The sequence below is a fragment of the Actinomadura sp. RB99 genome (assembly GCF_014706005.1).
GTDB lineage: Bacteria > Actinomycetota > Actinomycetes > Streptosporangiales > Streptosporangiaceae > Spirillospora.
This window is the reverse complement of record NZ_JABMCA010000057.1, coordinates 1-57,393: the sequence shown is the minus strand read 5'-3', so window position 1 is coordinate 57,393 and position 57,393 is coordinate 1. Positions and strand designations below refer to the sequence as shown.

The following is a 57,393-nucleotide window of genomic DNA, read 5'->3' as shown; positions in this document are numbered from 1 at the left end:
CACGGCCTCGCGCCCGTCCTCCCGCGGGGGAGCGGCGGCGAGCGTCCCCACGCCCGCGCCGGCTCCCGGGGAGGACCGTGACCGCCCGTTGATCATGAATGGACCCCCGTCCCTATTTACCAGCACCGCCTTCGACGGTCACCCCGCGTGCCGGGTCGTGTCCAGTCAATTGACCGCAACAGACCGGTCTCTGACCGGAAGTGGACATGCGTCGATCCGGGTAAACTCGGGTCTTTCTCCGAGCGTCTAAGTCAGGATTGTCAGTTCGGCTTGTGGCATTTCCTTCATGCCTACGGCGTAGCCGCTTTGCGCATTCGGGCGGGTGCGGCGGCGGGGCCGGCGAGGGACAGTCTCGGTATGCCGACGGTCACATTTATCGGACACGCGGGGGTGTCGGTGCACGCCCGGGCGTTCCACCTGCTCGCAGACCCGTGGCTCGCTCCGACGGGGGCCTTTATCGGGGCCTGGCACCAGTACCCCAGAAACGATCACCTCGACACCGATCGGTTGCTCGCCGCGGACTGGGTGGCGGTCTCGCACGAGCACCTTGATCATTTCGACCCCTGGGTCATCGGCCGGCTTCCGCGGCGGACCCGGATCCTCATTCCGCGCTATCCGGGCCCGGCCTTCCGGGAACGGATGGCGGAAGCCGCGGGTTCCCGCCAGGTAATCGAGATAGAGCCCTGGGAGAAATTCCCGCTCGACAATCGGGGCTCCTGGATAACGGTCATTCCGGAACTCTCCCCTATGTGCCATGACGCGGCCTTTCTCATCGTCGCGGACGGCCGCGGCATCCTGCACTGCAACGACGCCCGGCTCACCGCCGCGCAGGCCCGCCGGGCCAAGCACCTGGCGGGCGGCCGGCTCGACCTGATGGCGTTGCAGACCTCCGGCGCGTCCTGGCATCCGATCTGCTACGAGTACCCGGCCGAGGAGATGGCCAAGGTCTCGATGGACAAGCGGGTGTCGAAGCTGCGCGCCGCGCAGCGGCTCGTCCGGCAGACCCAGCCGGAGCTCGCGGTCCCGTTCGCCGGGCCGCCGTGCTTCCTGGACGGCGAGGTCGACCACCTCAACTGGGTGCTCGGCCAGCGGGACGGGGCGTTCTGCGACCCCGAGGTCTCCGCGGAGTGGCTGCGCGAGCACCTGCCGCGGCAGCGCTGGGAGTGCTTCAAGCCCGGCGACACCGTCGACCTCGACACCGGCGGGATCGTCCGGGACCCCGTCTCGGCGGAGTTCTCCTTCGCCGACGACGAGCGCCCGGCCTACCTCAAGCAGTACGCCGAGGACCGCAAGGAGCTGATCGAGGGCGTCCTCGCCGAGTACCCGGAGCCGGGCCCGGACCTGTTCGCGCGGTTCACCGCCCACTTCGAGCACCTCGGCTCGCTCAGCGACTACTTCCTCCGGCAGATCGCGATGCTGGTCCGGTTCGAGATCACCGGCCCGAACGGCGGGGTCTGGGACGTGGACTTCTCGCCGGAGGGGCTGACGGTCGGGGAGGCGTCCCCGGACGCGCGCCCGCACTACCGGATCACCACGGCCGGCCGCTGGCTGGACTCCGTGCTGACCGGCCGGATGGCCTGGGAGGACCTGCTCATCTCCTTCCGGCTCAGCCTGTACCGCGACCCGGACGTCTACAACGACTACCTGGTGGGGCTGCTCAAGCACGCGAACGCGCCCGCCCTGAACGCCGTCGAGGCGTACGAGACGGGCCGGGACGAGAGCGAGCGGATCACCGTCGAGTGGGCCGGCGGGTGCTACGACATCCCGCGGTACTGCCCGCACGCCGGCGAGGACCTGTCGGTCGGCGCGGTCATCCGCGACGGCCAGGTGCACTGCCTGGCGCACAACTTCGCGTTCGACCTGGCGACGGGCTCGTGCGTGAACGCCCGCGCCGCCAACCTCACGAGCCGCCGCGTCTCCTGACCCGGACGTCGTCACACGTGGCGAGTCGCCGTCATGCGGGCCGGTATGGCGGCGACTCGCCGCACCGCGGCGAAGGAGCGCCGGCCCGGGCGTGTCCGGGTCGGGGGTTGTGGTTAAATTTCTCGTGGTTAATGGGGGATTGAAGGGGTGCGCGTGAAACGCGGGGCCTGGGCGGCTTTCAGTGTCAGGCTGAGCCGCACGTTGAATCGCAGGAAGCCGAACCGGGTGCAGCTGGGCCTGATGGCCGTGGTGTTCGTGCTGCTCATCGGCGGCATGGAGGTCCTGGCCCTGAAGGTGGGGTCGTTCAACCTGCCGTTCCCGTCGGAGGGCCATCCCGCGGTCGCGGACCACCCCACGCACTGACCGTCCCGAGCGCCGGCCTCTCCGAGGGCCGGGGCCGGTCTCACTTCGCGGTGTTGCGGGCCTTCATGATGCTCTGCAGGTCGGGATGGGCGCCGCCGGACGCGTCCGCCAGCGACGGGCACGCCCACTCGGACTGGTGCCCCCACGAGTAGGAGATCTCGAGCCTGGGACGCGGCGCGAGCCTGTCCCAGCGGGCGAGGATCTTCCGGAACTGCGCCTGCGTCGGCAGCCAGTACTGCTTGTCGCCCTTGCTGCAGCTCTGCCCGAACGTCTGCAGGACGGGCGCGACCTGCGCGCGCGGGATGCCGGCGTCGTCGGCCAGCCGGACCATCCGGTCGATCGCCCCGATGTTGCACGAGTCCTGCACGTCCGCCGACCCCTTGCAGGGGTACGGGTCCAGGCCGTAGAGGTCGACGCCGACCCGCTTGGGCGCGAGCTGCCGCATCGGCCAGTCGGTCAGCGAGACGAACGAGACCTGGCCGGGCGCGTTCTGCCGGATGTAGTCGGCGCGGCGCCGGATCTCACCGGCGATCTTCGGGCAGCGCCCGGTGTCCGGCTCGTCGGACAGGTACCACCCGTACACCTTCGGGTTGCGCCCGTACCGCTGCACCGCCCGGGTGAACGCGCCGTAGTCGAGGTCGAAGGAGCCGCAGGTGAAGTTGCCGACCCACAGCAGCGCCTGCATCCCGTCCGGGACGCCCGCGACGAGCGAGTCGTCCGGTTTGGCGTCGACCAGGTCGTAGCCGAGCTCCTTGAGCCGCGGGTAGTCCGACGGCTGGGTGTTCAGCGCGATGCGGCGGGTCTCGCCCGGCCGGGCGGCGGGGCTGCCGGGCGTCGCGGGCGGGCCGCTGTAGGGGTCGTCGCCGCCGGACGACGACCGGTGCTGCAGGTAGAAGAGGAACCCGGCCACCAGCACCACCGCGGCCGCGACGGCCGAGACCTTGAACCGGACGTCCCGGATGTCCATGTCTCCCTTTCCCCGATGCGGGCCTCTACGCGGCGGAGCCTGGCTCCTCGGCGGGCGTGCGCGGTGCGGCGTCGGCCGCGTGCGGTGCCGCGTGCGGCGGCGAATGCGGCGGCGCGGGCTCGGGCGCCTCCTCGACGGTCCCGTCCGACGCCACCTGCAGCGGCGGGATCGTGAACCCGAGGATGTGCTTGACGGTGTCCCACAGCGCCCGCAGCGTCTGCCGCATCGACGGGTCGCGCAGGTAGATCGCGTCCACCGCCACCCGCGCCGGGACGATCCGCTCGATGTAGTTGACGAGGTCGACCTCCTCGCCGGGGCCGAGCACGTCGAAGTCGCGGAACCGGACCTCCGACACCCCGGTCAGCCCCGGCCGGTGGTCGAAGATCCACCGCGAGTCCGCGTCGTAGTGCACCGCGAGGTCGTAGGTCTCCGGGCGCGGCCCGACCAGCGTCATCTGCCCGCGCAGCACGTTCACCAGCTGCGGCAGCTCGTCCAGCGACCACTCCCGCAGCAGCTTGCCGATCCGGGTGAGCCGCGGGTCGCAGTTGGCGGTGACGGTGAGCCCGCCGACGCCCTGCCGCATCGTCCGGAACTTGTACATGGTGAACGGCCGGCCGCCCTGCCCGACGCGGGTCTGCCGGAACACCCCGGGACCCGGGCTGGACAGCCGGACCAGCAGGTAGATGAGCGCCAGCGGGACGCTGAGCAGCAGCAGCCCGGTGAGCGCGCCGGCGATGTCCAGGGCGCGGCGCGCCCCCGACGGCGCGACGCCGTCGGACGGGTCGACGGGCCGCGTGGCGAGTTCGGTGTTGTCCTCGGACATGGTCACCCCTTGCTGTGCGGAGCAGGGTCGTCGGCCGCGGCCCCGGCGGTCCTGCGGACGTGCTGGAACCAGGCGAGCAGCGCGGCGGTGGTGGCGACGAACGAGACGGACGTGGCGATCGCCGCGCCGACCGCGCCGTGCCGGGGGATGAGGATCGCGCCGAGCACGACGACGACCAGCAGGCCGATGCCCTGCCCGGTGGACGCGGCGCCGGGCCGCCCGACGCCGTACAGGTAGGCCATGATCAGCCCGGTGACGCCGAACGTGACGACGCCGGCGAGCCGGATGTAGGTGGGCACGACCGCGTCGTCGAACACGTCCCCGAAGATCCACGGCAGCGCCGTCCCGGCGATGAGCGCGAGCGGGACCGCCGCGAGCACGGACACCCCGAGCGCGGGCAGGATGAGGCGCGAGGTGCGCCGGGTCGCCTTCGCCCGGTCCTCCTTGGCGAAGTCGGGGTACAGCACGTAGTTCACGGCGAGGCCGGGCAGCTGCACCAGCTCGGCGAACTTGCTCGCGACCGTGTAGACGCCGAGCACCTTCGGGCCGGCGAGCGCGCCGAGCAGCGCCATGTCGAACCGCAGCTGGAGCAGGTCGATGAGCTGCCCGACGTAGCCGCGCACCCCGTACCCGGCGATCGTCCGGCCGAGGCGCGGGTCGGCGCGCCCCCAGCCGCGGAAGAACCCGCGGGTCGCGAGCCGCCGCGCGATCCACGCGGCGGCCGCGACGTCGGCGAGGACCAGCCCGGCGATCAGCGCGCCCGGCCCGTACCAGCCGGTGAGCAGCACCAGGTAGATCGGCACGAACACGAACTCCTCGACGGCGATGGCGAGGCTCGCGCCGGGCTGGTCGTCGGTGCCCTGCAGCAGGCCCTTGCCGACCGACACGAACCCCTGCGTGAACGACGGGGCCGCCGCGGCGAGCGTGATCCAGATCCCGAACGACTTGAAGAACACCAGGTAGGCGAGGGGGCTGAGGGCGAGCCAGCCGACCCCGCCGAGCACCGCGCCGATGACGGTCAGCCACGCCAGCGTGGGCCGCACCCGGCTCTGGTCGTAGGAGTCGCGGGCCAGGAAGTAGGGCGCGGCGCCGGGCAGCCCGGCGCTCGACAGCTGGCACAGCAGCCCCGGCAGGATCCGCACGAGCGTGAACGCGCCGACGAGCTTCGGCCCGCCGATCCGCGCGACGAGGATTGTGGCGATGCCGAGCGAGCCGAGCGCGCCGATCCGTCCCGCCATGTTCCCCGCGACGAGCGCGAGGAGCCGCCGCCGGAGCCGACCGGCCTCGGCGTCGGCGGTCAGGGCCGCCGTCGGCTGCTGGATGTCGGTCATCGGGCTCCCTCCGCGGCGGGGCCGTCCGGGTCGTCGGGGGTTCCGGCGGGCCGCCCTCCCGGGGCGGCGTGCCGTCCGAAGAGGTCGAGGGCGGCGACCAGGCCGAAGAAGGCCCAGCCGTGCCGGTAGTGCAGGGTCTGGTAGAAGAGCGCGGAGACCAGGAACACGGCGAGGAGCGCGCCGAACATCTCCGGGCGCGGGACGAGCGCCGCGTACTCGGCGGTGAGGGCGCCCCGCCGGGCGATCCGCACGCACCGCATGATCAGCACGAACAGCAGCGTGACGAGCGCGATCCCGCCGAGGAACCCGCGTTCCAGCACGGCCGCGATGTAGTCGTTGTGCGCCTCGCGGACGTACCCGTACTGCCGCGCGAGCATCTGCGGGCGGGTCTGGTTGGGGCCGATGCCCCACGGGTGCGTCTGCTCCTCCAGCATCTGGACGGTCGCGGCGTTCACCGAGCTGCGGGACTCGGTGCTCTCCCCGGTGGTGCGCCCGATGGAGTCGCGCAGCACCGGCGACATCTGGCTCGCCCGGTCCAGGTAGGGCTGGATGTCGACGGTGGTGACGACGGCGACGCCCGCGCCCGCGACGAAGAACGCCAGCGAGCCGACCGCGATCGCGTGGTGCGCCCTGCCCGCGCGGATGAGCCCGAACAGGTAGCCGAGCAGCAGCGCGACGCACAGCGCGAGGAGCCCGCCGTTGGAGCCGGTCAGCCCCTCGGCGGTCAGCAGGATCGCGCAGACCGCCCAGCGGTGCCAGGTCTTGCGCGGGTACCGGGTCGCGCGGGTGATGAAGAAGACGCAGATGAACCAGTTGGAGGCGTAGTTCGCGTCGCCGAAGGTGAACATCGCGCGCTCGCCGTCGAGCTGCTTGCCGGACATCGCCTCGATCCCGAGGACCATCCCCAGGATCTCGATGACCGCGTAGAGCGTGCCGATCGCCACGAACGCGCGCAGCGCGAGCCGCAGTACCTTCGGGTCGCGGCCGAGGTTGGCGATGCACACCGCCCACATCAGCACGAACAGGTCCTTGACCAGGGTGAGCGTGCCGGCCTGGTTGACGACCGCGGCGATCCCGCCGGCGATGATCGTCATCAGGGTGGGGACGAGGAACGGCCAGCGCACCGGCAGCCCCCGGCCGCTCGCCCACAGCAGCGTCACCGCGACCAGACCGATGAGCGCGAGGTCCGGCAGCCCGGTGTTGCCGGGGCCCGGCGGCAGGCCCGCCGGCATCAGCATCGGCAGCGACGCGATGCCGAGCACCAGGGCGACCGACGTCAGCGGCCACCGCCGCCGGAGCGCCGGGAGCTCCGGCCCGGCGGAGGCTCCGGCGTCCGGCGGGGTGCCCGGCGGCGCGTCGGGGGGCGCTTTGGTCAGGACGGTCATGGGCGCTTGGAGCCTCCTCGGTAGGTCTCGTCCAGGACGGTCCCGAGGTGCGCGGGGGAGAACCAGTCGCCGATCCGGGCGCGGGCCCGCTCGGCCATCCGCGCGGCGGCGGCCGGGTCGTCCAGCAGCGCGCCGATCGCGCCGGCGAGCCGCTCGGGGTCCTCCGGCGGGACGAGCATCCCGGTCTCCCCGGCCAGCACCAGGTCCTGGTTGGACGGGACGGCCGTCGCGACCAGCGGGATCCCCGCGCCGATCGCCTCGACCAGCACGCACGGCAGGCCCTCCCACCGGGACGGCATCGCCATCAGGTCGAACGCCGGCAGCACCTCGGCGACGTCGTCGCGGTGCCCGAGCCACCGCATCCGCTCCCCGATGCCGAGCTTCGCGGTCAGCGCGTCCAGCTCGTCCGCCATCGGGCCGCCGCCGACCCACAGCCCGAACACGTCGTCGGGCAGCCGCGCGAGGGCCTTCGCGAAGATCTCCGGGCCCTTCTGGAACGTCAGCCGGCCGATCGCGCCGACGACCTTCACCCCGAGCGGCAGGTCGAGGCGGCGGCGCGCCTGCGCCCGGGACCCCGCCGCGGTCGCGTAGGCGTCGACGTCCACCGCGGGCCACGACAGCCGGATCCGCTCCGGCGTGGCGAGGCCGAGCCGCAGCGCCGTCGTCACCGTCTCCGACCCGATCGCGAGGAACGCGTCGGTGCGCTTCGCGGCGATCCGCTCGAGCCGGATGTAGACGCGGCGCCGCGCCCACGACTGGAACTCGTTGAATGGGAACCCGTGCCAGGTGTGGACTATTCGAGGGACGCCCGCGCGGGCCGCCGCGACCCGGCCGATCACGCCGCCCTTCGCGCTGTGGGTGTGGACGACGTCGTAGCGCCCCTCGGCGAGCACCCGCGTCAGCGTCTTCAGCGCGGCGAGGTCGTCGCGCGGCGAGATCTGCGGGACCAGCGGCCCCACCTGGACGATCTCCATCCCGGCGGCGTGCGCGGCGGGGGTCAGGTCGCCCGCCGCCGCGTTCTCGACCGCCTCGTCCCCGTACAGGACGGTGTCCCTCGTCGCGCGCGCCTCCCCGTTCGAGGCGACGCTGTCCATGCCGACGCCGCCGGTGACGATCGCGCGCTCGTACTCCCCGGCCGGCAGCGCCAGCGCGCCGTTCAGCGCCACCTGGCCGGCGCCGCCGTTGAACCGGGTGATCACCGTGGCGACTCGGAGCTTCCTGGTCGTACTCAACGCGCACCTCACAGGCCGGGAGGATCGGGGCTGCACCCCGCGTCACAGAGACAAGAAGGTCCGGGCGGCGGCGGGTCGCCGGCCGGCAGCGGGCGCCGCACCGGGTGGTACTCCGGGAGCAGCCGGCGCAGCAGCAGCCGGACCCGGCCGTCGTCGCCGGCGCCGGCCGCCGCCGCGAGCTCGTCCAGCAGCTGCGGCAGCCCGGCGGGCGGCGGCGCCGGACGGGTCGCCCAGATCTTCGGATGCGCGGTGCGGATCCGCCGCTCGGAGTCGGCGAACGCCTTCTCCGCGAGCTTCTCGCCGGGGCCGAGCCCGCTGAACCGGATCGTCACCTCCGGCAGCCGCAGCTGCTCGGCGTACCGGTGGACCAGCTCGACGACCGGGACGGGACGGCCCATGTCCAGCACGAACGTCTCCGCCTCCTCCGCCAGCGCCGCCGCCTCGATCAGCAGCCCCGCCGCCTCGGCCACCGTCATGAAGTGCCGCGCGACCTCCGGATGCGTGATCGTCACGACCTCGCCGGAGGAGATGCGGTGCGCGAGCACGCTGAGCAGCGCCCCCGCCTCGCCGATGACGTTGCCGACGCGGACCGCCGCGAAGCACGTCGGGCCGCCCGTCGCGGTCTGCAGCAGCAGCTCCCCGAGCCGCATCGTCGCGCCGAACACCGAGGTCGGCTCGGCGGCCTTGTCGGAGGAGACGAACACCATCCGCTGGACGTCGTGCCGGACCGCGCTGTCGACCGCGTGCCGGGTGCCGACGACGTTGTCGGCGACGCCCCGGCACGGGTCCTGCTCCACCTTCGCCAGCTCGTTCTGGCCGGCGGTGTGGAACAGCAGGTCGGGACGGGCGTCCCGGACGACCCGGTCGACGCGGGCGCCGTCGCGCACGTCCGCCTCGGCGAGCGTGACCCGGACCCCGCCGGCGTCCCCGCCGGCCTCGGCGGCCAGCTCCCGGCCGAGCCGGGCGAGCCCGGCCGCGTCCTTGTCGACCAGGCACAGCGCCTCCGGCTCCAGCCGCCGGACCTGCCGGCACAGCGCCGACCCGACCGTCCCGCAGGCGCCGGTGACCAGCACGCGCCGGCCCCGGACGAGGCGCCGGCCGCGCAGCCCGGCCAGCGCCACCTCGTCCCGCCCCATCAGCAGCGCGAGCGGGCTGACCGGGGGGACGGGCTGGGGCGGGACGTCCCTGCGGGCCAGGCGCGGCGGGAACCAACGCACGGTCAGCTCCGGGCCCGCAGCGCCTCGGTGAGTGCGGCGATGACGCGGTCCTGTCCGTCGGACGTGAGGCCCGGATACAGCGGCAGCGACAGCAGCTCCTCGCCGACCCGGTCCGTCACCGGCACCCGCGCGCACTCGTCGGCGCCGAGGATGTCCCGGTACGACGTCATCTGGTTCGCGGGGATGAAGTGGACGGACGTCGACACGCCCGCCGCCTCCAGCTCCGCGCTGATCGCGTCCCGGTCCTGGACCCGCACCTGGTAGAGATGCCACGCGTGCTGGATCCCGTCGAGGTTCCGCTGCGGCAGCGCCAGGCCGGGCAGGCCGCGGAACGCCGCGTCGTAGGCGGCGACGATCTCCGCCCGGCGCCGCTGCCATTCCGGCAGCGCGGCGAGCTGCGCCCGCCCGATCGACGCCTGCACGTCCGTCATGTTCGCCTTGAGGCCGATCTGCTTCACGTCGTACCGCCAGCTGCCGCCCGGCAGGTACCGCTTCCACGAGTCCTTGCTCATCCCGTGCAGCCGCATCGCGCGGACCTTCTCCTGCAGCCCCTCGTCGCTCGTCGCGATGGCGCCGCCCTCGCCGATCGGCATGTTCTTGGTGGCGTAGAAGGAGAAGCACGCCGCGAACGACTCCGACCCGACGGGCTTCCCGCCGCGCGCCGCGCCGGGGCCGTGCGCCGCGTCCTCGATGACCCGCGTCCGGTCCAGCCCGGCCGCCGCCGTCAGCGCCGCCACGTCCACCGGGTAGCCGCCCTGGTTCTGCACGATCATCGCCGCCGGGGTCACCCGCGCCGCCGCGGCCGCGACCGTCTCGGCGCTCGGCACCAGCGTGTCCTCGTCGATGTCGACCAGCACCGGCCGGTGCCCCGCGTGCAGGATCGCGTTGATCGCGCCGCAGAACGTCAGGCTCGGCGTCAGCACCGCCGACCCCGGCGGCAGCTCAAGCGCGCGCAGGCACAGCTCCAGCGCGGTCGTGCACGAGGCGACCGCGACGACGTGCGCGGCGCCCAGATAGTCGGCGAACTCCTGCTCGAACGCGGCGGTCTGCGGGCCCGTGGTGATCCACCCCGAGTCGAGCACCTTCACCACGGCGTCCGACACCTCGCCGGACACCGACGGGATCGTGAACGGAACGGTGGACTGACCGGCTGAACTCATTGCTACCCCTTGATCTTGCGGGACGTGGCGATGACGCCGAGGAGCGGCCAGCCGGACGCGGCGACCAGGTCCCGGACCGTCTCCAGCCCCGACACCCGCGTCACCGGACCGACCACCACGACCACCCCGACCTCGTCGTCCGAGCCCGGATCGATGTCCTCGAACGCGTGCACGTGGCAGACCGCGCGCGCCGGCACCGGAACGGGCTGGGTGATCTCCGACGGGGAGACCGCCTCGCCGGACTTCTTCGTCATCACGGCGGTGCCGCCCCCGGCGCGGACCACCGACGTGCTCTTGCCCGTGCCGGGCCCGGAGCTGTTCAGCGACGGGCCGTCGCCCGGCTCGTCGCCGGACCCGTCGTCCTTCCCCGGCCGGCCGCCCTTCGGCTTCGCGGCGGCGCCGGTCACGGTGCCGCCGCCGTCGCCCTCGCCCGGACGCTGCCGGACGGGACGGGCGCCGACCACCTTCGTCCGGTCCCCGTACACCGCCGACGCCACCGACGACACCAGGTCGGCGGGCAGCGGGCCGGGCGCGCCGACCAGGGTGACCTGCCCGACCTCCTCCTTGCGGGCGGCGAGCCGGACCCGCCGGCCGAGGTCGGCGAGCTCCGCCGGGCCCTTGTCGGCCCAGCCGAGCAGCGGGACGCCGAGCCGCCGCGCGACCCGCCGCTGCCCGGGGATCGTGGGGCGGGCCATCTCGTTCAGCACCGCGATCAGGATCCCGGCGATCAGCCCGACCAGGCCCGCGACGACCGCCATCATGACCGCCGGGTCGCTCTTCGGCGCCAGCACCGCCGGCTGCACCACCGAGGCGTTGCCCGCCGCCAGCAGCTGCGCCTGCAGGTCCGACCGGTTCGACCGCAGGTCCGTCAGCTCCGCCTGCACCCGCTCCCGCTCGTTCGCGGCGCCGATGTCGGGGTTGGGCTGCGCGCCGGCCCGCCGCGACAGCGGCCCGAGCTTCTTCTCCAGGTCCCGGACCCGCTTGTCGATGTCGCCGAGCTGCCGGTTGATCGCGCCCTGGTTGGAGTCGTTGATCTCCTTCACCACGGCGGCGCCGATCGCGTCGGTCAGCTTCCGCGCGGCCTGCGGGTCCTTGTCCTTCACCGACAGCTCGACGACCGTGGAGGTGCCGAGCCCGGCGACCCCGATGTCCTTGGCGAGCTTGGTGGTGGACCGGTGCAGGTGCAGCTGCCCCAGCACCCCGGCGAGCAGGTTGTCGCTGGTCGCGAACGCCTTCACCTGGCTGACCTCGGTGCTGACGCCCGCGTCCCCGGCCGCCGCGTCCGCCGCCTTCGCGGTGGCCTGCAGGCGCGTCTTCGCGACCGCGGGCGGGTCCTGCCGGCTCATCACGCCGCCCACCAGCACCAGCGGGGCGACCGTCATGACCAGCAGGAGCGCCCAGTAGCTGCGGGCGACGCGCGCCGCGACCTCATCGATCTCCACGGGTCTCCCCTCCGGCGTGCGGCTTCGTAGGGCCGAGCGTAGGAAGGCCCGATGCCGCCCGAATCGCCCAAACGACGACCCCCCACTACGCCGTTTGCATCAGGCCCCGCTCGGCGCGGCTCGGCCCGGCGCGGCTCGGCGGCGGCGCGGCCCGGCGGGGGTTCAGCCCTCGCCGGAGCCCGGGCGCATCCCGGCGCGCATCGCGAGCGTGATCGCCTCCAGCGCCGAGTGCAGGTCGAGCTTCGCCAGCAGGTTCTGCGTGTGGGTGCGGACGGTGTTGGCCGACAGCCCCAGCCGCTCGGCGATCTCCGCGCGGCCGAGGCCGTCGACCATGCACTGCAGCACCTCGCGCTCGCGCGGCGTCAGCTCGGCCAGCAGCCGGGCGCCGCCGCCGTCCCGCGCGTCGCCCGCGACGAGCCGGCGCAGCACCTCGCCCAGCACCTCCGGCGGGATCCAGCCGCCCTGCCGCGCCGCCGACCGGATCACCCGCGCGACCAGGTCGGCGCCCTCGGTCTTCGACAGCCAGCCGACCGCGCCGCGCCGCACCGCCTGCACCAGCGTGTCCAGGTCGCTCATCGCCGTCAGCACCACCACCCGCACGTCGGGGTGGTCCTCGCGGACGCGGTCCAGGACGTCCAGGCCGCTCTCGGCGCCCAGCGTCATGTCCAGCACGATCACCTGCGGCCGCTCGGTGCCGGCGAGCGCCAGCGCGCGCCGGACGTCCGCGGCGATCGGCAGGATCACCAGATCGGGTTCGCGGCCCAGCCGGGCGGCGAGCGCCTCGGCGAACAGCGCGTGGTCGTCCACGATCAGGACCCGGATCGGTTGCATCCACCGACGATGACCGGTGCGGCGGCGATGCGGATCCTGCAAACGCTGTAGTCGTTTCGGACATGCCGCGGCGCCCCGGGCACCGGGCACGGAACCCGGCTCGCGCGCCCGCCCGGGGATCTTCGCAGGTGGCGGGTGCGCGCGGGAGGAACCGTGCGCGGACGCCCCGTACCGGGTGCCGGTTCACCGCCGTCCGGTGCCGGTCAACCTGGAGGGCGCGCCGTTGACCATCCGGGGCCGCCTGCTGATCCTGTGCGTGACCGAGCAGGGACGCACTGGCTCAGGGGATGCCACTATGAAAGTCCTGATCACAGGGGGAGCCGGGTTCATCGGCAGCACGATCGCGTCCGCGTTCGCCGAACGCGGGGTCACGCCGGTGGTGCTCGACAGCCTCATCACCGGCCGGCAGGAGTTCACCGACGGGAAGATCTTCTACCAGGGCGACATCGGCGACGGGGAGCTGGTCGACACGATCTTCCGGGAGCATCCGGACATCACCGTCGCCGTGCACTGCGCGGCGCTGATCGTGGTGCCCGACTCGATGGCGGACCCGCTCCGCTACTACCGCGTCAACCTGGGCCGCACCCGCGACTTCGCCGAGCACCTCGTCCGCAACGGCTGCGACCGGATGATCTTCGCGTCGACCGCGGGCATGTACCGGCCGGAGGCCGACCTGTCGGTGACGGAGACCTCGGCGCTGGAGCCGCAGAACCCCTACACCCGCTCGAAGATGATGGCCGAGCTGATGCTGGAGGACGTCTGCCGCGCCACGTCGCTGCGGGTCGTCTCGTTGCGCTACCTCAACCCGATCGGCGCCGACCCGCAGCTGCGCACCGGCCTGCAGAACAGCAAGCCGACGCACGCGCTCGGCAAGATGATCGAGTCGTACGAGCTGGGCGTCCCGTTCAAGATCACCGGGGTGGACTGGGACACCCGCGACGGCACCGCGATCCGCGACTACATCCACGTCTGGGACATCGCCCGCGCGTTCTGCGAGGCGGCGGACCGGTTCGACTCGATCGTCCCGCCGCTGCGGCCGGCCGGGGAGGGCTCCGGCTACGAGGTGGTCAACCTCGGCACCGGCGACGGCACCACCGTCCGGGAGCTGGTCGAGGCGTTCCGCGAGGTCGTCGGGGACGCGTTCGTCGCGGAGGAGGCCCCGGCGCGGCCCGGCGACGTCGTCGGCGCGTTCGTCCGGCCCGACAAGGCGTGGGACCTGCTGCGCTGGAAGCCCGAGTACACGATCGAGGACGCCATCCGGCACTCCCTGCAGTGGGCCGAGCGGCGCCGGGAGCTCGACGTCGCCTGAGCCGCGCCTCCCCGGTGGCCCCGCGCGGCCGCCGCGGCGGCGCACCGACCCGCCCGCCCGGGGCTCGTCCGGTCCCCGACCCTTCCGCTGGAGGGGACCGGACGAGCGGTGCGCCCGCGCCCGCGCAAGGCCCTATGCTGGCGGCGCATGACCAAGATCATCGATTATGGGCGGTTCGCGGAACGGCTCGCCGCGGACCGGCCGCGCTGGGCGCTGCTCGACGAGGTGCAGCGCGAATGGGGGTACCGGGACCCCGGCGGCGACCCGCTGGCGAGCCGGGAGGACGAGGCCCCCGGATACGAGCCGGACGAACCGGTTCCCGCCGCGCTCCTGGAATGGTGGGACTCGCCGTTCAACTCCTTCGCCATGCGGCCGCGCCTCTACTGGACCCACCCGCAGTGGCCGCCGTCCGCCCCCGACTCCGTCGACGACCCGCCGGGCGACGCCGTCCGCGTCATCATGGCCGAGTACCAGTGGGTCAACCAGTGGGGATACCTGGCCTCCGAGGCCGCCCAGGACGACCCGAAGGTCGTGGTCAACACCGCCGGCGGCTGGACGACGCAGAGCCGCTCCGTCTCCGAGTTCTTCCTGCAACTGGCGCTCGAACGGCTGCCCTCGCACTTCGGCTGGAGCATCCGGGTGCCGCGCGAGACCGTCGACGGCGACCCCGGGATCGTGGCGCGGCTGCGGGAGCACTACCGCGACATGGGCCTGCTGCCCTGGCAGGAGATGGGCACCGACGCGCTGTCGTACGGGGCGCCGGACGCGATCATCCGGCACGGCCGCGGGCCCGGCGCCGACTTCGCGATCGTCGTCCACGCCCGGACCCGCCGAGCCCTCGTCGACGTGCTGGACACGCTCGGGCTGACCTGGTCCGACGACGACATCGCCGCGCCCGCCGAGGTGCCGCCGCCGACCGAGGACCTCGGTCCCGCGTCGTTCGCCGGTGACGACGAGCGCTGGACGGCCGCCGCCGCCCCGGCCGCCTCCGCCGTCCCCGCCCTCCCCGACGTCGCCGCGCTCCGCGACCTGCCGGACCGCACGTCCGCCGGCACCGACCGCGACCGGACGGCGGCCGCCGCCGGCACCTCCGCCGGCCACGTCCACGTGTGGGACGCCGCCGGCGCCGAGATCGGCGCCGAGAAGCTGCACCGCGCGCCGGTCACCGCCGTCACCTGCGTCCGCGACGCCGATGAGCTCACCGTCGTCAGCGGCGACGCGAACGGCGTCCTGCGCCGCTGGAAGCCGGGCGTCGGGGTGTTCTCCCGGGCCTTCGCGCACCGCGACGCGCCGGTGACCGCGCTGGCCGGCGCGACCCTGGAGACCGGCGCCGCCGTCGCCGCCGCCTGGGCCGACGGGCTCGTCCGGATCTGGGACCTGGCCACCCGGTCCGTCGCGGACCTGCGCATCGGCACCGGCATCGAGGCCCTCGGCCTGCGGCCCGAGGGCGTCCTGCACGTGACCGCCACCGGGGGGTCGGCCGCGCTCCGCCTCGACCTGGACCGCCTCTGGCCGGACCGGGACTTCCGTTCGCGGATCGACCGGATCGCCTGGAAGGACCTCTGGTCCAACCACGGCCCGGCCGTGGAGGTGCCCGGCCTGCTCGGCACGCTCGCCTCCGACGACGAGGACGCGGCGCAGGCCGCGGTCAAACGCCTCTACGAACTCCTGGTCGACCGGCGCGGGCCGAACGCCGCGGCCGCGCCCGCCGTCCCGTTCCTGGTGGAGCGGATGCTGGTGCCCGGCAACCGGGCCCGCAACACCCTTCTGCTCCTCATCGCCGACATCGCGGACGGCCCCGGCGACGAGCGGGAGGCGGTCAAGGCGGCGGTCCCGTCCCTGCGGCACCTGCTCGACGACGACCACCCGTCCATCCGCTGGGCGGCCAACGAGCTCGTCCGCATCTGCGAAGCGTGACCCGCCCGCCCGGCCCCCGGCTCCGCGCGCCGGGCGGCCGGCGGCGTCACCCGCCGGGCCGCTCCGCCCCGCTCCGGCGGACCCGGCGCACGAGCGGCAGCACGACGAGCATCTGGACCGCGGCGGCGGCCGCCACGACCACCATCCCCAGGCCCATGCCCATCACCTGGTGCCGGAGGCTCCCGTCGCCGTGGCGGAGCATCGCCGCGTGCGACGCCTGGTTCGCCCACAGCACGGCGACGGCCGCCGCGGCCATGACCCAGACGGCGGCCGGACGGAGCACGCGCACGTTCACCCAGCGGCCGGTGGCCAGTCCAGCACCCCACCTGACCAGGACCAGCAGCGCCCCCGGCACCACCGCGAACGCGAGCGGGTTGTAATGCCACGCGGTGGCGACGTCCCCGCGCATCAGCGCCTGCACCGCCCGCGTCCCGCCGCACAGCGGGCACACCATGCCGACCAGCCGGAGCGGGCTGTGGACGGCGATCGGCGGCAGCCCGAACACGGCCATCAGCGCCCCCGCCACCAGCCCCGCGACCGCCACCGCGCGGAGCCGCCGGTGCCGGTCGTCGCGGTCCCAGCTCACCCGCACGGGCATCGGCCCGGCCGCCCGCTCTTCACCGCTCACCGTCCCGTTCTACCCCGGAGGCGGCGGCCCCGGGCCGCGCCGGAAAAAAATTCGAGCCGGGATGTCGAGAACCGGCGTCCGGCTCCGTCCCCGGTGCGAACGCGGCCAGAATGGGTCGCGCCGGCGACGAGGAGAACACCAATGGCCAAGTACCTGCTGCTCAAGCACTACCGGGGCGCCCCGGCCGCGGTCAACGACGTGCCGATGGACCGGTGGACGCCCGAGGAGGTCACGGCGCACGTGAAGTACATGGAGGACTTCGGGGCCCGGCTGGAGGAGACGGGCGAGCTCGTCGACGTCCAGGCGCTGTCGTCGGAGGGCACGTTCGTCCGCTACGACGGCGAGGGGCGCCCGCCCGTCACCGACGGCCCGTTCGCCGAGACCAAGGACCTGATCGCCGGCTGGTACGTGATCGACGTCGACGGCTACGAGCGCGCCCTCGAACTGGCCGCGGAGCTGTCGGCGGCTCCCGGCGCGGGCGGCAGGCCGATCCACGAATGGCTCGAGGTGCGCCCGTTCCTCGGCACGCCGCCGACCATCACGGAGTGACGGCCCGCGTGGACGAGGTCCTGCTCCGGAGCCTCATCCCGGGCGTGCTCGGCGTCCTCGTCCGCCGCGGAGCCGACTTCGCGGCGGCCGAGGACGCCGTCCAGGACGCGCTGGTCGAGGCGCTCCGCGTCTGGCCGGCGGACCCGCCGCGGGACCCGAAGGGCTGGCTGGTCACCGCCGCCTGGCGCAAGTTCCTCGACGCCGCCCGGTCCGACGCCGCCCGCCGCCGGCGCGAGGAGCTCCTGGACGAGGAGCCGGCGCCCGGTCCCGCGCCCGCGGTGGACGACACGCTGCGGCTCTACTTCCTGTGCGCCCACCCGTCGCTGACGCCCGCGTCCGCGGTCGCGCTCACGCTGCGCGCCGTCGGCGGGCTCACCACCCGGCAGATCGCCGCGGCCTACCTGGTGCCCGAGGCGACCATGGCGCAGCGCATCAGCCGCGCCAAGCGCACCGTGTCCGGCGTGCGGTTCGACCGGCCCGGCGACGTCGCCACCGTGCTGCGCGTCCTGTACCTGGTCTTCAACGAGGGCTACTCCGGGGACGTCGACCTCGCCGCCGAGGCGATCCGGCTCACCCGGCGGCTCGCGGCCGTGATCGACCATCCGGAGGTGGCGGGGCTGCTCGCGCTGATGCTGCTGCACCACGCCCGCCGCGCCGCCCGGACCGCGCCCGGCGGGGGCCTGGTGCCGCTCGCCGAGCAGGACCGCGGCCGGTGGGACACCGCCGCGATCGCCGAGGGCGTCGAGATCCTGCAGGCGGCGCTCGCCCGCGACCGGCTCGGCGAGTTCCAGGCCCGGGCCGCGATCGCGGCGCTGCACGCCGACGCGCCCACCGCCGAGGAGACCGACTGGGTGCAGATCGTCGAGTGGTACGACGAGCTCGCGCGGCTCACCGACAGCCCGGTCGTGCGGCTCAACCGCGCCGTGGCCGTCGGCGAGGCCGACGGGCCGCGCGCCGGGCTCGCGGCGCTCGCGGAGGTGGACGCCTCGGTGCCGCGCCACGCCGCGGTGGCGGCCTACCTCCACGAGCGCGACGGCGACCCGGTGACGGCGGCGCGGCTGTACGCCGAGGCGGCGGAGAAGGCGCCGAACCTCGCCGAGCGCGCCCACCTGACGCGCCAGGCCGCCCGGCTCAACTCCCGCCTCCGCTGACGGGGCCGCGCGCGAACGCGGCCTCGGTCAGGGTCCTCGCGGTATCGACGGCGACGCCGATCGCGTCGTCGGGGGAGAGACCGTACAGGTCGGTGAGGACGAACAGCGCCTCGGCGCCGCAGGCCAGGGCGAGGGAACGCTTGAGCCGGGTCATCGCCTCGGGGGACGGCCCCTGGAACGGGGCCAGCGCGTGCTCGATCAGGGGGAAGCGCAGGCCGGGCCGGGCGCCCGCGCGGGCCGGCGCGGCGATCGTGTGGGAGATCATCGCCCGGACCGCGCCCTGGTGGGCGAGGACGTGGCGGAGCAGCCGCTCGGTGGCGAAGGCGACGCGTTCGGCCGGGTCGGTGGACGCGGCGACGGGCGCGAGCACCTCGTCCGGGCCCGGCCACACGGCCTCCAGGGCCTCCTGGAGCAGCGAGACCAGGTCGGGGAAGTAGCGGTAGGCGGTGGCCTCGGAGACGAGGGCCGCCTTCGCCACCTGCGGCATCGTCACCTCGGCGCCGGACCGGGCGAGGTCGCGGCAGGCGTCGACGATCGCCCTGCGCGTGCGGGCCTTCTGGTTCGCGCGCCCGGTGGCGGTCTCCATCGTCCGGTTCCCTCCCGAAAGTCGACTCTCTTCGTGAGAGTGTACTTGCACGAAGCCGTGAAAGCGTCCTATCTTCGTGATAGTTCACTCTCACGAAGGGGCGATGCCATGACCAGGGTCGCGATCGTCCGGCCGGACGAAGGCGAGACCGTCCGGCTGGGGCCGACCACCATGCGGATCCTGGAGGACGGCGGCACCACCGGCCACCGGCTGGGCATCGGCGAGATCACCGTCGCGCCGCACACCGAGGGGCCGCCCCAGCACCGCCACGCCCGCCATGACGAGGGCTTCTACGTCGTCTCGGGCACGGCGCGGTTCACGGTCGGCGACACGGTCCACGACGTCCCCGCGGGCACGCTGGCGATGATCCCGCCGGGCGCCCCGCACACGTTCGCCAATCCCGGCGACGAACCGCTGGTGCTGCTGAACACCTTCACGCCCGACCTCTACGTGCAGTATTTCCGCGACCTGAAGGAGATGATCGCGTCGGGCACGGAATTCACGCCGGAGGCGACCGTCGAGGTCATGAAGCGGTACGCCACCGAGCCCGCCACGGCATACGCGGATTAGGAGCCAGATGACCACGCACACGGTGTCCATGCCATTCGGTGACGTCCCGGTGACCGTGAAACGGAACGGGGAAGGCGACCCCGTCCTGCTGCTGCACGGCGGCGCCGGGGACCAGTCCGTCGCCGGTTTCGCCGGGCTGCTGGCCGAACGGTCCCGCCGCACCCTCGTCCCCGTCCATCCGGGCTTCGGCGGCACGCCGCGCCCCGAGGGCCTCGACTCGATCCGCACGCTCGCCGAGGTGTACGGGCGCCTGCTCGACGAGCTGGATCTCCGGCGCGTGACCGTCATCGGCAGCTCCATCGGCGGCTGGGTCGCGGCGGAGCTGGCCCTCGTCGCGGGGGAGCGCCTGGCGGCCCTCGTGCTCCTCGACGCCGCCGGCCTGGACAGCGCCGAGCACCCCGTGGCCGACTTCTTCTCGCTGACGCTGGACGAGGTCGCCGACCTCAGCTACGCCGATCCGGACGCGCACCGCATCGACCTTTCCGCGATGACCGGCGAGCAGAAGCGCATCGGGGCCGGGAATCGCGATGCACTGCGTGTCTACGGCGGCACGGCAATGGCCGACCCGAGCCTCCGGGAACGGCTCGCCGACATCACCGTCCCCACCTTGGTGGTATGGGGAGAGGCCGATCGGATGATGACACCGGAATACGGCAGGGAATACGCCGCGGCCATTCCCGGCGCTCGTTTCCATGTCCTGCCGAAGGCCGGGCACCTCCCGCAGATCGAGGCGCCCGGCGCGCTGCTGGAGTTGGTCGAGGAGTTCACCGCGAACGCCACCACCGCCTCCTGAGGCCCGCCCGCCCGGCCACCTCCCCGCCCGGTCACCTCCCCGCCCGGTCACCTCCCCGCCCGGTCACCTCCCTGCCCGGTCACCTGCCTGCCCGGCCGCACCAGAGCACCCGCACCAGAGCGCGCCGGGTCAGGGGTGGCGGGCCGAAGGGGCAGGCGGCCGGACTCGGCCATTGGGCGGGGCTTGCCGCTCCGGCGTCCAGGGGTAGGCGGTCGCGGGTGCGGCGGTGCGGGGCACGGGTGCGGGTGCCGGTGCGGGAGGGGAAGCCGAGGGAGACGGGATGGCGATCGCGGCGGATCCCTGGCGTGAGACTGCCGTCTGAACTAACGTCACCGCCAAGCAAGCGGTAGGTGCACCATCCGGGACCGGCCGCACCGGTCCGCCGGTCCCGCCCCCGGCGGAGCGAAAAGGCCGAAGGTGCGGGAGAATGGGGGACGGTCACAGCGAGGAGGCGTTTTGAGCGGCGATGTGCGGTTCACCGTCACGCGGACGCTGACCAAGGATCAGCAGGCCCGGCGCGAGCGGCTGATCGACGCCGCGCGCGACCTGGCGCGCGAGGGCGGCTACCCGGCCGTCACCATGCACGACGTGGCGGACCGCGCCGGGGTGGCCCGCGCGACCGTCTACCGCTACTTCGCCACCAAGGACCACCTGCTCACCGAGGTCGCCGCGACCTGGGCGCACCGCATCACCGGCGACATCGACGCGCTCGCGGTCGGCGAGACGCCGGTCGAGCGGCTCACCGCGCTGCTGGAGCGGATCGTCGAGGTGGCGGCCCAGGAGCGGACCCTCACCTCGGCCATCATCCAGGCCGTGACCTCGGACGACTCCAGCGTGGACGACGCCCGCACGGTGCTGTTCCTGTTCGTCCGCGACCGGCTGTCGGCGGCGATCGGCGAGCCGGTGCCCGCGCGCGACGAGGTGGAGGTCGTGCTCGGCCACATCCTGCTCGCCGCCCTGGTCAGCCTGGCGTCGCTGCGCCGTCCCACCGAGGAGATCCGGGACATGGTCCGCACCTCCGGGCGGCTGGTGCTGGCCGGGGCGCTGGCGAGCGCCCCGACCGCCTGACCACCGCGCCCGCCTGACCACCGCGCCCGCCTGCCCGCTGTGACGGCCTGCCCGCTGTGACGGCCTGACCCCGGCGGCCGCCTGGCCGCGGCGTCGGCTCGACTTGGGTGACGGCATATTGGTCCATGTTTCGTGTGCCTGATTGGCCCTTCGGTGCGGACCATCGGGCTCGTAGCGTTCGACGGGTGACGAACCCACCGCTCTTCCTGCTCACCGCGCTCGTCCTCGTGGCGATCCCCGGGCCCAACCACCTGTACATCACCGCGCGCAGCATCGGGGAGGGGCGGCGCGCGGGCGTCGCGTCCGCGCTCGGCGTCGAGTCCGGGACGCTGGTGCACATCGCCGCCGCCGCGGCCGGGCTGTCCGCCCTCGTCGCCGCGTCCGCCACCGCGTTCGGGCTCCTGCGCTACGCGGGCGCCGCCTACCTGGTCTTCCTCGCCTGGCGGACGCTCCGCGCCCGCGGCGGACAGGACACGCCGCTCCTCGAACCTCGGCCGCTGCGCCGCGTCTACCTCGACGGCGTCCTGGTGAACGTGCTGAACCCGAAGGTCGTGCTGTTCTTCCTGGCGTTCCTGCCGCAGTTCGTCGACCAGCGCGCCGGCGCCGTCCCGCTGCAGATCGTGGTGATGGGCCTGGCCACCGCGCTGATCGGGCTGACCGCCGACCTGGTCTACGCGGTCGCCGCCGGGGTCCTCGGCGGCTGGCTGCGGGCCCGCCCCGGGTTCCGCCGCCGGCAGCGGTACGCCACCGGCCTCATCTACCTCGGCCTCGGCGCCGCCGCCCTGCTCGCCGGACCGGGCGGCCGCCGGGCCTAGGTTTTCGATGAACGGTTTGTCAGTCGGCTTACAAGCGCCCGCCCGCAATGCGTGCCCGATCGCGAAGCCCGCCGCCCGCCGGCTCGGTAACTTCCGGAAGGACCCATCGGGGGCGGGAGGTGCGAAGGTGACGACGAGCCTGGATGCTTTCGCCGGCGGGTCCGGGGCGGCCGGGGCGGCCGGGGGGACCGGGGGGACCGGCGGTCCCGGCGGGGCGTCCGCCCGGAGCGGGGACGGCCGCTCGCCGCTGAAGCCGTGGGCGGGGGTGCCCAGCGAGCTGTCGGAGATGTTCCGGCCGCACCTGGAGGCCCTCGCCGAGGAGATGATCGAGGAGATCCTCGCCGGGATCCCGGAGTACTCGCGGCCGCAGGACGAGGAGTACGCGCGGCTCGTCCGGCTCGCCGTGGAGGGCGCGCTGCGGCAGTTCGTCGACCTGATCATGGACCCGGAGAGCTCCTGGGAGGCGGTCGCCGCCGTGTACCGGGAGATCGGCTGGGCGGAGGCCCGCGAGGGCCGCAACCTCGACATCCTGCAGACCTCGCTGCGGCTCGGCGCCCGCGTCGCGTGGCGGCGGCTCGCGGCGGAGTCCGAGCGGTACAACATCTCCCGCCGCACCCTCGCCAGCATCGCCGAGGCGATCTTCGCGTTCCTCGACGAGATCGCCCGCGCCGCCACCGAGGGGTACACCAAGGCCCGCGAGCAGGAGGCCGGCGAGCTGGAGCACCGCCGCCGCCGGCTGCTCGACATGCTGCTCGCCGAGCCGCCCGCCGCGCCGCAGGCCGTCGCCGACCTCGCCCGCCTCGCGCAGTGGCGCGTGCCCCGGACGGTCGCGGCGGTCGTGCTGTACGAGCGGGGGCAGCAGCCGTTCTCGCACCCGTCGCTGCCGCCGGACGTCCTCGCCGACGTCAACCGGCGCGAGCCGTGCCTGCTCGTCCCGGACCCGGAGGGCCCCGGGCGCGGCCGGATGCTGGAGTCGGCGCTGCGCAACTGGGTCGCCGCGCTCGGCCCGACCGTCCGCACCGAGGACGCCGCCAAGTCGCTGCGCTGGGCCCGCGAGGCGCTGCCGCTCGCCCGCCGCGGCATCCTGGCGTCCGACCGGCTGATCCGCTGCGCCGACCACATGCCGGCGCTGGTGGTGTTCAAGGACGAGGAGCTGGTGCGCGCCGTCGCGGACCTGCGGCTCGCGCCGCTGAAGACCGTCCGGCCCCGGCACCGCGAGCGGCTCATGCGGACGCTGCTGTCCTGCCTGCAGAACGGGTTCAACGCCACCGAGGTCGCGAGCCGGCTGCACGTCCACCCGCAGACCGTCCGGTACCGGCTGCACCAGCTGGAGGAGCTGTTCGGGGAGCGGCTGTACGACCCGGAGACGCGGCTGGAGATGGAGATGGTGCTGACCGTCTGGCTCTCGGGCCCGCAGGAGGGACGGCAGGGCGCGGACGTGATCCCGCTGGACGGCCCGCGCCGCCGCGACCAGGACACCGCCCCCGCCGAATAGCACCGCCGGATAGCACCGCCGAGCCGCCAGGCCATCGGCCCGCGCCGCACCCTCGGATGATCTCGTGGTCACGGTTTCCATCAAGCGATTGACCGAGTCCCGGGCGGGCCCCTACGGTGCTGCCCATGACCAGCGACTCCGGCCGGGAGCGCATTCTCGACGTCGCGACCCGGCTGTTCGCCGAACACGGCTACGACGGCACGTCCACCCGCCTGATCGCCGAGGCTGCCGGGCTCAACATCGCCACCGTCGCCTACCACACCGGCGGCAAGCGCGACCTCTACCTCGCCGTGATGGAACGCGCCCACCAGGCCGAACGCGCCGCCCTGGAGGAGGCCCTCGTCGGCCTCACCCCCGACGCGGCCGGGATCCTCGCCCTCGTCGACCGCTACATCGACTTCTGCGCCGCCCACCCGGAGATCACCGCCCTGTGGATGCACCGCTGGCTGTCGGACGCCTCCGACATCGCGGACATCGAGCAGCGATACGTCAAACCGCTGATGGACGCGGTCGTCCGCGCGGTCGGCGACGCCGTCGGCGAGGACGCCGACGTCGAGTACGTCGCCTGGACCGTCGTCTGGTGCACCCACGGGTTCGGCCGCGGCGGCGTCCTGCGCGGCGACGGCCTCCGGCACCGCATGGACGACCCCGCCGCGCTCGCCCGGTTCCGCGCCAACCTGCACCGGCTCGTCCTCGCGGGGCTGAACCTCGACGCCCGGGCGGCGCTGTGACGGCCCCCGCCGCGACCGCGGCGCTGCCGCGCCGGCGGCTCCTCGGCTACGGCGTCGGATCGGTCGGAACCGGCGTGTTCTCCGCCGTCCCCGGCCTGCTCCTGCTCTACTACCTGACCGACGTCCTCGGCGTGTCGGCCGCGATCGCCGGCGCGGTCCTGGTCGTCCCGAAGGCGTGGGACGTGCTGCTGAACCCGGTCGTCGGCGCCGCCAGCGACCGCGAGGCCGTCCGGACGGGCCGCCGCACCCGGCTGCTGCTGATCGGCGGCGCGACGCTGCCGTTCCTGTTCGCCGCCATGTTCGCCGTCCCGGTGGACTCGCCCGGCTTCGGCGCCGGCTGGGCCGCGGTGATGTTCCTGCTGGCCGCGAGCGCGTTCGCGTGCTTCCAGGTGCCGTACGTGGCGCTGCCCGCCGAGATCTCCGACCTGCCGTCCGAGCGCGGCCGGGCGATGGCGTGGCGCGTCGTGTGCCTGACCGTCGGCATCCTCGTCGCCGGCGGCGTCGCGCCCGCCCTGTCGGACTCCGCCGGGGGAGGGCGCGGCGGATACGCCCTGATGGGCGCCGTGATCGGGACCGTGATGGGCGCCGCGATGATCACCAGCGCGCTGGCCAACCGGTGGATCCCGTCCACCCCGGGCCCGCGCCCGCTCGGCCTCGCCGCCGCGCTGCGCGCCGCGCGCGGCAACCGCCCGTTCTTCGCGCTGCTCGGCGGCTACGTCGCGCACACCCTCGCCGTCGCGATCATGCTGGCGGGCGCCCCCTACGTCGCGACCTACCGGCTGGACGACTACGGGCTCACCTCCGCGATGTTCGTCTGCATGGTCGGGCCGAGCGCGTTCGCCGTCCCGCTGTGGCGGAAGATGTCCGCCCGGTACGGGATCGTCCCCTGCTACGTCACGGCGCTCGCGATGTTCTCCGTCACCGGCTTCGCGTCCTACCCGGCGATCTCCGCCGGGTCGCGGCCCGGCGTGCTGCTCCTCGCCGCGCTGACCGGCGTCTGCTACGCCGCCGTCCAGCTGTTCCCGCTGTCGCTGCTGCCCGAGACCGTCCACGCCGACAAGGGACGCACCGGGCAGGCCCAGGCCGGCGCGTTCACCGGCCTGTGGACGGCCGCCGAGACCGGCGCGCTCGCCCTCGGCCCCGGCGTGTTCGCGCTGGTGCTGGCGGTGTCGTCGTTCCGCTCGTCCGACCTCGACGAGCCCGTCCACCAGACCGGGACCGCCCTCACCGGGCTGACCGCCGGCTTCTCCCTCGTCCCGGCCCTGCTGTTCCTGCTGGCCGTCCCCCTCCTGCTGGCCTACCGCCGGCTCGCCGCCGCCCACCGACCGACCGAGGAAGCGCAGCCCCATGCCGTCTGATCGCGTCCTGCCGGAGCACGGCCGTCCGGCCGCCGACCTGCTCGCCGAGCTCGCCCGGCTCCGCGAGGCCGACCTGCCCGTGCGCGGCGGCCACGTCACCGCCTACGTCTACGACACCGGACGCGAGGCCGTGCACGACCTCGCCGCCACCGCCTTCCAGGAGATGCTGGAGGTCAACTGCCTCGACCCGACCGCGTTCCCCAGCATCGTCGCGCTGGAGCGCCGGATCGTGTCCGCCGTGGCGGACGAGCTCGGCGGCGGCACCGGCATCTTCACCAGCGGCGGCACCGAGTCGATCATGCTCGCGGTGAAGGGCGCCCGCGACGCCCGGCCCGTCGCCGGCCGCCCCCGGATCGTCCTGCCGACCACCGCGCATCCCGCGTTCCACAAGGCCGCGCACTACCTCGGCCTCGACGTCGACCACATCCCGGTGGACGCCGGCTTCCGCGCCGACCCGTCCGCCGTCGCCGCCGCCATCACGCCCGACACCGTGCTGGTCGTCGCGTCCGCGCCGTCCTACCCGCAGGGCGTCATGGACCCGGTCGAGGAGATCGCCGGCATCGCCGCGGCCGCGGGGGTGCCGTGCCACGTGGACGCCTGCGTCGGCGGCTGGGTGCTGCCGTGGCTCCGCGACCTCGGACGCCCCGTCCCGCCGTTCGACCTGTCCGTCCCCGGCGTCACGTCCATCTCCTGCGACCTGCACAAGTACGGGTACGCGCCGAAGGGCGCGTCCGTCGTGCTGTTCAAGGACGAGGCCGTCCGCCGCGCCGCCTACTTCGCGTCCGCCGAATGGCCCGGCTACACCGTCATCAACGCCGGCGTCCAGAGCAGCAAGAGCGCCGGCCCCCTCGGCGCCGCGTGGGCCACGCTGAACGCGGTCGGCGCGCAGGGCTACCGCGACCTCGCCGCGACCGCCATGGACACCGCCGAACGGTTCATCGCGGGCGTCGCCGGGATCCCGGGGCTGCGCGTGCTCGGCGACCCGGCCGTCCCGCTCGTCGCCGTCGCCTCCGACGACCCCGCCCTCGACGTCTTCACCATCGCCGACGAGGCCCGCGCCCGCGGCTGGTTCTTCCAGCCGCAGCTCGCCTACCAGGGCATCCCGCCGAACCTGCACTTCACCCTCACCGGCGTCAGCGACGTCGACGCGCTGCTGTCCGCGCTCGCCGACGCCGCCAAGGCCGCCCGCGCGGCCGGTCCGCCCGACGTCCCGGCCGACCTGCTGGACGCCCTCGCCGGGCTCGACCTCGGCTCCCTCGACGACGCGGGCTTCACCGGCCTGCTCGCCGCCGTCGGCGTCGACCTCGACGGCGGCGGCCCGGAGATGGCGGTCGTCAACACCGTGCTGAACGGCCTGCCGCCCGCCACCCGCGAGGCCCTCCTCGTCCGGTTCCTGTCCGCCCTCTACGCCGGCTAGTTCACCCGGATCAGGCGCTTCAGGTACGACGGCTCGTCCAGCGACGACCCCAGCACCAGCGGCACCCGCGCGGCGCCCGCCGTCACCTGGCCGACCCGCTCGCCGGCGGCGCCCTGGTGCGGCGGGTCGCCCTGGATCCCGACCGGCACCCGCAGCCCCGGCCACCCCACGACCGTCACCGGGGACGCGGCGCGCAGCGGCGTCGACCCGCCGAGCCCGTCGTCGACCGTGCCGACCCTGGCGTCCTTCGGCGCCAGGGTCGCGGCCGTCATCGAGCCCTCCACCGCCTGGATGAGCCGCCCGGCCGCCTCCACGGCCCCCTGCGCGCTGGGCGACTTCTGCGCCATAACCGCGCCCAGGATCAGCGTCGGCACACCGCCGACCTTCCGGCGCGCGGCGAACACGTAGTTCCCGCCGGCCGCGTCGGTGTAGCCGGTCTTCCCGCCGACCACCCCGTACTGCCCGACCAGGACGTTGCCGCCCGGCCGCGCCGGGCTCCCGTCGTCCGGCACGTACGCCCGCCGGTTCACGATCTCGGTGAACGCCGGCACCTTCATCGCCGCCCGCAGCAGCTTCACCTGGTCCGCGGCGGTGCTGACCGTCCCCGAGTCGTAGCCGCTCGGGTCGGTGTAGCGGGTGCCGGTCATCCCGAGCTCCCGCGCCGCCGCGTTCATCTTCGCGACGAACGGCTGGTCGCCGCCCGAGTCCCAGCGCGCCAGCTCGTGCGCCAGGTCGTTCGCCGAGATGATCAGCAGCGCCTCCAGGGCCTTGCGCTCGGTCAGCCGCTGCCCCGCCGTGATGCCGAGCAGCGACTCCCCGCGCTTCTTGCGCGCCGGGATCTCCGCCACCCCCTGCGGCGACACCGCCAGCACCGGCCCGGCCTGGCCGGTCGCCAGCGGATGGTCGCGCAGGTAGACGAACGCCGTCATCACCTTCGCGACGCTCGCCGTCGGCGTCGGCGCGGACCCGCCCGACGACCCCATCGTCCCCAGCCCGTCCACGTACACGGTCGACTGGCCCACCGCCGGCCACGGCAGCGCGGGCGCCGCGCCCGGGAACACGTGGCTGGACGCCAGGCTCAGCTTCACCGTCGGATCCGGAACGGGCCGGATCAGCTGCCCGGCCACCACTCCCACGACCAGCACCAGCGCCGCGACGAGGACGATCACCAGCCCCCGGCGCTTCGGACGCTTCTCCGCCTCGGCCGCGGGCGGGGCCGGAGCGGGCGCCTGCGGTACGGCGACCTCCCAGGGCCCGCTCTGCACGGGCCGCACCGGCGGCGCCGCTCCCTGCGCCGCAGCGGCGTAGGGTGCCGCGTTCTGTGGCGGCGCGCCCTGGGGCGCCGCGCTCTGCGGGGCCGCGTTCTGCGGTGCGGCATTCTGGGGGGCCGCATTCTGGGGGGCCGCGTCCCACCGGACGGACTCGGGCCGGAACTCGCCCGGGGGCGCCTGCCGCGGCGCATCCCACACCACCGGTCCGGGACTCTGGCGCGGAGACTCGAACCAGCCCTGTCCGCCCTGTCCGCCCTGCCGTTCTTCCGCGGGCGGCGCCGCCGGCGCTTCCGGTGCGGGGAGCTGCCACGGAGCCGGCAGCCGCTCGACCCGCGTCACCGCCGCAGGCGACTCCACCGGTGGCTCCGCAGGCGGCTCCGGCCGGGGCGCCGCCTCGGAGCGCTGCGGCGGGCCGGGCCGCTCGTGCTCCTCCGCACCCGGCTCCGCGCTCTCCTCGGCCGCGTCCGGCTCGTCGGGTTCGTCCTCCCAGGACGCCTCCGGCTCGTCGGGTTCGTCCTCCCAGGACGCCTCCGGCTCGTCGGGGTCGTCGGGGTCGTCGTCCCAGGACGCCTCCGGCTCGTCGGCCTCGGGCGGTTCGGCGCTGGACGCCGGCTCGTCCTCAGGATCCTGCGCGGGCCCGGCGTCCTCCGGCGGCGCGGGAGGCGCGCCCTGGTCATGGGCGGTGCCCGCGTCCGGCGCGGCTTCGGCCGGCTCGGCGGACTCCTCCGGCTCGGCCCGCGCGGCGTCCGCCTCAAGCTCTTCTTCCTGAGCCTCGGCGGGTTCCTGCGGTTCCTCGGGACGCTCTTCCGCCGCGTCCGCGTCTTCAGGCTCCGCGTCCGCCTCCGGCTCCGCGTCCTGCTCGGGCGTCTCCTCGGCGGCTTCGTCCTCCGGCGGCGCGGACGTGTCCGCCTCCTCGCCCGCGGACGCCTCATCGGGCGCCTCGCCGGACGGTTCGGGGTCGTCCGGCGAGGGCGGCGCGTCCTCGGCGGGCCGGGCCGGGCGCCGGATGTCGGGCCTGGTCAGCGAGGCGTTCTTCGCCGGGGCGGGCGCCGGGATGCGGAACTCGGCGGTGGCCGTCCGGCCCGGCTCGTGTTCGGCGTCCTCCGGGCGCTCGGCGGGCTCCGGCTCCTGCGGGACGTCGTTCACGGGCCTGCCCCCTCAAGCTCGGTGATCACGGATGCGGACGGGGGTGGTCCTTCGCCGTGGATCCCCCGTGCACATAGAAAGATGTCCACTTTAGCGACGAGGTTCGGACCGTTACGCATCAGTGATCTTCGCCGGTCCGGCGGACCCGTCCGCGGGGCCCGGCGCGCCCCGTGAACCCGGCGGCGGGGTTGCGGAGATACACCGCTGACAATGTTCCCGACGAGAAGGCCGGTCCGCATGCCATGGTGTCCGAGATGACCGCGCCGCCGAGGGTCCCGGCGCGCGACGCCGATCTGATCGGGCGGTCGTTCGATGATCCCGAGGCGTTCGCAGCGCTGTTCGACCGCTACTCCGCGATGCTCTACCGGTACGTGTCGCGCCGACTCGGCCCGGAGGCCGCCGAGGACGTCGTCGGAGAGACGTTCCTGGCCGCGTTCGGCAAGCGGCACCGCTACGACCTCGCGCAGCCGGACGCGCGGCCGTGGCTGTTCGGGATCGCGACGAAGCTGGTCGCGCGGCACCACCGGTCGGAGGCGGCCCGGTACCGGGCGCTGCGCCGCAGCCCGGTGGACGGGCCGGTCGAGGGCCCGGCGGAGCGGGTCGCGGCCGGGGTGACGGCGTGGGCGTCGCGTCCCGCGCTCGCCGAGGCGCTGGCCGGGCTGCCGCGCCGGGACCTGGACGTGCTGCTGCTCGTGGCGTGGGGCGACCTGGCGTACGACGAGGTGGCGCGGGCCCTCGGGATACCGGTCGGCACGGTCCGGTCCCGCCTGAACCGGGCGCGGCGCAAGGTGCGCGCGGCGCTCGGCGACACCAACCCGATGGACGAGGAGGAGTGACCGTGGACGACCTGGAACTGCTCCGCGACCTCGGGCGCGAGCTGGGGGACGAGCCGCCGCCGGCGCTGGCGCGGCAGCGGGGGCGGCTGCTGGACGCGGCGCGGGGCCGCCGCCGGTCCCGGCCGGCCGGGGGGCGCTGGACGCTGATCGGCGTGGTGGCGGCGGTGGCGGCGGTGACGGCGGCGGCGATCCTGGTGCCGGCGTTGTTGCTGCACGGGCGCGGCGCGCGGCCGGTCGCGTCGGACACGTCCGCGTTCACGGGGAAGGCGGTGAACGTCCTCGTGCTGGGGTCCGACCGCCGGGCGGGACGCCCGGCGCGGGCGGACACGGTGGTGATGGTGCACCTGCCCGCCGACCGCAAGGCCGGGACGGTGGTGAGCATCCCCCGTGACTCGCTGATGGACGTCCCGGCGTGCAAGGGGCCCGGGGGGCGGACGCTCCCGGCGCGTCGCGCCGCGATCGGCGCGGTCTACTCCGACGGCGGCGCCTCGTGCGTGGGGAAGGCCGTCGAGTACGCGGCGTCCGTCCGGATCGACAGCACGATCGTGATCGAGTTCTCCGGGTTCAAGGCGATGGTGGACGCGCTCGGCGGGGTCGAGTACACCCTGCCGAAGGCGATCACGGACCCGTCGGGGCGGGTGCTGGTGCCGCCGGGGCGGCACCGCCTGGACGGGGAGCGGGCGCTGGACGTCGTGCGGGCTCGCCGGGGCCTGGACGACGGGTCGGATCTCGCGCGGGTCCGGCGGCAGCAGAGGTTCATGGCGGCTCTGCTGGGCGCGGCGCACGGCGAGCAGCTGAGGAATCCGGTGCGGTTCGCGCGGTTCCTCGCGGCGGCGGCAGGGTCCGTGAAGACGTCCCCGAGCCTCGATCTGAAGGCGATGGAGTCGCTCGCCAGGAGCATGAAGGAGCTGGATCCCGGGCGGGTCCACTACGCGACGGTTCCGGTGCGTCCTGCGCCGGGCGATCCGAGCCGGCTGGCGTGGGTCCCGGCGGGAGCGCGGACGGTGTTCGCGCCGTTCAGGGGGGAGGAGAGCCCCCCGGCGCCGTCGGTCCGCCCCCGATGAGTGGCCGCCGCTATGTCGGGTAGAGCCGCAATCGTCCCAATGCTCCCAGCAGTACGATCACGAGCCTCGAGGGGTGTGCAATGGCCAGGAAGATCCGCGACATCATGACCGGTTCCCCGACGTCGGTGTCCCCGGAACTCGACATCGTCACGGTGGCGCGGGCGATGCGCGACGAGGACATCGGCGCGGTGCTGGTCGCCGAGGGCGACGACCTGCTCGGCCTGGTCACCGACCGCGACCTGGTGATCCGCGGGCTCGCCGCCGGCGGCGACCCCGCCCAGGCCACGATCGGCGGGCTCGCCAGCAACGTCACCGCCACGATCGGGCCGGACGACTCGCTCGACAAGGCCGCGCAGATCATGCGGGAGCGGGCCGTACGGCGGCTGCCCGTCCTGGAGGACGGGCGCCCCGTCGGCATCGTGTCCATCGGCGACCTGGCGATCGAGAAGGACTCCGCCTCGGCGCTCGCCGACATCAGCGCGGCCCGCTCCACCTTCTGACGGCCCGCTCCATGTCCTGACGGCCCGCCGGGGGACTAGGGGAGGGCCGCGATCAGGCGGTCCAGGTCCTCTTCGGTGTTGTAGTAGTGCACGGACGCCCGCACGGCCGCGTCGAGGCCGTGCGGGTCGTACCCGTGCGTCCTCGGCTGGGCCACGCTGACGTTGACGTCCCGCTCCCGCGCCGCCGCCTTGACCGCGGCGGCGTCGTGGCCGTCCACGGTGAAGGTGACGATCCCGGACGGGCGCTCGCCCCGGTCGAGGACCGTGATCCCGGGCCGGTCGGCCAGCATCCGCCGCAGTGCCGCGGCCAGGCCGACGACGCGCTCCTCGATGGCGGCGGCGCCGAGCGCGGACGCGTAGTCGGCGGCGACGGCGAGCCCGATCTGCCCGGCGACGTACCGCTCCCAGGTCTCGAAGCGGCGCGCGTCGTCCCGGATCTCGTAGCCGTCGGGCGCCCTCCACTCGGCGGCGGTCAGGTCGAGGAACGGCGGCTCCAGCGTCCGGGCGATCTCCCGCCGGACGTACAGGAAGCCGGTGCCGCGCGGCCCGCGCAGGTACTTGCGGCCCGTCCCGGACAGCATGTCGCAGCCGATCTCGGCGACGTCCACCGCGAGGTGCCCGACGGACTGGCACGCGTCCAGCAGGTAGAGGACGCCGTGCTCGCGGCACAGCCGCCCGACCTCCGCGGCCGGGTTGACCAGCCCGTTGTAGGTCGGGATGTGGTTGAGCGAGACCAGCCGGACGCCGCCCTTGGCCAGTTCCGCCTCCAGCGCGTCCAGGGCCAGGGTGCCGTTCGCGTCGTCGGGGATCACCTCCACGCGCGCGCCCTTGGCCGCCGCGACCTGCTGGTAGGCGATCGCGTTGCTGGAGTACTCGCTGGTGGTGGTGAGGATGCGGTCGCCCTCCGCGAACGGGATCGCGTAGAAGGCCAGGTCCCAGGCGCGCGTCGCGTTCTCCACGTAGGCGATCTCGTCCGCGCGCGCGCCGATCAGCCCGGCGACCGCGTCGTAGAAGTGCTCGACGGCGTCCGCCCTCAGTTCCGCCGCCTCGTAGCCGCCGATCGTCGTCTCCAGCGCGAAGTGCTCCGCGACCGCCTCGATCACGGGCGCGGGCGGCAGCGCCGCGCCCGCGTTGTTCAGGTGCGCCACCCGCGCGCATCCCGGCGTGTCCGCCCGCGCCTTCCCGACGTCGATGCCGGTGCCGTTGGCCGTGCCGGTGTCGGTCCCCACGTTGCGCCCCCTCCGTTGCCGATCATTCGGATTATCGGTGATCAACGCCGGATTGTCGTACCCGCGCGCGACGATGGCCCTCGCCGCCGACTTGACCTCAACATTAGTTGAGGTTCCAGGATGGGGCTCCCGAGCCGACGACGATCGAGGACCGCCCGCATGGACATGGAAGTCACCGCGTGGATGTCGCTGCACCACGCCATGAACGCCCAGGACGACCGCCGGCCGTTCTCGAAGGCGACGCTGCGCCGGATCGCCGCCTTCGCCCGCCCCCACCGCCGGCCGCTGTTCGCGTTCCTGCTGTTCAGCGTCGTGATGGCGGTGCTCGCCGTCGCCACCCCGGTGCTCGCCGGACGGGTGGTGAACGCGATCGTCGACCGGTCCGCCGCGTCCACCGTGGTCGGGCTGGCCGTGCTGATCGCGGTGCTGGCCGTCGCCGAGGGCGGGCTCGGCCTCGCCAACCGGTGGCTGTCCGCCCGCATCGGCGAGGGCCTCATCCTCGACCTGCGCACCGCCGTCTTCGACCACGTCCAGCGGATGCCGGTCGCGTTCTTCACCCGGACCCGCACCGGCGCGCTGGTCAGCCGGCTCAACAACGACGTGATCGGCGCGCAGCGCGCGTTCAGCGACACGCTGTCCGGCGTGGTCAGCAACCTCGTGACGCTGCTGCTGACGTTCGCCGTCATGGTCGGCATCTCCTGGCAGGTGACGCTGCTGGCGCTGCTGCTCCTGCCGGTCTTCGTCCTGCCCGCCCGCCGGATGGGCACCCGCCTCGCCGGGCTGGAGCGCGAGGCGGCCCGGCACGACGCCGCGATGAGCACCCAGATGACCGAGCGGTTCTCCGCGCCCGGCGCCACCCTGGTCAAGCTGTTCGGCCGGCCGGACCGCGAGTCCGCCGAGTTCGCCGCGCGCGCCCGCCGCGTCCGCGACATCGGCGTCCGCACCGCGATGGTGCAGCACGTGTTCATCACCGCGCTGACCATGGTGTCCGCCCTCGCCCTCGCGCTGGTCTACGGCCTCGGCGGCTGGATGTCGCTGCGCGGCCACCTCGACGCAGGCGCCGTCGTCTCCCTCGCGCTGCTGCTCACCCGGCTGTACGCGCCGCTGACCGCGCTCGCCAGCTCCCGCGTCGAGGTGATGAGCGCGCTGGTCAGCTTCGAGCGCGTCTTCGAGGTGCTCGACCTGCGCCCGCTCGTCGCCGAGAAGCCCGAGCCGCGCACCGTCCCGGACGGCCCCGTCGCGGTCGAGTTCGACGGCGTCACGTTCGGCTACCCCGCCGCCGACAAGGTCTCCCTCGCCTCCCTCGAAGAGGTCGCGACGCTCGACACCCGCGGCGGCGTCGACGTCCTGCGCGACGTGTCGTTCCGCGCCGAGCCCGGGCAGATGATCGCGCTCGTCGGCTCGTCCGGCGCGGGCAAGTCCACGATCGCGCAGCTGCTGCCGCGCCTGTACGACGCCGACTCCGGCACCGTCCGGCTCGGCGGGGTGGACGTCCGCGACCTGTCGTTCGCCTCGATCCGCGCGACGCTCGGGATGGTCACGCAGGACGGCCACCTGTTCCACGAGTCGATCCGCGACAACCTGCTGCTGGCCCGCCCCGAGGCGACCGAGGACGAGCTGTGGGACGTGCTGCGCCGCGCCCGCCTCGACGCCCTGATCGAGGGGCTGCCGGACGGCCTCGACACGATCGTCGGCGAGCGCGGCTACCGACTGTCGGGCGGCGAGCGGCAGCGGCTCACCATCGCCCGCCTGCTGCTGGCGCGGCAGCGCGTCGTCATCCTCGACGAGGCGACCGCCCACCTGGACTCCACGTCCGAGGCCGCCGTCCAGGAGGCGCTGGCCGAGGCGCTCGACGGCCGGACCGCCGTGGTGATCGCGCACCGGCTGTCCACCGTCCGCGCCGCCGACCAGATCCTGGTCGTCGAGGAGGGCCGGATCGTCGAGCGCGGCACGCACGACGAGCTCCTCGCCGCCGGCGGCCGCTACGCCGACCTGTACGAGACGCAGTTCGACACCCGCCCGCCCCTGGAACCCGTCGCCTGACCCCGTCGCCTGACCCCGTCGCCCGGGCCCGTGGCGGCCCGGGCCGATGAGTTACCGGCCGCAGGGCGGTCATACCCCCAAGAGCCGACCACGAGGAGCGACGATGAGCGACAACGGCGGGCTGTCCCCCGCGGGGCTGGACCGGATGCGCCGGGTGATGACCGGCTTCGTCGACCGCGGCGACCTGCCCGGGCTCGTCGCGCTCGTCCACCGGCGCGGGCGCACGCACGTGATCGAGGCGGGCGCCCTCGAAGCCGGCGGCGACGCCCCCATGCGGCGCGACACCCTCTTCCGGATCGCGTCGCTCACCAAGGCGGTCACCGCCGCCGCCGCGATGATCCTGGTCGAGGAGTGCCGGCTCCGCCTGGACGACCCGCTGCACCACCTGTTGCCAGAACTCGCCGACCGGCGCGTCCTGCGCCGCCTCGACGGCCCGCTCGACGACACCGTCCCCGCCGAACGGCCGATCACCCTGCGGGACGCGCTCACGTTCACGCTCGGCTACGGCGTGACGTTCACCCCGCAGGGCCCGCCTCCGATCATGCAGGCGATGCTCGACACCGGCGTCGACAACGGCCCGGACGGCCCGCCCTGCGGCCCCGACGAGTGGCTGAAGCGGCTCGGCGCGCTGCCGCTGGCGCACCAGCCGGGCGCGGGCTGGCTCTACAACACCGGCGCCGACGTGGCCGGCGTGCTGATCGCCCGCGCCACCGGGCGCCCGTTCGAGGAGTTCCTCCGCGAACGGATCTTCGAGCCGCTGGGGATGCGCGACACCGGCTTCACCGTGCCCGCCGCGGAGGCGGGCCGGATCGCCGCGTCCTACACCGCCGACCCCGCCACCGGCGCGCTCGTCCGCCGCCCCGACCCGCGCGAGGGCGCCTACGACCGCCCGCCGGTCTTCCCCGCCGGCAGCGGCGGCCCCGGCCTCCTGTCCACCGTCGACGACCACTGCGCGTTCCTGCGGATGCTCCTGGACGGCGGCCGGTACCCGGGCGGGCGGCTGCTGTCGCGCCCGTCCGTCGAGCTGATGACCACCGACCGGCTGACGCCGGAGCAGAAGGCGGGCAACGGGGTGTTCCTCGGCTCGGGCGGCTGGGGGTTCGGCCTCGCCGTCGACGGCCGCCGCGAGGACCTGTTCGTCCGCCCCGGCCGGTTCGGCTGGACGGGCGGCCTCGGCACGTCCGCCTACGCCGACCCCGGCGAGGACATGATCGGCATCGTCTTCACCCAGCGCGCCATGACCTCCCCGGAGCCGCCGCACCACTTCCAGGACTTCTGGACCACCGCCTACGCCGCCATCGACGACTAGAGCGCCCCGCGCCCTCCAGCCACCGCGCCCTCCAGCCACCGCGCCCTCCAGGAACCGGCCCTTCAGGGACCGGCCGTTCACCGCCCGACCACGGGCCGGCGACGGCCGGTCCCTTCGTCGTTCACCTCGTCGTTCCCCTCGCCGCCCACCTCCCCGTTCGCCTCCCCGCCTCCGCCGCCCCCCGATGTGAGGGTGCGGCCAATGATTAACGCGTTGGCGCAATGATGCTGTTCAGTCGCCTACCCTGCGCCTAGTGTGAGCGCACCGGCGACGCCCGTCCGCGGTGGACGCGGGGTCGGCCGAGGGCCGCCGGGCGGCCGGCCGGTGCGCCGGACCGCCGGTGGACGCCGTGAGATCGGAGCGAGTGTGAGCGACTTCCTGCATACGTTCTTCGACTGGTCGGAGATCCGTGGCGCACTCCCGACGCTGCTGACCGAGGGGCTGCGCAACACGCTGCTGATCGCGGTGCTGGCCATCCTGTTCGGCCTGGTCGTCGGCGTGCTGCTGGCGGTGCTGCTGCTGTCGCGCCGGCGGCTCGTGCGGCTGCCCGCCCGGCTCTACGTGGACGTCTTCCGCGGGCTGCCCGCCATCGTGACGGTCAGCCTGATCGGCCTCGGGCTCCCCGCGGCGGGCGTCCGGCCGTTCGGCCGCAACCCGCTCGGCTACGCGGTGATCGCCGTCGGGCTGATCTCCGCGGCGTACTGCGCGGAGATCTTCCGCTCCGGCATCCAGGCGGTGCCGCCCGGGCAGCTGCAGGCCGGGCGCAGCCTCGGGATGTCGTACCTGAAGACGATGCGGCTGGTCGTGGTCCCGCAGGGGATCCGGAACGTGCTGCCCGCCCTCGCCGGGCAGTTCATCGTCGACATCAAGGAGAGCTCGCTGGTCTACCTGCTCGGCCTCGGCGTCGGCCAGCGGGAGCTGTACTTCATCGCGCAGGAGCGGCAGGCCGCGAGCTACAACGCGTCGGCGCTGGTCGCGGCCGGTCTCTGCTACCTCGTCATCACCATCCCGCTGACGTACCTCGTCAACTGGCTGGACCGGCGGATGCGCGAAGGGGGCGGGCGCGGCGCGCGGCGGGCCGCGGCCGACCTCACCCAGGAGGACGGGACCGGCGCCGCCGGCCTCGCGAGCGATCCGGCCACGGGCGAGCCGACCGCGGGTCCCGCGGCGAACGGTGTGAAGGAGCGGGCATGACGACGGCGACGCGGACGCAGACGGTGATCAGCGTCCGGGATCTGCGCAAGTCCTACGGTGACACCGAGATCCTGCGCGGGGTGAGCTTCGACGTCGCGCAGAGCGAGGTGCTGTGCGTGCTGGGCCGGTCCGGCTCCGGCAAGTCGACGATGCTGAAATGCCTGAACCTGCTGGAGCGGCCGACGTCCGGCAGCGTGGTCGTCTCCGGGACGGCCCTCACCGACCCCAAGGTGGACGTGGACGCCGCCCGCGCCAAGATCGGCATGGTGTTCCAGCACTTCAACCTGTTCGGGCACCTGAACGTGCTGGACAACGTCACGCTCGCGCCGCGGCACGTCCTCGGGATGGGCAAGGCGGAGGCCGAGGAGATCGGGCGCGCGCAGCTGGCCCGGCTCGGGCTCGGGCGGCTGGCCCGGCAGCGGCCCGGGAACCTGTCCGGCGGGCAGCAGCAGCGCGTCGCGATCGCCCGGAGCCTCGCGATGCGCCCCGAGGTGATGCTCTTCGACGAGGCGACCTCCGCGCTCGACCCGGAGCTGGTCGGCGACGTCCTCGCGGTCATGCGGGAACTGGCCGCGAGCGGGATGACCATGGTCGTCGTCACGCACGAGATCGGGTTCGCCCGCGAGGCCGCCGACCGCGTGATGTTCATGGACGACGGCGTGATCGCGGAGGAGGGCGAGGCCCGCGCCGTGCTCGACGCCCCGTCCGGCCCCCGCTTCCGCGAGTTCCTCTCCAAGGTGCTCTGACCCCCCTCACGAATAGGCAGGACAGCACATGAACAAGGCCCTCAGCGTCCGCTTCGCGGCGGGCGGCGTGGTCGCCGCGGCGGCCTTGGCGCTCGCCGGCTGCGGCGGCGGCTCCGGCAAGGACGACCCGTACGGGCTGGAGGAGGCCGGCACCGTCCTCGCGGCCGTCTCCACCGACCAGCCCCCGTTCGCGACCGCCGACAAGGGCGGCAAGCCGCAGGGCTTCATCGTCGACCTCACCGACGAGGTCGCCAAGCGGCTGAAGCTGAAGGTGGAGTACAAGGCCAGCGCGGTCCCGGCGGCGCTGCAGGGCCTCTCGTCCGGCCAGTACGACCTGGCCGCGAGCGGCCTCGGCGTCACCGCCGAGCGCCAGAAGCAGGTGTCCTTCACCAAGGGCGTCTACTGGAGCACCACCACCGTCCTGACCCGCAAGGAGTCCACGGCCACCACGCTGAACGACTTCTCCGGCAAGCGGGTCGGCGACATCACCGGCGCCGTCCAGCAGGAGTTCGTCAAGTCGAAGATGCCGGGCGCCAAGCAGGTCCAGTTCCAGAACCAGAACTCCGCGGTCTCCCAGCTGCTGTCCGGCAACCTGGACGCGTTCGTCGTCGGCGGCCCCGACGCCGACGCGTACCTGAAGAAGTACAGCGCCCTCAAGCCCGCCGTGTCGGCGCCGGTCGACCACCCGACCGCGATGGCCGTCCAGAAGAAGAACACCAAGTTCCAGCAGGCCGTCGACGGGCAGCTCGGCGCGATGGTGCAGGACGGCACCTTCCTGCGGATCTACAAGAAGTGGTTCGTCGAGGCGCCGCGTCCGGAGCTGGTGAAGATCTGGCCCGCGCTCGGCGCGCAGGTCGGCCAGGGCGGCGGGAACGGGCAGGGCGGCGAGACCGGGCAGGGTGGTTCCGCTTCATGACGGTGATGGAATCGGGGGCCGTCGCCGAGGAGGCGGAGGAGATCGCGCTGCCGGACGGCGGGTCGGTGTGGCGGCGCGTCGTGCGCACGTCCATGCGCGACGGGACCGTCCTGGTGGCTGACCTGTACAGTCCCGGCCGCGTGCTGGAGGCGCGCCCCGTCCTGCTGGAACGCACCCCCTACGGGCGGCGGGCGCGGCGCGAGTCCGACGGCCTGGACCGGCACGGCGAGCCGGTGTTCCCGGACCGGTCGGCGGCGCTCTTCGTCGCGCGCGGGTACAACGTCGTCCGCCAGGACTGCCGCGGGCGGGGCGACTCCGAGGGCCGGTTCGTGAAGTACCTCGGCGAGGCCGAGGACGGCTTCGACACCGTCGAGTGGATCGGCGCGCAGCCCTGGTGCGACGGCCGCGTCGCCACCACCGGGGTGTCGTACTCCGCGCACGTGCAGACCGCGCTGGCCGCGCTGTCGCCGCGCCCCCTCGCCGCCATGTTCGTCGACTCCGGCGGGTTCGCCAGCGCGTACGAGGCGGGCATCCGGATGGGCGGCGCGTTCGAGCTGAAGCAGGCGACGTGGGCGTACCGGCACGCGCTGAACAGCCCCGCCGCGCACCGCGACCCCGTCGTCCGGGCGTCGCTGCAGTCGCAGGACCTGCCCGCCTGGTTCCGCGCGATGCCGTGGCGGCGCGGCGCGTCCCCGCTGCGCGCCGTCCCCGAGTACGAGGAGTACCTGCTCGAACAGTGGGAGCACGGCGCGTTCGGCGAGTTCTGGCAGCGCCTCGGGCTGTTCGGGCGCGGCTCCTACGACCGGTTCCCGGACGTGCCGAGTCTGCACATGGTCAGCTGGTACGACCCGTACGTCCTGACCGCCGTGGAGAACTTCCGGGCGCTGACCGAGGCCAAGTCCAGCCCGGCGTACCTGGTCGTCGGGCCGTGGACGCACGGCGCCCGCAGCGTCCGGCACTCCGGCGACGTGGACTTCGGGCCCCGCGCCGTCCTGGACGGCAACCTCGCCCCCGACTACTGGGAGTTCCGTGCCCGCTGGTTCGCCCGCCACCTCGGCCGCGACACCCCGTCCGGCGACGGCCCGTCCGGTGACGGCCCGGCGGCGGAGGACTTCCCGCGCGTCCAGTACTTCCTGATGGGCGGCGGCAGCGGCCGCCGCACCGCCGAGGGGCGGCTCGACCACGGCGGGGAGTGGCGCACCGCCGCGACCTGGCCGCCGCAGGAGGCGACCGCCGTCCGGCTGTACCTGCGGCAGGACGGCTCCCTCACCGAGGCCCTTCCACGGGACGGCGCCGACGACCGGCTCGAGTACGACTTCGACCCGGCGAACCCGGTCCCGACGATCGGCGGCCAGATCACCTCGGGCGAGCCCGTCATGCGCGGCGGCGCGTTCGACCAGTGCCCCACCGACGAGACGTTCGGCTGCGAACCGCCGCACCTGCCGCTCGCGGCCCGCCCCGACGTGCTGGTCTTCCAGACCGAGCCGCTGGAGGAGGACGTCGCGATCGCCGGTCCCGTCCGGGTGCGGCTGTCGGTGGCGTCGAGCGCGCCGGACACCGACTTCACCGTCCGGCTCATCGACGTCCACCCGCCGAACGCCGACTATCCCAACGGCTACGCGATGAACCTCACCGACGGGATCCTGCGCTGCCGGTACCGGAACTCGTTCGCGAGCCCGGAGCCGATGCGGCCCGGGACCGTCTACGAGATCACCGTGACGGCGCCCGACACCGCGAACCTGTTCGCCCGGGGCCACCGCATCCGGCTGGACGTGTCGTCGAGCAACTTCCCGCGCTTCGACGTGAACCCGAACACCGGCGGCCCGGAGGCGGCGGCGCGGCGGCGCGTGGTGGCCGTCAACGAGGTGCACCTGTCACCGGAGCACCCGTCGTGGCTGTCGGTGCACGTCCTGAGCGACGGGTCCGGGCGCGGCCCGGACCGCGGCTAGGATTCGGGCCATGGTCGTCACGCTCGACGTGGACGGGGCGCAGGCATCGCACTTCGCGGTCGGGACGTCCCCGTTGGCGGAGCTGATGGCGTGCCTGCACACCCTCGCCGAGCCCGAGCACCATCCCGAGTCGCGGGCGTGGCTCGCCCGCACCCGGGAGGCGCTGCCGGAGCCGCTCGTCCAGGAGCTGAACCGGTTCGCGCCGCTGTGGGCCCGCTACCGCTGCCGGCTGTTCCTGCCGCTGCGCAGGGCCCTCGACCGCGAGCTGCCCGCCGAACTGGACACCGTCGCGCGGCTGGACGTCGACGAGTTCACCCGGCTGGCGGCGTTCGCGATCCGCGGGGTGACGTTCGAGGGCGCGTACGAGCTGCGCGACGAGGCGGTGCGGCGCGCGTTCGTCAAGGCCAGCGAGCGCCGCTCGTTCTCCCGCGGCGAGCTGGCCCGCGCCCTCGTCGAGGACCCGGAGGGCTTCCGGTCCCGCCTCGCCGACACCCTCGAACGCTGCGCCGCCGCGTTCTTCGACGCCGAATGGCGCCGCATCGGCCCGCGCCTGAAGGACACCGCCGCGCCCGTCCGGGAGCAGCTGCGCAAGGAGTCGCCGCTGACCGTGCTCACCTCGGTCAGCCCGACCGCCACCGGCACCGAGCAGCCGGCGCGCGTCCACTACGACAAGCTCCAGTCGGCGACGGGCAAGGTCGCCGAGCGCGGCTGCTTCCTCGTCCCGACCCTGCACGGCTGGCCGCACCTCATCCTCAAGACGGGCGACGACGGGCTGCCGCTCGTCGTCCACTTCATCGCCGGGGACTGGGAGCAGCGCCCGTCCGCCCGCCAGTCCCTCATCCGCGACCGGCTCGCCGCGATCTCCGAGCCGGGCCGGTTCGAGATGTGCCGGCACCTGCTCGGCGAACCGATCACCACGTCGGAGCTGGCGCAGCGGACGGGCATCTCCGAGCCGCAGGTGTCGCGGCATCTGCGGCGGCTGCGCGAGGTCGGCCTCGTCACGTCCCGCCGCGAGGGCCGGATGATCTACCACCGGCTGCACGCGCGGCTCCTGCTGTCGCTCGGCTCGGACGTGCTCACCACGGTCATGCGCTGACGGCCCGCGATCAGCGAGGGATCAGCGGGGGATCACGGTGAGCGCGGTCAGCGCGACCGTGCCGACCAGCAGCGTCGACAGGGCGCCGAGGACGAGCCCGCGCCGTCCCGTCCGCACCAGCTCCCGGACGCGCACCGCCGACCCGAGACCGAACATCGCGGCGGCCAGCAGCACCGTCGAGACGTCCTTGGCGCCCGCCAGCACCGGGCCGGGGACCATGCCGGTGCTGCGCAGCGCCAGCATCACCAGGAACCCGACGACGAACAGCGGCACGATGGGCGGGCGCTTCCCCTCCGCGCGGACGCCGCCGCGCCGCTCGACCACGCCCATCCCCGCGACCATCGGCGCGAGCAGCACGACCCGGGTCAGCTTCACGATCACCGCCGTCCCGACCGCGGCCGCACCGGCCGGGGACGCGGCCGCCACGACCTGCGCGACCTCGTGCACGCTCAGCCCCGCCCACATGCCGAGCGACTCGGGGCTCAGCCCGAACACGTGCGTCCCGAGGAACGGGACGACCGCGATCGCCGCGCTGCCGTAGATCGTCACGAGCGTCACGCCCGTCGCGACGTCCTCCTTCCGGCTGCGCGCGACGCTGTCCATCGCCACGATCGCCGACGCCCCGCAGATCGAGAAGCCCGTCGCCACCATCAGCGCCAGCCCCTTCGGCACCCCGACCAGCCGGCCGAGCGCCAGCGTTCCCGCGAACCCCGCCAGGACCGTGACCAGCACCACCGCCAGCATGCCCGGCCCGAGCCGCAACACCTCGCCCACACTGAGCTGCAGACCCAGCAGCACGACACCGATCCGCAGGAACCTGCGCGTCGCCCACTGCAGCCCGCACGCGGCCGCCTCGGGCAGCGCGCCGCCCACCAGCACGCCGAGCAGCACCGCCACCGTCAGCGCGCTCAGCGCCGGCACCCACCCGTTGATCACCATCGCCGCCGCCGCGCCCGCCGCCGCCACCGCGACCCCCGGCCCCGTCCGCCTCGTCCACGACCGGACCCGCTCCGGCCGCACCGCCTCCACCGTTGTGCTCATGCATCCGACCCTCGGGGACCCGGAACCGCGCCGGAAGCGGGCGATCCGACCTCACGTCATAACCTGGGGGCATGGCACAACCCCCGGACCTGGAATCGCTCCAGCTGCTCGTGCACGTCGCCGACCAGGGCAGCCTCACCGCCGCGGCCGCCGAGCTCGGCATCAGCCAGCCCTCGGCCAGCAAACGGCTGTCCCGGCTGGAGCGCAGGCTCGGGCTGCGCCTCCTCGACCGCACCCGCCGCGGCTCCGCCCTCACCGCCGACGGCGCCCTCGTCACCGGATGGGCCCGCCGCGTCCTCGACGACCTCACCGCCCTCACCGACGGCGCCGCCGCGCTGCACCGCGCCCGCACCGCGCAGCTGTCCGTCGCGGCCAGCCTCACCGTCGCCGAGTACCTGCTGCCCGCCTGGATCGGCGACCTCCGCCGCGCCGACCCCGGCCTGCACGTCGGCCTCCAGGTCACCAACTCCTCGCGGGTCTGCGAACTGGCCCGGCACGGCGAGATCGACCTCGGCTTCATCGAGTCGCCCGGCCGCCCGTCCGGGCTCCGCTCCCGCGCCGTCGCGGGGGACCGGCTCGTCCTCGTCGCCCCGCCCGGCCACCGCTGGACGCGGCGCCGCCGCCCCGTCGACCCGGCGGAGGTCGCCGGCACCCCGCTGATCACCCGGGAGGCGGGCTCCGGCACCCGGCAGGCCGCCGCGCAGGCGTTCGCCGCGCACGGCCTGGAGCCCGTCCCGCCGCTGCTGGAACTCGGATCGAGCACCGCCGTGCGCAACGCGGTCGTCGCCGGCGCCGGACCCGCCCTGATCAGCGAGCTCGTCGTCGCCGCCGACCTCGCCGCCGGCACCCTCACCGAGGTCGAGATCGCCGGGATGACGGTGGAACGGTCCCTGCGCGCCGTGTGGCGGACCGGCGCCGACCCCACCGGCCCCGCCGCCGCCCTCCTCGCCCGCGCCCGCCGTCCCGCGAAGGCGTAGCCTGCCGGACGTGGTCGCCTACGACGTGTTCCTCGCCGACTGTCCCGCCCGCACCACCCTCGCGCTGATCTCCGACACATGGTCCGTGGTCGTGATCACCGCCCTCGGCCGCGGCCCCGCCCGGTACGGCGAGCTGCGCGGGAAGATCGGCGGGATCAGCAACAAGATGCTCACCCAGACGCTGCGCCGCCTCGCCGACAACGGCCTCGTCGAGCGCCGCGAGCTGCGCACCGCCCCGCCCGGCACCGAGTACCGCCTCACCGACCTCGGACGCAGCCTCCTCGGCCCCGTCTGCGCCCTGTCCCGCTGGGCGGAGGAGAACACCGACGCGCTGCTCGCCGCCCGCCCGGCCTAGGAACCACCCGGTTCCCCACGGCCTCCTACATTCCTTCGCAGACCCCGAAAGGACTCTGGGAGGAATCATGAAGATCGGTGTGCTCGGTGCGGGAATGATGACCGAATCCCTCGCCGCGGGCTGGGTCCGCGCCGGACACGACGTGCTGATCGGCGGCCGCACCCCCGAGAAGGCCGCCGCCCTCGCCGCACGCGTCGGCGCCCGCGCCGGCACCCTCCGCGAGGCCGCCGAGTTCGGCGACGCCGTCCTCGTCGCCGTCCGCCGCGAAGGGCTGGAGGAGACCATCGCCGCCACCGCCGGCGCCCTCGCCGGCAAGCCGGTGATCGACTGCGGCAACGCCGTCGACGTCACCGACTTCTCGCAGGTCACCTACAAGGACGGCACGTCCATGGCCGAGGAGATCGCCCGCCTCGCACCCGGCGCCCACGTCGTCAAGGCGTTCAACCAGGCGCACGCGTCCGTGTGGGCGATGACCCCGCCCGCCTTCGACGGCCGCCCCCTCGCCGTCCCGTACGCGGGAGCCGAAGAGGGCAAGGCCGCCGCCCGCACCCTGATCACCGACCTCGGCGCCGAGCCCTTGGACGCGGGCGACCTCCGCCAGGCCCGCAACCTGGAGGCGATGGCCATCGTGATCATCCGGCTGCTGTTCTCCGGCTACGACCCGCACTCCGTCTTCGCCTTCGTCAGCCCCGGCCGCACCACCGAGGCGTTCACCTCGCGCTGAGCCGGCGGCCGCTCGCCGCTCAGCCGAGGATGAGCGGGACCCGCGCGGCCAGACCGCCCAGCGCGGCCTCCTCCGCCCCGCTCGCCGCCCGCCGCCCCGTACCGACCAGCAGCGCGTCCGTGTCGGAGAACGAGCCGGGGAACGCCGCCCCGGCGATCCCCTCCAGCAACGCCCGCGCCGCCGCGAGCGCCTCCGCCGAGGGCCCCGCGACAGACGGCAGATGCGCGACCAGGTCGAGGTGATGCAGCGTCCATTCGAGGACGTACGCGGACAGGAAGTCCCCGACCGTCAGCACCTTCCCCTGCGTGCCCACCCGCGCGGCGCGGTCGGCGAGCCCCGCCGCGAGCCCCGCCGCCGACCCGACGTCGTCGAGATGGAACTTCAGCCACCGCGGCTCGCCGTACGCGGCGGCGAGCCGCGGGATCAGCGCGTCGAGCGGGTCGTCACCGGTCGGAGGCTCGTCGCCGACGTCCCAGTAGGACACCGCGTCCGCGGTCGGCTCCGTCCCAGCGGGCGTGACCAGAGTGATCAGGACGTCCTGGGCGTCGATGACCAGATGGCACGCGAGGTCCCGGACGAGCCACCCGGCGCAGCCCGACGGCCGCTCGAAGTCCTCGTCGGAAAGCCCCGCGACCGCCGCGAGCAGCGCCGTCCACGACCGTTCGAAAAGATCCACCCACCGCACGCTAACCCCTCACTCTTGTCCCGACCAACCCTTTAACTGCGGGACGGGAGACTGGGGAATGAAGTGTTCATTTACCGACGATCGGCTCGTTGGTGTGCTCATTGGAAGCGTGTTTGGATGCTCTCCGAGAAGCGCACCGGGGCTCCATTTGAGTTCGTGCGTTTTCGAAGTTTGTTCTTGCGATAGGTGACAGGCGATATGCGATGGGGTGGGGCAGGGGACAGGGCAGTAGTGCGGGGCGATGGGGCGAGGCAGTGGGGCGAGGCGATGGGGCGAGGCGATGGGGCAGTGGGGGCGTTCCTTCGATGGGGAGATGGGGTGTTCGGGTGGTGGGGTGGCGCTTGCGTACGGGGCCGCCCCTCCAAAGTCAAGGGCGCCTTCGGCGTCGCTTCGCGATGGACTTCGTCCACCCTTGACTTTGGAGCCTCTGCGGCCCCTGAGGCAGCGTTAGGGGCAGGCTCCGCCTGCCCCGCCCCCGGGTCGCGCCACCCCACCACCCCCTTCCGTAAGGGAGGGGCAGCGGGCTCTATGCCATTGCGTAAAGCTCGTCGAGTGCGGCACGCGCATCATGCCCGGGCGACTCGACCGCACAACGCCCGCCCAATTCCACGCGGACATCATCCACAGGCCGCGTCCGGATGATGGCACGGTGGCGGCCGTGCAGAACTTCGAGCTCTCGATCGAGTTTCTGGGTCAGCAGCATGGAAGCGCTGCCGCACGCCTCGTCCTCGCCCTTGCCGATACGGGGTGCCCACAGTCGCGCCCGCACCCGCCCGGCCTCTTGGTCCTCCCAAGCCCACACCTGCGTGAAGTCCTCGCCGTCGGGCAGGCCGGTCAGCGCGTCGATCTCGGCGGCGCTGCCCATCTGGTAATGCCGCCACGGCTTTGACCACCGCGCCGGCGCCGTGAGCCACACCGTCCCGTCGGCGTCCCTGCGGCACGGCACCGGCCCGGCCTCAGGCACCAGCTCCTTCGGTGCCTGCCCGATCCCGTGCAACGCCTCCACGGTGGCGAGAAGGGGGTGGCCACCGAACCGGATCGACTGCCCGTAGTTGCTGTGAATGCTGACCCGCCCCGCCGCCGCATCCTGGACGAACACGGTGGCAGGGATACCCAACCGCGTCGCCAGCTCCTGGCGCTTTTCAGCAGTGACCGAGCTTCCCTCCGGCTCCACCACGACCAGCGCAGGATTGCCATGCTCACCTTCGGCGTTAACGAACGCCCGCACAAGCCAACAGTCGATCATGCCGACGACGCTACCCGCCCGCCCCCGAGCCCGATCACAGGCAGTGGCAACGCCGCTAAGGAGGTGGGGGGCGGTGGTGGGGTGAGGGCGAGCAGGCGGGCAGGCGCACCGGCCACCCGGCAGCACTGCATCGGTGCTGCCAGGGTGCCGGTGCGGCATCGGGTGTGATCGTTATGCGGCCCAGTCGAGGACGGGGCTGTCGGGTGGGCCGATGCTGCCTGGTGGCCCGGTCCCGGTTGTGGATCTTCTGGCGTCGGCTGGTGGGAGTAGCCGGTAGATGTATCGCCCGTCCTGGTCTTTGGTGATCTGGATCTGGTCGGGGCGACTGTGTTTGAAGCGGTTGTGCCATCCGCAGGTGAGTGCGAGTTGGTCGATGTCGGTGGGCGATCGCCCGAGTGCCCAGCCGTGGACGTGGTCGACTTCGCACAGTGTTCCGGGCACTTCGCAGCCTCGTACCGCGCATGAGGAGTAGAGCGTCTCAAGGACTTGGCGTTGTGCTGCGGAGGCGAAGCGTTCGCGGTAGCCGAGGTAGAGCGGGGTGTTTCCGCGTCCGAGGAGGAGGGGTGAGACTCCGGCGGCCAGTGCGATGCGGCGGGCTTGTGCGGCGGGGATCGGGGTCCCGTCGGTGAGGCGGGCGGGTGCGTTGCCTCCGGTGAGCGTCTCCAGGTCGCAGATGACGGTGATCTTGGACGCCTTGTGCCCGCCTGAGAGCACGCTCGACAGTGCCGCTGCGGTGCGTTCGGGGAGGTCGCGGCGGTCGTCGGGTCCGGCCGGCTTGGCCAGCGGAGCCAGGGTGCCGTCCCAGATCGCGGCGTCTTCGGGGTTCAGCCAGCCCTTGACGTAGCGGCCGCCGTCCAGGGATCGGGTGGTGGTGAGCCAGGACTTGTCGTAGCCGCGCTTGGTGTCCTCATCCGGTGCTTCTTCGGTGTCGTCGCGTTCGGCGATGAGGTCGCGGATGCGGCGGCCGAACGCGGCGACCTTCCCGGCCGAGAAGCCTTGGTCGACGAAGCCGAGGAGGATTGTCTCGGCTTCGGAGCAGTCGTGGTCGTCGAGGCGGGCGACCGAGTCGGCGACGGTGGCGGCGTATCCGTAGGACAGTTCCCCGGCCGCGAGCTGTGCGCAGACCTCCGGTAGGCGGTGGCGCTGCCGGGCGAGGGTGAGGCGTTCCTTGGCTCGGCTGTCGCGCATGCCCAGCCGTGATCGCAGCCATGCCTGGGTGGAGGGATATCCCCACCGGGCCTGTTCTCCGCTGGCGTCGACTCGGCCGATGAATCCGGCGAGCGCACTTTCCTGCATATCGCACGCGGCCACAAGAGTTTCGGTGAGTTCCAGGCAGGCCGCAGAAGATTCCGGGGCTTCTCGCGATGCGAGTTCAGTGGCGATGGCTGAGAGCGCGTTCACCAGTTCCATGGTGGACGCGGCCCCAAGCTCGACCGTCACTGATTGCATACGTAAATAGTACCCTGTGTGACCGACATTCGAGGCTACTCAAGGCCGTTCGGGCCACATTCTTCTCGGTATTTTTTGGGCGGGAAAGGCTGCCGGGTCGCGTGGCCTATTGTCGATCTTCGTACCTCGCGGAAGGGGGAGTTCGCCCCTTGGTGTCTGACGGAAGACGGTGGTGGGGTGGCGCGACCCGGGGGCGGGGCAGGCGGAGCCTGCCCCCATCACCTGCCGAGGGGCGGCCCCGTACGCAAGCGCCACCCCACCACCCGAACACCCCATCTCGTTGATCGCCCTCTACCCCCGGGAAGTACCAAGTCTAGGTCGAGTGAAGGCCACTTCAAATAGTCGGCTGCGCGCCGCCCTCGCTCCCTCGCTGCCAATTCCTTGAAGCCCTGCGGCCCAACCGCCCACGCAGGTTGGCCAGCCGCCCGACACGACCGATCCGGCCCGCAATGAGAGATGAACCTCGCCAGGAAGCCGTCCCGGAAACCGGAGAGTCGGCGAGCGAAGCGGTCGGGCTCGTCGGAAGATGGGCTTCGCTGGGAGTCGGCGACTCGTAAGCGCGCTCGCGACCGAGGCAGACCCAATCAGGACATCGACCAGAGGGTGCCGGACAGACGCCAGATGCCGCACTCGGGACGATCGTCGCTCCTGGCCAGGACGTAGGCGGTGATACCGGAGCCCGCCACAGCCGACGAGAAGTCCGGGTCGATCCCGAGCGGCCTCCACGTCCAACGAGCGCACCGCTGAACACTTACCGGTGCGAGGCACCCGGCACCGGGAGCTTGGTTGGGAACCGCGCACGTCGGAAGGTCGACTGTCCGGTGAGGCCGACCGTCAGTTCGGGGCGACCGTTCCGGAAGGTCGACCGTTCGAAGAGATCGATCGACCTCCCGGGAGTCGGCCGTGCTGAAGGCCCGACGTCTCAGGAGGCTGACCCCACCGGGACCGAGGTCAGCCGAGTGCGGGCCGGGTCAGCCGAGTGCGGGCCGGGTCAGCCGCGTCCGGGCGGGGTCAGGCGTGTCCGGGCGGGTCAGAGGAGTCGGGCGGCGAGGAGGGCGGCGCCGTGCACGGCGGCGCGGTCGCCGAGCCGCGTGACGGCCAGCGGGGGAGCGGGACGGAACAGGAGGCGCTCGGCGAGCCGCGATTGCAGCGGTTCGAGTAGCAGCGGCCCCGCCTGCGCCAGGCCGCCGCCCAGGACGAACAGCCCCGGATCCAGAAGCAGAGTGGTGGCGGCGAGGCTGTCGGCCAGGCAGTCGAGGGCCTCGGACCAGATTCGCGCGGCGAGATCGTCGGTGCCGGCCCGCGCGATCACGTCCTCCGCGCGAATGGTGCCCAGGCCGCTCTCGTCGTCGGGCGCTGTCCCGTCTGCCGAGCTAAGCGCCGCGCCGTCGACCCCGCTGCCGCCTGCGCTGCCTGCGCTGCTGCCTGCGTTGGCTGTGGTGCCGATCGCTGTGCCGTCCACCGTGAGGCTCGTGCTCCCGGTCACGCCACCTGCGTCGCTTGCTGCGCTGCTCGTCGCGCCGGCCCGCGTGCCGCCCGTCGCGCCGCCCCGCGTGCTGCCTGTCGTGTTGCTTGCATCGCTCGCCGCGCTGCCCAGCGTGCTGTCTGCGTCCGCCACTGTGGTGCCAGGCGTGGTCCCCGTTCCGCTGACTGCGGTGCCAGGCGCGGTGCTCGTCGCGGCGCTGCCGGCGGTGCCCGCTGCGCCGTTCTGCGTGCTCCCTGCGACGGTGACGGGGACGGCGGCGTGGCCGGTGGTGTAGCGGCGTGCGATGGACGCGGCGGAGGCGTACGTCTCGAGGCAGCCCTTGTTGCCGCAGGCGCAGTCCTCGCCGCCGGGCCGCACGACGATGTGCCCGACCTCGCCGCTCCATCCAGAGACGCCCGGGTAGGTCGTGCCGTTCAGGATCAGCGCGGCGGCGATGCCGGTGCCGATGGCCATGAAGACGAAGTCGCCCGCGTCGCGTCCGGCGCCGAGGACGGCCTCGGCGAGGCCGCCGGTGCGGACGTCGTGCCCGACGGCGACGGGGACGCCGAGCCGCTCCTGCGCCAGGTGCAGCAGCGGCACGTCCCGCCAGCCGAGGTTCGCGGCGCGGACGGCGGTGCCGGACGCCTCGTCGACGATGCCGGGGACGGCGATCCCGGCGGCGCGGGCGGGGCGTCCGAGCGCCTCGGCGCGGGCGGCCATGTGGGCGGCGAAGTCGAGGATCCCGCCGACGGGGTCGGCGCGGTCGGTCGGCCACGTCTCGGAGATCAGCACCTCCCCGCCCGCCCCGGCCCCGGCCGACGACGGAGCGGAGCCGGACGGGGCGGGGACGAGGGCGGCCTTCATCGACGTGCCGCCGACGTCGATCGCGATGAGGGTCACTTGACCGAGCCCGCGGTGAGGCCGCCGATCAGGTACCGCTCGATGAACACGAAGAGGATCACGACGGGAACGATAGCGATCAGCGAGGTGGCGAACAGGTACTGCCAGTGCGCCTGGTACTGGGTGACGAACGACGGGATCGCGACGGTCAGCGGCTGCCGGTTGGGCGACGCGGTGACGGTCAACGCGACGATGTACTCGTTCCAGGCGGAGATGAACGTGTAGACGACGGCGGTGATGACTCCCGGGGCGGAGATCGGGAGCGTCACCCGGAACAGCGCGCCGACGCGTCCGGCGCCGTCCAGGAACGCCGCCTCCTCGAGCTCCTTGGGGATGCTGGAGAAGTAGCCGTGCAGGATCCAGACGCAGAACGGCAGGTTGAACGCGGCGTTGACGAGGATCAGCGCCATCAGCGTGTCGGTCAGGTTGAGCGCGACCATCTCCCGGAAGATGCCGATGACCAGCGCGGTCGGCGCGAACATCTGGGTGACGAGGACGAGCAGCAGGAACGCGCCGCGCCCGCGGAACCGGTTGCGGGCGGTGTAGTACGCGGCGGGCATCGCGCATGCCAGCGTCACCACGGTGGCGACGGCGGCGACGATGAGCGACACCCGCATGTTCGTCCAGATCGGCGCGGCCTTCCAGACGTCCACGAAGTTCGACCACTGCCAGTGCCCGGGCAGGTAGGTGCCGGGCGACTTCGTCAGCTCGTGCTCGGTCTTCAGCGAGGTCAGGAACATCTGCAGGTACGGCGCCACGAAGATCAGCGCGACCAGCCAGCCGACCCCGGTGAGGACGACCTTGCGGACGGGAGAGCGTTTCATCGGACCTCCTCCCGCCAGCGCGTGGCCCGCAGGTACACCAGCACCATCACCAGGATCAGGACGAAGTTGACGACGGCCATCGCGGCGGACTCGCCGACGTGCTGGTCGTAGAACGCGAGCTTGTACATGAAGGTGGTGGTGGTGTCGGTGGCGTGCCCGGGACCGCCCGCGGTCATCGCCCAGATGATCGGGAACGAGTTGAAGACGTTGATCACGTTGATGATGGAGGCGATCAGGACGGCGGGCCGCAGCAGCGGCAGCGTGATCCCGAAGTAGGTGCGGAACGCGCCGGCGCCGTCGACCCGCGCCGCCTCGTACACGTCGGACGGGATGGACTGGAGCCCGGCGAGGATGACGAACGAGGTGAAGGGCAGCGACACGAACACCGCGACCCACATCATCCACACCATGGCCTGGTGGGGGTGGCCGAGCCAGTTCACCGGCTTGTCGATGACGTGCAGGTCGAGCAGCACGCGGTTGATGATGCCGGAGTAGTTGTCCAGCATCCACTTCCAGATCAGCGCGGTCATCAGCACCGACGCGGCCCACGGGACGATGACGGCCCAGCGGACGACGCGGCGGCCGGGGAAGCGGGCGTTGAGCAGCTGGCCGATCGCGAGCGACAGCACCATCGTGACGACGACGATGCCCGCGACCCACAGCAGCGTGCGCAGCACGACGGGGACGAGGGCGTCCTCGTCGAACAGGTCGGTGTAGTTGGCCGAGCCGCGGTTGCCGAGCGTGACGCCGGACGAGCTGATCTTCAGCAGCGAGGTGCGGAGCATCTCGATGACGGGCCACAGCACCACGACGGCGATGAGCACGATGGACGGGCCGAGCCACAGCAGCGGGACCAGCGCGCGCCCGACGCGCCTGGGCAGGGAGGCGCGGGACGCCGGACGGAGCCCGGCGTCCCGCTTCACGGCGACGTCCTGCACTCAGCTCGCCTTTTCGGCGGTCTGCTGGATCTCGTCGAGCACCTTCTTCGGGTCCTTGTCGGCGACCGAGGTGCCGAGGCTCTGCTTGACGGCGCCCGCCACCGCGGACCACGCGGGGTTGCTGGTGGGGGCGAACTTGCTCGTCGGCAGCGCGTCCACGAACTGCTTCATGTACGGGTCGGAGCTGAGCGCGTCACCGGCGGACTTCGTCGTCGGCAGGAAGCCCTCCTTGGCGAGGAACCGCGAGACGTTGTCCTTCTGGTAGAAGAAGTCGAGGAACTTCTTGACGGCCTCCTTGTTCTTGCCGTCGTTCTTCTTGAAGGCGTCGAGGACGTCCATGACGCCGAGCGTGTTGGGCTGCGAGCTCGCGTTCTTCACCGGCAGCGAGGTGACCCCGAAGTTGAGGTTCGGGTTCGCCGGGGTGATGAATCCGGCCTTGGTGAACGGGCCGCCGATCGCCATTCCGACCTTGCCTTGGGCGAACTGGTTGAACACCGTCTTGCGGTCGGTGCTCTCCGGGTTCGGCTGGGTCAGCCCGGACTTGTTGAGGTCCTTGAGGAAGTTGAGGGTGTCGATGTTGGCGGGCTGGTTGATGGCCCATTTGCCGGACGAGTCGACCCAGCCGCCGTTGTCGTTCATCGCCCAGGAGAAGAACTCCGCCTGGGCCTCCTCGGGGCCGAGCGGCAGGCCGTAGCCGATGGCGCCGGCCTTCTTGACCTTCTCGGCGTCGGCCTTGATGTCGGCCCAGGTCTTGGGCGGGTCGGTGATGCCGGCCTTCTTGAACAGGTCCTTGTTGTAGAACATCAGCCGGGCGCTGGAGATGAACGGCAGCGTGTACTGCTCGCCGTTGAACTTGGCCTGCTCGACGAACGTGGGGGTGAAGTCGTTGAGCGTGGCCGGCGACACGACCTCGGACGCCTTGTAGAGCAGGCCGTCCCGGGCGAAGTCGGAGAACGAGTTGTAGTTGAGGATGTCGGGGACCTGCTTGGTCTGGACGTAGGTCTTCACCTTGGCGTCCATCTGGGTCCAGTCGACCATCTCCAGGTTCACCTTGTACCCGGAGTTCTTGGCCTCGAAGTCCTTGATCAGAGCGTCCCAGAACGGCTTGGTGTTGTCGTCGTAGATCGCCGCGACGAATTTGATCGTCTTGCCGTCGGAGTCGTCTCCGCCGGACGAACTTCCCTTGCCGCATCCGCTGACGCCGAGTGCCACGGTGAGGCCCGCGGCGATGGCGCCGATGAGGTGCCGTTTCATCTGTCCCCGCCTTCTTCGGCTCGCACTTGCGGACGCTCCCGCGCGTCCGTGCGTCGTTTTTCGGCCCGCATGTTCACGCCACCCCGGACCGGTCGTGCGGCGTGCCGTCGCATGACCCTTTGGCGTGGTCCTCCCACGGGCGGCGTCGGCCGCCCGGCCCTCCTCCCTTTCGCGCATGAAAAATTGTGCGCGGTGCGAATGCTCACTGAGCACAAACGCGCGTGGTGGCCATGAAGATAAACACTGGTCCGTACCAGTTCAAGGGGTGCATTACGCAAGAGGCTTAACCGTTACCGGAGGGGGGCGTGGTCCGGTGTGCACGCTGGGCTGGTCTGGTCGGCGGGTTTCGGCCGCCGATCGCCCGGTTTTGGTGCCCTCACTCTGCGCGGAGGCCCTGTGACCTGCTGTGACGGTCCCGTGCCGGCGGCTCGCCTGGAGGGTCGGACGCTGGCCTGCGTCCTGTTTTGCCGTTCTTTACGCGGGTAGCCCGCCGCACGACCCCGAAAGAACGGCGAGGTGACGAGCACATGAACTTCCGGACCGGGTTCGCCGCCGGTGCGGGCGGCGCGCTGGCCGCGGTCGCCGCCGGCCGCGCCGGCCGCCGGGCCGCGGACCGGGTCGTCGCCCGCTTCGAGGCCCGGCTGGAGCGCGCCGTCCGGCGGCTGACGGCCGAGGCGGAGCAGGGCGGGCCGCTGGTCCGGGCGGCGCTGGCGGGCGCCCGGGCCCTCTACGACGGCAAGTCGCCGGGGCGCGCGCTGCTCAGCTTCGGCTGGACGGCGCTGAAGGAGACGCTCAAGCGGATCTTCGGCGGCGGGCGGCGCGGCGGCCTGGTCGCCATCGTCGAGCAGATCGACGTGGGCGCGCCGTGCCGGCTGGTCTACGACCAGTGGACCCGCTTCGAGGACTTCCCGTCCTTCATGAAGAAGGTGGTCGGCGTCGAGCAGGTATCCGACGAGAAGCTGCGCTGGAAGGCGCGGATCTTCTGGTCGAGCCGGTCCTGGCGGTCGACGATCGTCGAGCAGGTCCCGGACCGGCACATCGTCTGGCGCTCCGAGGCCGCCAAGGGCCGGGTGGACGGGACCGTCAGCTTCCACGAGCTGACGCCGGACCTGACCCGCGTGCTGCTCGTCCTGGAGTACCGCCCCGGCGGCCTCTTCGAGCGGACCGGCAACCTGTGGCGCGCGCAGGGCCGCCGGGTCCGGCTGGAGCTCAAGCACTTCCGCCGCCACGTCATGACCCGCTCGCTCACCGCCCCCGGCGGAGTCGAGGGGTGGCGCGGCGAGATCCATGAAGGCGAGGTCGTCAGGGCCTCGTGACACAGAACCCTCACATCGAACCCCTGCGGAGGATACGCACCATGAATCGCGGAACCAGGGTGGGCCCGGTGCCCATCGGACAGATCGCTCGACGGCTGCCGGTCGGCCGGCGGAGCCCGTCGGGCCTCGCCCGCATCACGCAGAACCTGCCGAGCGGCATCCCCGGCGGCAAGGCGCTCGGCGCCACCGGCGGCGTCCTGCTCGGCGCCGGCGCCGCCGTCGCGGCGAGCCGCGCGCTCGGCCGCAGGAACGACCAGGCGGACGCGACCGAGGAGCAGGACGAGAGCGGCGCCGCCGCGAAGAGCACCTCGGGCGGCCCGGCGAAGAAGACGGCGAAGACGGCGAAGGACGCCGCGAAGGGCGCCGGGGACACCGCCAAGGAGGCCGCCGGCAAGCCCGCCGAGCAGGCGAAGGGCCTGTTCGGACGGCTCAAGGACACCGTCGGCGGCGCCCTGAAGAAGGGCGGCGGCAAGGGCGGCGGCGGCAAGAAGGTGAAGGTCACCAACATCATCGAGCACACCGACATCGGTGCGCCGCGCCGCCTCGTCTACGACCAGTTCACGCAGTTCCAGGAATTCCCGTCCTTCATGAAGAAGGTCATCAGCGTCGACCAGGCGGACGACGAGAAGCTGAACTGGCAGGCGAAGATCTTCTGGTCCAAGCGGACCTGGGAGGCGACGATCGTCGAGCAGGTCCCGGACGAGCACGTCGTCTGGCGCTCGAAGGGCGCGAAGGGCCATGTGGACGGGACGGTCAGCTTCCACGAGCTGGCGCCGAACCTGACCCGCGTCCTGGTGGTCCTGGAGTACCACCCGCAGGGCCTGTTCGAGCGGACCGGCAACATCTGGCGCGCGCAGGGCCGCCGCGTCCGGCTGGAGCTCAAGCACTTCCGCCGGCACGTGATGACGCAGTCGCTGACCCACGCCGACGAGATCGAGGGCTGGCGCGGCGAGATCCGCGACAGCGAGGTCGTCAAGACCCACGAGGACGCGCTGAAGGAGGAGGAGAAGTCCGGGAACGGCCGCAAGGCCCGGGGCGGCTCCGGCTCCAACGGCAGGAACGGCGGCAAGGAGAAGGACACCGCCAAGGAGAAGGACGGCGCCAAGGACAAGGAGTACGAGGAGGCGTCCCGGTAGCCCGGCGGCGTCCGCGGGCGGTCAGCGGATCATCCGGGCCAGCTCGACGCGCGACCGGATCCCGAGCCGGGTGAACACGTTGCGGAGGTGGTGGTCGATGGTCCGCGGGCTGAGCAGCAGCCGCGCCGCGATCTCGCGGTTGGTGGCCCCCTCGGCGACCATCCGGGCGATGTGCGCCTGCTGCGCGGTGAGGCCGGTCAGCGCGGGTGGCTCCCCGGGCCCGGCGGCGGTGCGCGGTGCAGCCGCCTCCGGGTCCGGGGCCGGACCCGCGTCGCCCGCCGCGCGCAGCTCCGCGCGGGCCTGCCCGGTCCACGGGACGGCGCCGTACCGCTCGAAGATCCGCAGTGCCGTGCGCAGGTGCTCGCGGGCGGCGCGCGGGCGGCGGCCGCGCCGGAGCCGGGCGCCGAACAGCAGCTCGGTGCGGGCCAGCTCGAACACCGCGTCCGCCGACTCGTGCAGCCGGAGGGCCTCGGTGTAGTGCGCGGCGGCCTCGTCGTCGCGTTCGGCGAGCAGGGCGGCGCAGCGGCGGGCGAGCGCGAGCCGTCCCGGGGTCCGCGTCGCGTCCGCCCAGCGGGTGAAGTCCTCGGCGGCGCGGATGGCGCGCTGCCGGTGGCCGGTGTACGCGAGGGCCTCCACCAGGTGCGGCGCGGCGAGCAGCCGGGCGAGCGGATGCGCCAGGCCGGCGCCGCCGGGCAGCCGGAGCCGCGCGGCGGCGTCGCCGGG

General features: G+C 73.4%; 52 protein-coding genes (1 of these 52 only partly in view). 29 read left to right on the top strand and 23 right to left on the bottom strand.

Annotation, left to right across the window (positions count from 1 at the left end; genetic code table 11):
• Positions 1-51, bottom strand: the 5' portion of a protein-coding gene (locus tag amrb99_RS53440; protein ID WP_190864876.1) for an ATP-binding protein. The gene continues 726 nt to the left of window position 1, outside the view; only the first 51 of its 777 coding nucleotides appear in the window; its start codon is at positions 49-51; its stop codon lies beyond the left edge, outside the window.
• A gap of 696 nt (positions 52-747) precedes the next feature.
• Between amrb99_RS53440 and amrb99_RS36265 the strand changes: the two genes are divergently transcribed.
• Together amrb99_RS36265 and amrb99_RS36260 are read left to right on the top strand one after the other, a co-directional pair.
• Entirely contained in the window at positions 748-1,923 is a 1,176-nt protein-coding gene (locus tag amrb99_RS36265; protein ID WP_241756246.1) for a Rieske 2Fe-2S domain-containing protein, read from the top strand.
• Positions 1,924-2,124: 201 nt separating this feature from the next.
• A complete protein-coding gene (locus amrb99_RS36260) occupies positions 2,125-2,286 on the top strand; it encodes a hypothetical protein (RefSeq protein ID WP_190864872.1) in 162 nt (53 codons plus the stop codon).
• 40 nt (positions 2,287-2,326) lie between these two features.
• Here the strand turns inward: amrb99_RS36260 and amrb99_RS36255 are convergent, their stop codons facing one another.
• The 9 genes from amrb99_RS36255 to amrb99_RS36215 all read right to left on the bottom strand — a co-directional run bounded on the left by amrb99_RS36255 (position 2,327) and on the right by amrb99_RS36215 (position 12,674).
• On the bottom strand, positions 2,327-3,253 hold the full coding sequence (locus tag amrb99_RS36255) for a hypothetical protein (RefSeq protein WP_190864869.1): 927 nt from the start codon (positions 3,251-3,253) through the stop codon (positions 2,327-2,329).
• 25 nt (positions 3,254-3,278) lie between these two features.
• The gene (locus amrb99_RS36250) at positions 3,279-4,076 is read right to left on the bottom strand and encodes a sugar transferase (protein ID WP_190864866.1); all 798 of its coding nucleotides are present in this window, start codon (positions 4,074-4,076) and stop codon (positions 3,279-3,281) included.
• 2 nt (positions 4,077-4,078) lie between these two features.
• On the bottom strand, positions 4,079-5,407 hold the full coding sequence (locus tag amrb99_RS36245; protein WP_190864864.1) for an oligosaccharide flippase family protein: 1,329 nt from the start codon (positions 5,405-5,407) through the stop codon (positions 4,079-4,081).
• The gene (locus tag amrb99_RS36240) at positions 5,404-6,792 is read right to left on the bottom strand and encodes an O-antigen ligase family protein (RefSeq protein ID WP_190864863.1); all 1,389 of its coding nucleotides are present in this window, start codon (positions 6,790-6,792) and stop codon (positions 5,404-5,406) included. Before amrb99_RS36240 ends, amrb99_RS36245 begins: the two co-directional genes overlap by 4 nt.
• Positions 6,789-8,024, bottom strand: coding sequence for a glycosyltransferase (locus amrb99_RS36235; RefSeq protein WP_190864860.1), 1,236 nt, complete (start codon positions 8,022-8,024; stop codon positions 6,789-6,791). The genes amrb99_RS36240 and amrb99_RS36235 overlap by 4 nt, the downstream gene beginning before the upstream one ends.
• 8 nt (positions 8,025-8,032) lie before the next feature.
• Entirely contained in the window at positions 8,033-9,241 is a 1,209-nt protein-coding gene (locus tag amrb99_RS36230) for an SDR family NAD(P)-dependent oxidoreductase (RefSeq protein WP_190864858.1), read from the bottom strand.
• 2 nt (positions 9,242-9,243) lie between these two features.
• Positions 9,244-10,401 (bottom strand): DegT/DnrJ/EryC1/StrS aminotransferase family protein, encoded by a 1,158-nt coding sequence (locus amrb99_RS36225; protein WP_190864856.1) that lies wholly within the window; start codon positions 10,399-10,401, stop codon positions 9,244-9,246.
• 2 nt (positions 10,402-10,403) lie between these two features.
• Positions 10,404-11,843 (bottom strand): hypothetical protein, encoded by a 1,440-nt coding sequence (locus amrb99_RS36220; protein ID WP_190864854.1) that lies wholly within the window; start codon positions 11,841-11,843, stop codon positions 10,404-10,406.
• A gap of 162 nt (positions 11,844-12,005) precedes the next feature.
• Positions 12,006-12,674 carry a response regulator transcription factor gene (locus amrb99_RS36215; RefSeq protein ID WP_190864851.1) on the bottom strand — a complete coding sequence of 223 codons (669 nt, stop codon included), beginning with the start codon at positions 12,672-12,674 and terminating at the stop codon, positions 12,006-12,008.
• A 295-nt stretch (positions 12,675-12,969) separates the two neighbouring features.
• Here amrb99_RS36215 and galE point away from each other — a divergent pair, with 295 nt between their 5' ends.
• Together galE and amrb99_RS36205 are read left to right on the top strand one after the other, a co-directional pair.
• A complete protein-coding gene (galE, locus tag amrb99_RS36210) occupies positions 12,970-13,983 on the top strand; it encodes a UDP-glucose 4-epimerase GalE (RefSeq protein WP_190864849.1) in 1,014 nt (337 codons plus the stop codon).
• Positions 13,984-14,130: 147 nt separating this feature from the next.
• Complete coding sequence (locus tag amrb99_RS36205; protein WP_190864847.1) at positions 14,131-15,900, top strand: hypothetical protein; 1,770 nt, start codon at positions 14,131-14,133, stop codon at positions 15,898-15,900.
• Positions 15,901-15,946: 46 nt separating this feature from the next.
• Here amrb99_RS36205 and amrb99_RS51750 read toward each other — a convergent pair whose 3' ends face one another.
• Positions 15,947-16,528 carry a DUF2752 domain-containing protein gene (locus amrb99_RS51750; protein WP_206700246.1) on the bottom strand — a complete coding sequence of 194 codons (582 nt, stop codon included), beginning with the start codon at positions 16,526-16,528 and terminating at the stop codon, positions 15,947-15,949.
• A 141-nt stretch (positions 16,529-16,669) separates the two neighbouring features.
• Between amrb99_RS51750 and amrb99_RS36195 the strand changes: the two genes are divergently transcribed.
• Together amrb99_RS36195 and amrb99_RS36190 are read left to right on the top strand one after the other, a co-directional pair.
• Positions 16,670-17,077: a YciI family protein gene (locus amrb99_RS36195; protein WP_190864845.1), complete on the top strand. Its 408-nt coding sequence runs from the start codon at positions 16,670-16,672 to the stop codon at positions 17,075-17,077.
• A gap of 8 nt (positions 17,078-17,085) precedes the next feature.
• Positions 17,086-18,228, top strand: a complete 1,143-nt coding sequence (locus amrb99_RS36190; protein ID WP_190864911.1) for a DUF6596 domain-containing protein — start codon at positions 17,086-17,088, stop codon at positions 18,226-18,228.
• On the opposite strand, the gene amrb99_RS36185 is transcribed toward amrb99_RS36190, so the two are convergent.
• Complete coding sequence (locus amrb99_RS36185) at positions 18,209-18,814, bottom strand: TetR/AcrR family transcriptional regulator (RefSeq protein ID WP_190864843.1); 606 nt, start codon at positions 18,812-18,814, stop codon at positions 18,209-18,211. The two genes, amrb99_RS36190 and amrb99_RS36185, sit on opposite strands and share 20 nt — an antisense overlap.
• A gap of 108 nt (positions 18,815-18,922) precedes the next feature.
• Here amrb99_RS36185 and amrb99_RS36180 point away from each other — a divergent pair, with 108 nt between their 5' ends.
• The 8 genes from amrb99_RS36180 (at position 18,923) to amrb99_RS36145 (ending at position 27,061) form a co-directional block, all read left to right on the top strand.
• Positions 18,923-19,384: a cupin domain-containing protein gene (locus amrb99_RS36180; RefSeq protein ID WP_190864842.1), complete on the top strand. Its 462-nt coding sequence runs from the start codon at positions 18,923-18,925 to the stop codon at positions 19,382-19,384.
• Between the two features lie 7 nt (positions 19,385-19,391).
• Positions 19,392-20,177 (top strand): alpha/beta hydrolase, encoded by a 786-nt coding sequence (locus amrb99_RS36175; RefSeq protein ID WP_206700245.1) that lies wholly within the window; start codon positions 19,392-19,394, stop codon positions 20,175-20,177.
• Between the two features lie 456 nt (positions 20,178-20,633).
• A complete protein-coding gene (locus amrb99_RS36170; protein WP_190864841.1) occupies positions 20,634-21,245 on the top strand; it encodes a TetR/AcrR family transcriptional regulator in 612 nt (203 codons plus the stop codon).
• 185 nt (positions 21,246-21,430) lie between these two features.
• The gene (locus amrb99_RS36165; RefSeq protein ID WP_347257000.1) at positions 21,431-22,060 is read left to right on the top strand and encodes a LysE family translocator; all 630 of its coding nucleotides are present in this window, start codon (positions 21,431-21,433) and stop codon (positions 22,058-22,060) included.
• 127 nt (positions 22,061-22,187) lie between these two features.
• A complete protein-coding gene (locus tag amrb99_RS36160; RefSeq protein ID WP_347256999.1) occupies positions 22,188-23,555 on the top strand; it encodes a helix-turn-helix domain-containing protein in 1,368 nt (455 codons plus the stop codon).
• A gap of 125 nt (positions 23,556-23,680) precedes the next feature.
• Positions 23,681-24,286 carry a TetR/AcrR family transcriptional regulator gene (locus tag amrb99_RS36155; protein WP_190864838.1) on the top strand — a complete coding sequence of 202 codons (606 nt, stop codon included), beginning with the start codon at positions 23,681-23,683 and terminating at the stop codon, positions 24,284-24,286.
• On the top strand, positions 24,283-25,644 hold the full coding sequence (locus tag amrb99_RS36150) for an MFS transporter (protein ID WP_190864836.1): 1,362 nt from the start codon (positions 24,283-24,285) through the stop codon (positions 25,642-25,644). The genes amrb99_RS36155 and amrb99_RS36150 overlap by 4 nt, the downstream gene beginning before the upstream one ends.
• The gene (locus tag amrb99_RS36145; protein WP_190864835.1) at positions 25,634-27,061 is read left to right on the top strand and encodes an aspartate aminotransferase family protein; all 1,428 of its coding nucleotides are present in this window, start codon (positions 25,634-25,636) and stop codon (positions 27,059-27,061) included. The genes amrb99_RS36150 and amrb99_RS36145 overlap by 11 nt, the downstream gene beginning before the upstream one ends.
• Here the strand turns inward: amrb99_RS36145 and amrb99_RS53435 are convergent.
• Positions 27,058-29,478 (bottom strand): hypothetical protein, encoded by a 2,421-nt coding sequence (locus amrb99_RS53435; RefSeq protein WP_347256998.1) that lies wholly within the window; start codon positions 29,476-29,478, stop codon positions 27,058-27,060. The two genes, amrb99_RS36145 and amrb99_RS53435, sit on opposite strands and share 4 nt — an antisense overlap.
• Before the next feature lie 254 nt (positions 29,479-29,732).
• Between amrb99_RS53435 and amrb99_RS36135 the strand changes: the two genes are divergently transcribed.
• The 3 genes from amrb99_RS36135 to amrb99_RS36125 all read left to right on the top strand — a co-directional run bounded on the left by amrb99_RS36135 (position 29,733) and on the right by amrb99_RS36125 (position 31,878).
• Positions 29,733-30,314, top strand: a complete 582-nt coding sequence (locus amrb99_RS36135) for an RNA polymerase sigma factor (RefSeq protein WP_190864833.1) — start codon at positions 29,733-29,735, stop codon at positions 30,312-30,314.
• Between the two features lie 2 nt (positions 30,315-30,316).
• Entirely contained in the window at positions 30,317-31,378 is a 1,062-nt protein-coding gene (locus tag amrb99_RS36130) for an LCP family protein (RefSeq protein ID WP_190864831.1), read from the top strand.
• Positions 31,379-31,458: 80 nt separating this feature from the next.
• A complete protein-coding gene (locus tag amrb99_RS36125; RefSeq protein ID WP_190864829.1) occupies positions 31,459-31,878 on the top strand; it encodes a CBS domain-containing protein in 420 nt (139 codons plus the stop codon).
• 35 nt (positions 31,879-31,913) lie between these two features.
• On the opposite strand, the gene amrb99_RS36120 is transcribed toward amrb99_RS36125, so the two are convergent.
• Positions 31,914-33,107, bottom strand: coding sequence for an aminotransferase class V-fold PLP-dependent enzyme (locus amrb99_RS36120; RefSeq protein WP_347256997.1), 1,194 nt, complete (start codon positions 33,105-33,107; stop codon positions 31,914-31,916).
• A gap of 159 nt (positions 33,108-33,266) precedes the next feature.
• Between amrb99_RS36120 and amrb99_RS36115 the strand changes: the two genes are divergently transcribed.
• The 7 genes from amrb99_RS36115 (at position 33,267) to amrb99_RS36085 (ending at position 42,360) form a co-directional block, all read left to right on the top strand.
• Entirely contained in the window at positions 33,267-35,150 is a 1,884-nt protein-coding gene (locus amrb99_RS36115; RefSeq protein WP_190864828.1) for an ABC transporter ATP-binding protein, read from the top strand.
• A 103-nt stretch (positions 35,151-35,253) separates the two neighbouring features.
• Complete coding sequence (locus tag amrb99_RS36110; protein WP_190864826.1) at positions 35,254-36,459, top strand: serine hydrolase domain-containing protein; 1,206 nt, start codon at positions 35,254-35,256, stop codon at positions 36,457-36,459.
• Between the two features lie 366 nt (positions 36,460-36,825).
• Positions 36,826-37,653, top strand: coding sequence for an ABC transporter permease subunit (locus amrb99_RS36105; protein WP_190864825.1), 828 nt, complete (start codon positions 36,826-36,828; stop codon positions 37,651-37,653).
• Positions 37,650-38,399: an amino acid ABC transporter ATP-binding protein gene (locus amrb99_RS36100; RefSeq protein ID WP_194737493.1), complete on the top strand. Its 750-nt coding sequence runs from the start codon at positions 37,650-37,652 to the stop codon at positions 38,397-38,399. The genes amrb99_RS36105 and amrb99_RS36100 overlap by 4 nt, the downstream gene beginning before the upstream one ends.
• A gap of 28 nt (positions 38,400-38,427) precedes the next feature.
• Positions 38,428-39,315 carry a transporter substrate-binding domain-containing protein gene (locus tag amrb99_RS36095; protein WP_190864824.1) on the top strand — a complete coding sequence of 296 codons (888 nt, stop codon included), beginning with the start codon at positions 38,428-38,430 and terminating at the stop codon, positions 39,313-39,315.
• On the top strand, positions 39,312-41,264 hold the full coding sequence (locus amrb99_RS36090; protein WP_206700244.1) for a CocE/NonD family hydrolase: 1,953 nt from the start codon (positions 39,312-39,314) through the stop codon (positions 41,262-41,264). The genes amrb99_RS36095 and amrb99_RS36090 overlap by 4 nt, the downstream gene beginning before the upstream one ends.
• Positions 41,265-41,274: 10 nt before the next feature.
• Positions 41,275-42,360: a DUF5937 family protein gene (locus amrb99_RS36085; protein WP_190864822.1), complete on the top strand. Its 1,086-nt coding sequence runs from the start codon at positions 41,275-41,277 to the stop codon at positions 42,358-42,360.
• Positions 42,361-42,381: 21 nt separating this feature from the next.
• Here amrb99_RS36085 and amrb99_RS36080 read toward each other — a convergent pair whose 3' ends face one another.
• The gene (locus amrb99_RS36080) at positions 42,382-43,401 is read right to left on the bottom strand and encodes a putative sulfate exporter family transporter (protein WP_190864818.1); all 1,020 of its coding nucleotides are present in this window, start codon (positions 43,399-43,401) and stop codon (positions 42,382-42,384) included.
• 71 nt (positions 43,402-43,472) lie between these two features.
• Here amrb99_RS36080 and amrb99_RS36075 point away from each other — a divergent pair, with 71 nt between their 5' ends.
• The 3 genes from amrb99_RS36075 (at position 43,473) to amrb99_RS36065 (ending at position 45,457) form a co-directional block, all read left to right on the top strand.
• Positions 43,473-44,378 (top strand): LysR family transcriptional regulator, encoded by a 906-nt coding sequence (locus amrb99_RS36075; protein ID WP_190864816.1) that lies wholly within the window; start codon positions 43,473-43,475, stop codon positions 44,376-44,378.
• A gap of 10 nt (positions 44,379-44,388) precedes the next feature.
• Positions 44,389-44,733: a winged helix-turn-helix transcriptional regulator gene (locus amrb99_RS36070; protein WP_190864813.1), complete on the top strand. Its 345-nt coding sequence runs from the start codon at positions 44,389-44,391 to the stop codon at positions 44,731-44,733.
• 67 nt (positions 44,734-44,800) lie between these two features.
• Entirely contained in the window at positions 44,801-45,457 is a 657-nt protein-coding gene (locus amrb99_RS36065) for an NAD(P)-binding domain-containing protein (RefSeq protein WP_190864811.1), read from the top strand.
• 19 nt (positions 45,458-45,476) lie between these two features.
• Here the strand turns inward: amrb99_RS36065 and amrb99_RS36060 are convergent, their stop codons facing one another.
• The 7 genes from amrb99_RS36060 to amrb99_RS36030 form a co-directional block, all read right to left on the bottom strand.
• Complete coding sequence (locus amrb99_RS36060) at positions 45,477-46,133, bottom strand: maleylpyruvate isomerase N-terminal domain-containing protein (RefSeq protein ID WP_190864809.1); 657 nt, start codon at positions 46,131-46,133, stop codon at positions 45,477-45,479.
• Between the two features lie 535 nt (positions 46,134-46,668).
• On the bottom strand, positions 46,669-47,388 hold the full coding sequence (locus tag amrb99_RS36055; RefSeq protein ID WP_190864807.1) for a PhzF family phenazine biosynthesis protein: 720 nt from the start codon (positions 47,386-47,388) through the stop codon (positions 46,669-46,671).
• A gap of 171 nt (positions 47,389-47,559) precedes the next feature.
• Positions 47,560-48,798 carry an HNH endonuclease signature motif containing protein gene (locus amrb99_RS36050; protein WP_277820158.1) on the bottom strand — a complete coding sequence of 413 codons (1,239 nt, stop codon included), beginning with the start codon at positions 48,796-48,798 and terminating at the stop codon, positions 47,560-47,562.
• A 1,069-nt stretch (positions 48,799-49,867) separates the two neighbouring features.
• Complete coding sequence (locus tag amrb99_RS36045) at positions 49,868-51,202, bottom strand: ROK family protein (RefSeq protein ID WP_190864803.1); 1,335 nt, start codon at positions 51,200-51,202, stop codon at positions 49,868-49,870.
• Complete coding sequence (locus amrb99_RS36040) at positions 51,199-52,026, bottom strand: carbohydrate ABC transporter permease (protein ID WP_190864801.1); 828 nt, start codon at positions 52,024-52,026, stop codon at positions 51,199-51,201. The genes amrb99_RS36045 and amrb99_RS36040 overlap by 4 nt, the downstream gene beginning before the upstream one ends.
• Complete coding sequence (locus amrb99_RS36035) at positions 52,023-52,964, bottom strand: sugar ABC transporter permease (RefSeq protein WP_347256996.1); 942 nt, start codon at positions 52,962-52,964, stop codon at positions 52,023-52,025. Before amrb99_RS36035 ends, amrb99_RS36040 begins: the two co-directional genes overlap by 4 nt.
• Entirely contained in the window at positions 52,965-54,218 is a 1,254-nt protein-coding gene (locus tag amrb99_RS36030; RefSeq protein WP_190864799.1) for an extracellular solute-binding protein, read from the bottom strand.
• A gap of 527 nt (positions 54,219-54,745) precedes the next feature.
• Between amrb99_RS36030 and amrb99_RS36025 the strand changes: the two genes are divergently transcribed.
• Positions 54,746-55,534, top strand: coding sequence for an SRPBCC family protein (locus amrb99_RS36025; protein ID WP_190864797.1), 789 nt, complete (start codon positions 54,746-54,748; stop codon positions 55,532-55,534).
• 68 nt (positions 55,535-55,602) lie between these two features.
• On the top strand, positions 55,603-56,670 hold the full coding sequence (locus tag amrb99_RS36020; RefSeq protein ID WP_347256995.1) for an SRPBCC family protein: 1,068 nt from the start codon (positions 55,603-55,605) through the stop codon (positions 56,668-56,670).
• A 21-nt stretch (positions 56,671-56,691) separates the two neighbouring features.
• Here the strand turns inward: amrb99_RS36020 and amrb99_RS36015 are convergent.
• The coding region (locus tag amrb99_RS36015; protein WP_190864793.1) for a helix-turn-helix transcriptional regulator at positions 56,692-57,393 on the bottom strand (702 nt) is incomplete at its 5' end.

Bases quoted from the DNA above. Each gene is read 5' to 3' on its own strand.
- amrb99_RS36215 (WP_190864851.1), bottom strand. From the start codon at position 12,674: ATGCAACCGATCCGGGTCCTGATCGTGGACGACCACGCGCTGTTCGCC.
- amrb99_RS36065 (WP_190864811.1), top strand. From the start codon at position 44,801: ATGAAGATCGGTGTGCTCGGTGCGGGAATGATGACCGAATCCCTCGCC.
- amrb99_RS36225 (WP_190864856.1), bottom strand. From the start codon at position 10,401: ATGAGTTCAGCCGGTCAGTCCACCGTTCCGTTCACGATCCCGTCGGTG.
- amrb99_RS36030 (WP_190864799.1), bottom strand. From the start codon at position 54,218: ATGAAACGGCACCTCATCGGCGCCATCGCCGCGGGCCTCACCGTGGCA.
- amrb99_RS36195 (WP_190864845.1), top strand. From the start codon at position 16,670: ATGGCCAAGTACCTGCTGCTCAAGCACTACCGGGGCGCCCCGGCCGCG.
- amrb99_RS36115 (WP_190864828.1), top strand. From the start codon at position 33,267: ATGGACATGGAAGTCACCGCGTGGATGTCGCTGCACCACGCCATGAAC.
- amrb99_RS36125 (WP_190864829.1), top strand. From the start codon at position 31,459: ATGGCCAGGAAGATCCGCGACATCATGACCGGTTCCCCGACGTCGGTG.
- amrb99_RS36155 (WP_190864838.1), top strand. From the start codon at position 23,681: ATGACCAGCGACTCCGGCCGGGAGCGCATTCTCGACGTCGCGACCCGG.
- amrb99_RS36080 (WP_190864818.1), bottom strand. From the start codon at position 43,401: ATGAGCACAACGGTGGAGGCGGTGCGGCCGGAGCGGGTCCGGTCGTGG.
- amrb99_RS36250 (WP_190864866.1), bottom strand. From the start codon at position 4,076: ATGTCCGAGGACAACACCGAACTCGCCACGCGGCCCGTCGACCCGTCC.
- amrb99_RS36075 (WP_190864816.1), top strand. From the start codon at position 43,473: ATGGCACAACCCCCGGACCTGGAATCGCTCCAGCTGCTCGTGCACGTC.
- amrb99_RS36145 (WP_190864835.1), top strand. From the start codon at position 25,634: ATGCCGTCTGATCGCGTCCTGCCGGAGCACGGCCGTCCGGCCGCCGAC.
- galE (WP_190864849.1), top strand. From the start codon at position 12,970: ATGAAAGTCCTGATCACAGGGGGAGCCGGGTTCATCGGCAGCACGATC.
- amrb99_RS36055 (WP_190864807.1), bottom strand. From the start codon at position 47,388: ATGATCGACTGTTGGCTTGTGCGGGCGTTCGTTAACGCCGAAGGTGAG.
- amrb99_RS36255 (WP_190864869.1), bottom strand. From the start codon at position 3,253: ATGGACATCCGGGACGTCCGGTTCAAGGTCTCGGCCGTCGCGGCCGCG.
- amrb99_RS36245 (WP_190864864.1), bottom strand. From the start codon at position 5,407: ATGACCGACATCCAGCAGCCGACGGCGGCCCTGACCGCCGACGCCGAG.
- amrb99_RS36050 (WP_277820158.1), bottom strand. From the start codon at position 48,798: ATGGAACTGGTGAACGCGCTCTCAGCCATCGCCACTGAACTCGCATCG.
- amrb99_RS36135 (WP_190864833.1), top strand. From the start codon at position 29,733: ATGACCGCGCCGCCGAGGGTCCCGGCGCGCGACGCCGATCTGATCGGG.
- amrb99_RS36100 (WP_194737493.1), top strand. From the start codon at position 37,650: ATGACGACGGCGACGCGGACGCAGACGGTGATCAGCGTCCGGGATCTG.
- amrb99_RS36205 (WP_190864847.1), top strand. From the start codon at position 14,131: ATGACCAAGATCATCGATTATGGGCGGTTCGCGGAACGGCTCGCCGCG.
- amrb99_RS36110 (WP_190864826.1), top strand. From the start codon at position 35,254: ATGAGCGACAACGGCGGGCTGTCCCCCGCGGGGCTGGACCGGATGCGC.
- amrb99_RS36025 (WP_190864797.1), top strand. From the start codon at position 54,746: ATGAACTTCCGGACCGGGTTCGCCGCCGGTGCGGGCGGCGCGCTGGCC.
- amrb99_RS36090 (WP_206700244.1), top strand. From the start codon at position 39,312: ATGACGGTGATGGAATCGGGGGCCGTCGCCGAGGAGGCGGAGGAGATC.
- amrb99_RS36095 (WP_190864824.1), top strand. From the start codon at position 38,428: ATGAACAAGGCCCTCAGCGTCCGCTTCGCGGCGGGCGGCGTGGTCGCC.
- amrb99_RS36185 (WP_190864843.1), bottom strand. From the start codon at position 18,814: ATGGAGACCGCCACCGGGCGCGCGAACCAGAAGGCCCGCACGCGCAGG.
- amrb99_RS36265 (WP_241756246.1), top strand. From the start codon at position 748: ATGTGCCATGACGCGGCCTTTCTCATCGTCGCGGACGGCCGCGGCATC.
- amrb99_RS36175 (WP_206700245.1), top strand. From the start codon at position 19,392: ATGACCACGCACACGGTGTCCATGCCATTCGGTGACGTCCCGGTGACC.
- amrb99_RS36085 (WP_190864822.1), top strand. From the start codon at position 41,275: ATGGTCGTCACGCTCGACGTGGACGGGGCGCAGGCATCGCACTTCGCG.
- amrb99_RS36240 (WP_190864863.1), bottom strand. From the start codon at position 6,792: ATGACCGTCCTGACCAAAGCGCCCCCCGACGCGCCGCCGGGCACCCCG.
- amrb99_RS36180 (WP_190864842.1), top strand. From the start codon at position 18,923: ATGACCAGGGTCGCGATCGTCCGGCCGGACGAAGGCGAGACCGTCCGG.
- amrb99_RS36040 (WP_190864801.1), bottom strand. From the start codon at position 52,026: ATGAAACGCTCTCCCGTCCGCAAGGTCGTCCTCACCGGGGTCGGCTGG.